Origin of the sequence: Methylocystis sp. L43, assembly GCF_015709525.1 — a bacterium.
Taxonomy (GTDB): Bacteria; Pseudomonadota; Alphaproteobacteria; order Rhizobiales; family Beijerinckiaceae; genus Methylocystis.
In genome coordinates, this window is record NZ_JADNRA010000033.1 from 170,528 (window position 1) to 226,708 (window position 56,181).

Annotated in this window: 51 protein-coding genes and 3 tRNA genes (2 of these 54 only partly in view); 27 read left to right on the forward strand and 27 right to left on the reverse strand. The window is 61.0% G+C overall.

What is annotated here, in order from left to right:
• A protein-coding gene (locus IYX23_RS14270) for a DUF3365 domain-containing protein (RefSeq protein WP_196393410.1) crosses the window boundary here: on the forward strand, nt 1–219 show its 3' end. The gene continues 318 nt to the left of window position 1, outside the view; 219 of the gene's 537 nt are visible here — the last part of the coding sequence; its start codon lies off the left edge, out of view; the stop codon is at nt 217–219.
• A 104-nt stretch (nt 220–323) separates the two neighbouring features.
• Here IYX23_RS14270 and IYX23_RS14275 read toward each other — a convergent pair whose 3' ends face one another.
• Complete coding sequence (locus IYX23_RS14275; RefSeq protein ID WP_196393478.1) at nt 324–635, reverse strand: GNAT family N-acetyltransferase; 312 nt, start codon at nt 633–635, stop codon at nt 324–326.
• A 198-nt stretch (nt 636–833) separates the two neighbouring features.
• Here IYX23_RS14275 and proS point away from each other — a divergent pair, with 198 nt between their 5' ends.
• The 3 genes from proS to IYX23_RS14290 are packed head-to-tail and all read left to right on the forward strand — an operon-like array spanning nt 834 to nt 4,167.
• Nucleotides 834–2,174: a proline--tRNA ligase gene (proS, locus tag IYX23_RS14280; protein WP_196393411.1), complete on the forward strand. Its 1,341-nt coding sequence runs from the start codon at nt 834–836 to the stop codon at nt 2,172–2,174.
• A complete protein-coding gene (locus IYX23_RS14285) occupies nt 2,171–3,478 on the forward strand; it encodes a lipoprotein-releasing ABC transporter permease subunit (RefSeq protein WP_196393412.1) in 1,308 nt (435 codons plus the stop codon). Before proS ends, IYX23_RS14285 begins: the two co-directional genes overlap by 4 nt.
• A gap of 5 nt (nt 3,479–3,483) precedes the next feature.
• A complete protein-coding gene (locus IYX23_RS14290; RefSeq protein ID WP_196393413.1) occupies nt 3,484–4,167 on the forward strand; it encodes an ABC transporter ATP-binding protein in 684 nt (227 codons plus the stop codon).
• A gap of 7 nt (nt 4,168–4,174) precedes the next feature.
• Here the strand turns inward: IYX23_RS14290 and IYX23_RS14295 are convergent, their stop codons facing one another.
• A complete protein-coding gene (locus IYX23_RS14295) occupies nt 4,175–4,750 on the reverse strand; it encodes a hypothetical protein (RefSeq protein WP_196393479.1) in 576 nt (191 codons plus the stop codon).
• Nucleotides 4,751–5,160: 410 nt separating this feature from the next.
• Here IYX23_RS14295 and IYX23_RS14300 point away from each other — a divergent pair, with 410 nt between their 5' ends.
• Nucleotides 5,161–5,853, forward strand: coding sequence for an enoyl-CoA hydratase-related protein (locus IYX23_RS14300; RefSeq protein WP_246716814.1), 693 nt, complete (start codon nt 5,161–5,163; stop codon nt 5,851–5,853).
• Between the two features lie 20 nt (nt 5,854–5,873).
• Here the strand turns inward: IYX23_RS14300 and IYX23_RS14305 are convergent, their stop codons facing one another.
• From IYX23_RS14305 to IYX23_RS14315, 3 genes are all read right to left on the reverse strand, one after another.
• The gene (locus IYX23_RS14305; protein ID WP_196393415.1) at nt 5,874–8,168 is read right to left on the reverse strand and encodes an EAL domain-containing protein; all 2,295 of its coding nucleotides are present in this window, start codon (nt 8,166–8,168) and stop codon (nt 5,874–5,876) included.
• Nucleotides 8,169–8,171: 3 nt separating this feature from the next.
• Complete coding sequence (locus tag IYX23_RS14310) at nt 8,172–9,104, reverse strand: crotonase/enoyl-CoA hydratase family protein (RefSeq protein WP_196393416.1); 933 nt, start codon at nt 9,102–9,104, stop codon at nt 8,172–8,174.
• 248 nt (nt 9,105–9,352) lie between these two features.
• Nucleotides 9,353–10,711: a multicopper oxidase domain-containing protein gene (locus tag IYX23_RS14315; RefSeq protein WP_196393417.1), complete on the reverse strand. Its 1,359-nt coding sequence runs from the start codon at nt 10,709–10,711 to the stop codon at nt 9,353–9,355.
• A gap of 104 nt (nt 10,712–10,815) precedes the next feature.
• Between IYX23_RS14315 and IYX23_RS14320 the strand changes: the two genes are divergently transcribed.
• From IYX23_RS14320 to IYX23_RS14340, 5 genes are all read left to right on the forward strand, one after another.
• Nucleotides 10,816–11,133: a hypothetical protein gene (locus IYX23_RS14320; protein ID WP_196393418.1), complete on the forward strand. Its 318-nt coding sequence runs from the start codon at nt 10,816–10,818 to the stop codon at nt 11,131–11,133.
• A 214-nt stretch (nt 11,134–11,347) separates the two neighbouring features.
• Nucleotides 11,348–11,432: transfer RNA gene (locus IYX23_RS14325), tRNA-Leu, on the forward strand.
• A 74-nt stretch (nt 11,433–11,506) separates the two neighbouring features.
• Nucleotides 11,507–12,853 carry a trigger factor gene (gene tig / locus IYX23_RS14330; protein WP_196393419.1) on the forward strand — a complete coding sequence of 449 codons (1,347 nt, stop codon included), beginning with the start codon at nt 11,507–11,509 and terminating at the stop codon, nt 12,851–12,853.
• A gap of 207 nt (nt 12,854–13,060) precedes the next feature.
• Nucleotides 13,061–13,696, forward strand: coding sequence for an ATP-dependent Clp protease proteolytic subunit (locus IYX23_RS14335; RefSeq protein WP_123175430.1), 636 nt, complete (start codon nt 13,061–13,063; stop codon nt 13,694–13,696).
• Between the two features lie 74 nt (nt 13,697–13,770).
• Nucleotides 13,771–15,780: an acetyl/propionyl/methylcrotonyl-CoA carboxylase subunit alpha gene (locus tag IYX23_RS14340; RefSeq protein WP_196393420.1), complete on the forward strand. Its 2,010-nt coding sequence runs from the start codon at nt 13,771–13,773 to the stop codon at nt 15,778–15,780.
• Between the two features lie 22 nt (nt 15,781–15,802).
• Here the strand turns inward: IYX23_RS14340 and IYX23_RS14345 are convergent, their stop codons facing one another.
• From IYX23_RS14345 to IYX23_RS14360, 4 genes are all read right to left on the reverse strand, one after another.
• A complete protein-coding gene (locus IYX23_RS14345; protein WP_348643667.1) occupies nt 15,803–16,546 on the reverse strand; it encodes a DUF2490 domain-containing protein in 744 nt (247 codons plus the stop codon).
• 78 nt (nt 16,547–16,624) lie between these two features.
• Nucleotides 16,625–18,190, reverse strand: a complete 1,566-nt coding sequence (locus IYX23_RS14350) for a SulP family inorganic anion transporter (protein WP_196393421.1) — start codon at nt 18,188–18,190, stop codon at nt 16,625–16,627.
• Nucleotides 18,191–18,234: 44 nt separating this feature from the next.
• Entirely contained in the window at nt 18,235–18,903 is a 669-nt protein-coding gene (locus tag IYX23_RS14355) for a carbonic anhydrase (protein ID WP_196393422.1), read from the reverse strand.
• Between the two features lie 92 nt (nt 18,904–18,995).
• Complete coding sequence (locus IYX23_RS14360) at nt 18,996–19,223, reverse strand: hypothetical protein (protein WP_196393423.1); 228 nt, start codon at nt 19,221–19,223, stop codon at nt 18,996–18,998.
• 120 nt (nt 19,224–19,343) lie between these two features.
• Here IYX23_RS14360 and nhaR point away from each other — a divergent pair, with 120 nt between their 5' ends.
• The gene (nhaR, locus tag IYX23_RS14365; RefSeq protein ID WP_196393424.1) at nt 19,344–20,240 is read left to right on the forward strand and encodes a transcriptional activator NhaR; all 897 of its coding nucleotides are present in this window, start codon (nt 19,344–19,346) and stop codon (nt 20,238–20,240) included.
• Here the strand turns inward: nhaR and IYX23_RS14370 are convergent.
• Together IYX23_RS14370 and purE are read right to left on the reverse strand one after the other, a co-directional pair.
• The gene (locus IYX23_RS14370; protein WP_196393425.1) at nt 20,237–21,313 is read right to left on the reverse strand and encodes a 5-(carboxyamino)imidazole ribonucleotide synthase; all 1,077 of its coding nucleotides are present in this window, start codon (nt 21,311–21,313) and stop codon (nt 20,237–20,239) included. The genes nhaR and IYX23_RS14370 overlap by 4 nt on opposite strands.
• On the reverse strand, nt 21,313–21,777 hold the full coding sequence (gene purE, locus IYX23_RS14375; protein WP_196393481.1) for a 5-(carboxyamino)imidazole ribonucleotide mutase: 465 nt from the start codon (nt 21,775–21,777) through the stop codon (nt 21,313–21,315). The genes IYX23_RS14370 and purE overlap by 1 nt, the downstream gene beginning before the upstream one ends.
• 193 nt (nt 21,778–21,970) lie before the next feature.
• Here purE and IYX23_RS14380 point away from each other — a divergent pair, with 193 nt between their 5' ends.
• On the forward strand, nt 21,971–23,179 hold the full coding sequence (locus tag IYX23_RS14380) for a sodium:proton antiporter (protein ID WP_196393426.1): 1,209 nt from the start codon (nt 21,971–21,973) through the stop codon (nt 23,177–23,179).
• A 41-nt stretch (nt 23,180–23,220) separates the two neighbouring features.
• Here the strand turns inward: IYX23_RS14380 and IYX23_RS14385 are convergent, their stop codons facing one another.
• The 3 genes from IYX23_RS14385 to IYX23_RS14395 form a co-directional block, all read right to left on the reverse strand.
• Complete coding sequence (locus tag IYX23_RS14385) at nt 23,221–23,436, reverse strand: DUF465 domain-containing protein (protein WP_029651219.1); 216 nt, start codon at nt 23,434–23,436, stop codon at nt 23,221–23,223.
• A 102-nt stretch (nt 23,437–23,538) separates the two neighbouring features.
• Entirely contained in the window at nt 23,539–24,954 is a 1,416-nt protein-coding gene (locus IYX23_RS14390) for a protein adenylyltransferase SelO (protein WP_196393427.1), read from the reverse strand.
• Between the two features lie 108 nt (nt 24,955–25,062).
• Nucleotides 25,063–25,242, reverse strand: coding sequence for a DUF465 domain-containing protein (locus IYX23_RS14395; RefSeq protein WP_124737781.1), 180 nt, complete (start codon nt 25,240–25,242; stop codon nt 25,063–25,065).
• Between the two features lie 251 nt (nt 25,243–25,493).
• Here IYX23_RS14395 and IYX23_RS14400 point away from each other — a divergent pair.
• Nucleotides 25,494–25,568: transfer RNA gene (locus tag IYX23_RS14400), tRNA-Val, on the forward strand.
• Nucleotides 25,569–25,670: 102 nt separating this feature from the next.
• Nucleotides 25,671–26,702, forward strand: a complete 1,032-nt coding sequence (locus tag IYX23_RS14405; RefSeq protein ID WP_196393428.1) for a site-specific integrase — start codon at nt 25,671–25,673, stop codon at nt 26,700–26,702.
• A 142-nt stretch (nt 26,703–26,844) separates the two neighbouring features.
• On the opposite strand, the gene IYX23_RS14410 is transcribed toward IYX23_RS14405, so the two are convergent.
• The 4 genes from IYX23_RS14410 to IYX23_RS14425 all read right to left on the reverse strand — a co-directional run bounded on the left by IYX23_RS14410 (nt 26,845) and on the right by IYX23_RS14425 (nt 35,651).
• A complete protein-coding gene (locus tag IYX23_RS14410; protein WP_196393429.1) occupies nt 26,845–28,146 on the reverse strand; it encodes a DEAD/DEAH box helicase family protein in 1,302 nt (433 codons plus the stop codon).
• Nucleotides 28,147–29,326: 1,180 nt separating this feature from the next.
• A complete protein-coding gene (locus IYX23_RS14415; RefSeq protein ID WP_196393430.1) occupies nt 29,327–32,452 on the reverse strand; it encodes a type I restriction endonuclease in 3,126 nt (1,041 codons plus the stop codon).
• Nucleotides 32,449–33,819: a restriction endonuclease subunit S gene (locus IYX23_RS14420; protein WP_196393431.1), complete on the reverse strand. Its 1,371-nt coding sequence runs from the start codon at nt 33,817–33,819 to the stop codon at nt 32,449–32,451. Before IYX23_RS14420 ends, IYX23_RS14415 begins: the two co-directional genes overlap by 4 nt.
• Nucleotides 33,816–35,651, reverse strand: coding sequence for a class I SAM-dependent DNA methyltransferase (locus IYX23_RS14425; RefSeq protein ID WP_196393432.1), 1,836 nt, complete (start codon nt 35,649–35,651; stop codon nt 33,816–33,818). Before IYX23_RS14425 ends, IYX23_RS14420 begins: the two co-directional genes overlap by 4 nt.
• Before the next feature lie 287 nt (nt 35,652–35,938).
• Here IYX23_RS14425 and IYX23_RS14430 point away from each other — a divergent pair, with 287 nt between their 5' ends.
• Nucleotides 35,939–36,493 carry a recombinase family protein gene (locus IYX23_RS14430; protein ID WP_196393433.1) on the forward strand — a complete coding sequence of 185 codons (555 nt, stop codon included), beginning with the start codon at nt 35,939–35,941 and terminating at the stop codon, nt 36,491–36,493.
• A 3-nt stretch (nt 36,494–36,496) separates the two neighbouring features.
• Here the strand turns inward: IYX23_RS14430 and IYX23_RS14435 are convergent, their stop codons facing one another.
• Nucleotides 36,497–36,919: a hypothetical protein gene (locus IYX23_RS14435; protein ID WP_196393434.1), complete on the reverse strand. Its 423-nt coding sequence runs from the start codon at nt 36,917–36,919 to the stop codon at nt 36,497–36,499.
• Between the two features lie 530 nt (nt 36,920–37,449).
• Between IYX23_RS14435 and IYX23_RS14440 the strand changes: the two genes are divergently transcribed.
• A tRNA-Val gene (locus IYX23_RS14440) sits at nt 37,450–37,524 on the forward strand.
• A gap of 547 nt (nt 37,525–38,071) precedes the next feature.
• The gene (locus IYX23_RS14445) at nt 38,072–38,350 is read left to right on the forward strand and encodes a hypothetical protein (RefSeq protein WP_018407682.1); all 279 of its coding nucleotides are present in this window, start codon (nt 38,072–38,074) and stop codon (nt 38,348–38,350) included.
• A gap of 60 nt (nt 38,351–38,410) precedes the next feature.
• Here the strand turns inward: IYX23_RS14445 and IYX23_RS14450 are convergent, their stop codons facing one another.
• Entirely contained in the window at nt 38,411–38,608 is a 198-nt protein-coding gene (locus IYX23_RS14450; RefSeq protein WP_196393435.1) for a hypothetical protein, read from the reverse strand.
• 242 nt (nt 38,609–38,850) lie between these two features.
• On the opposite strand from IYX23_RS14450, the gene IYX23_RS14455 reads away from it, so the two are divergent.
• The 9 genes from IYX23_RS14455 to IYX23_RS14495 all read left to right on the forward strand — a co-directional run bounded on the left by IYX23_RS14455 (nt 38,851) and on the right by IYX23_RS14495 (nt 47,915).
• Nucleotides 38,851–40,374 carry a PLP-dependent aminotransferase family protein gene (locus IYX23_RS14455; protein ID WP_196393436.1) on the forward strand — a complete coding sequence of 508 codons (1,524 nt, stop codon included), beginning with the start codon at nt 38,851–38,853 and terminating at the stop codon, nt 40,372–40,374.
• A gap of 164 nt (nt 40,375–40,538) precedes the next feature.
• Complete coding sequence (locus tag IYX23_RS14460; protein ID WP_196393437.1) at nt 40,539–41,753, forward strand: MFS transporter; 1,215 nt, start codon at nt 40,539–40,541, stop codon at nt 41,751–41,753.
• 172 nt (nt 41,754–41,925) lie between these two features.
• Nucleotides 41,926–42,651: an outer membrane beta-barrel protein gene (locus IYX23_RS14465; protein ID WP_196393438.1), complete on the forward strand. Its 726-nt coding sequence runs from the start codon at nt 41,926–41,928 to the stop codon at nt 42,649–42,651.
• Between the two features lie 164 nt (nt 42,652–42,815).
• On the forward strand, nt 42,816–43,223 hold the full coding sequence (gene sdhC, locus IYX23_RS14470) for a succinate dehydrogenase, cytochrome b556 subunit (protein WP_124737787.1): 408 nt from the start codon (nt 42,816–42,818) through the stop codon (nt 43,221–43,223).
• Between the two features lie 13 nt (nt 43,224–43,236).
• Nucleotides 43,237–43,632, forward strand: coding sequence for a succinate dehydrogenase, hydrophobic membrane anchor protein (gene sdhD, locus IYX23_RS14475; protein WP_196393439.1), 396 nt, complete (start codon nt 43,237–43,239; stop codon nt 43,630–43,632).
• Between the two features lie 145 nt (nt 43,633–43,777).
• Nucleotides 43,778–45,610 carry a succinate dehydrogenase flavoprotein subunit gene (gene sdhA, locus IYX23_RS14480; protein ID WP_196393440.1) on the forward strand — a complete coding sequence of 611 codons (1,833 nt, stop codon included), beginning with the start codon at nt 43,778–43,780 and terminating at the stop codon, nt 45,608–45,610.
• Nucleotide 45,611: 1 nt separating this feature from the next.
• Nucleotides 45,612–46,400 (forward strand): succinate dehydrogenase iron-sulfur subunit, encoded by a 789-nt coding sequence (locus IYX23_RS14485; RefSeq protein ID WP_281431792.1) that lies wholly within the window; start codon nt 45,612–45,614, stop codon nt 46,398–46,400.
• 70 nt (nt 46,401–46,470) lie between these two features.
• The gene (locus IYX23_RS14490) at nt 46,471–46,845 is read left to right on the forward strand and encodes a hypothetical protein (RefSeq protein WP_196393441.1); all 375 of its coding nucleotides are present in this window, start codon (nt 46,471–46,473) and stop codon (nt 46,843–46,845) included.
• A gap of 35 nt (nt 46,846–46,880) precedes the next feature.
• Nucleotides 46,881–47,915 carry an aspartate-semialdehyde dehydrogenase gene (locus IYX23_RS14495; protein ID WP_196393442.1) on the forward strand — a complete coding sequence of 345 codons (1,035 nt, stop codon included), beginning with the start codon at nt 46,881–46,883 and terminating at the stop codon, nt 47,913–47,915.
• Here IYX23_RS14495 and IYX23_RS14500 read toward each other — a convergent pair.
• The 4 genes from IYX23_RS14500 to IYX23_RS14515 all read right to left on the reverse strand — a co-directional run bounded on the left by IYX23_RS14500 (nt 47,912) and on the right by IYX23_RS14515 (nt 53,244).
• Nucleotides 47,912–48,868, reverse strand: coding sequence for a sodium:calcium antiporter (locus IYX23_RS14500; RefSeq protein WP_210330640.1), 957 nt, complete (start codon nt 48,866–48,868; stop codon nt 47,912–47,914). The two genes, IYX23_RS14495 and IYX23_RS14500, sit on opposite strands and share 4 nt — an antisense overlap.
• 4 nt (nt 48,869–48,872) lie before the next feature.
• Entirely contained in the window at nt 48,873–49,766 is an 894-nt protein-coding gene (locus tag IYX23_RS14505; protein ID WP_196393443.1) for an outer-membrane lipoprotein carrier protein LolA, read from the reverse strand.
• A gap of 69 nt (nt 49,767–49,835) precedes the next feature.
• Nucleotides 49,836–52,316, reverse strand: coding sequence for a DNA translocase FtsK (locus IYX23_RS14510; protein WP_196393444.1), 2,481 nt, complete (start codon nt 52,314–52,316; stop codon nt 49,836–49,838).
• A gap of 82 nt (nt 52,317–52,398) precedes the next feature.
• Nucleotides 52,399–53,244: a YihY/virulence factor BrkB family protein gene (locus IYX23_RS14515; protein WP_196393445.1), complete on the reverse strand. Its 846-nt coding sequence runs from the start codon at nt 53,242–53,244 to the stop codon at nt 52,399–52,401.
• A 29-nt stretch (nt 53,245–53,273) separates the two neighbouring features.
• Here IYX23_RS14515 and IYX23_RS14520 point away from each other — a divergent pair, with 29 nt between their 5' ends.
• Nucleotides 53,274–53,717, forward strand: a complete 444-nt coding sequence (locus IYX23_RS14520; RefSeq protein WP_246716816.1) for a lysozyme inhibitor LprI family protein — start codon at nt 53,274–53,276, stop codon at nt 53,715–53,717.
• 19 nt (nt 53,718–53,736) lie between these two features.
• On the opposite strand, the gene IYX23_RS14525 is transcribed toward IYX23_RS14520, so the two are convergent.
• The 3 genes from IYX23_RS14525 to IYX23_RS14535 form a co-directional block, all read right to left on the reverse strand.
• Nucleotides 53,737–54,624, reverse strand: coding sequence for an alpha/beta hydrolase (locus IYX23_RS14525; RefSeq protein ID WP_196393446.1), 888 nt, complete (start codon nt 54,622–54,624; stop codon nt 53,737–53,739).
• A 176-nt stretch (nt 54,625–54,800) separates the two neighbouring features.
• Nucleotides 54,801–55,736 (reverse strand): alpha/beta hydrolase, encoded by a 936-nt coding sequence (locus IYX23_RS14530; RefSeq protein WP_196393447.1) that lies wholly within the window; start codon nt 55,734–55,736, stop codon nt 54,801–54,803.
• Nucleotides 55,733–56,181, reverse strand: the 3' end of a protein-coding gene (locus tag IYX23_RS14535) for a GSCFA domain-containing protein (protein ID WP_196393448.1). It continues 652 nt past the right edge of the window; only the last 449 of its 1,101 coding nucleotides appear in the window; the start codon falls outside the window, past its right edge; its stop codon occupies nt 55,733–55,735. Before IYX23_RS14535 ends, IYX23_RS14530 begins: the two co-directional genes overlap by 4 nt.

A 56,181-nucleotide genomic window follows, 5' to 3' on the forward strand; every position in this document is an offset into this window, starting at 1 on the left:
GAGCCTAAAGACGCCTTTGAAAAGACGGCGGCGAAAAGGCTGCGCGGCGGCGGCGAGCAGGCCTATGAAGAGATCATGGAAAAGGACGGCAAGCGCTATCTGCGCATGGCGACGGGGATACCCGTCGTGTCCGAAAACTGCGTGATGTGCCATGCGCATTTCAAAGGCGACAAGGGCAATATCGGCGCTTTGTCCTACACCATGCCGGTGGTGAAATAAGCCAGCGCCATCAAGCTAGGCAACAAAATGAAGAGGCCTCGACGCATGTGTCGAGGCCTTTTTTTTAAAACCGGCGCACAGAAGGCCGCCGGCGAGTCAATCGCTTAAGGCAGCAGATCCTGGAACTCGGGATGTTTTTCCACATAGTCCGCGACGAAGGCGCAATCGCCCTGAACCTTCAGGCCGCGCGCCCGCGCAAATTCCAGCGCGTTGCGGATGAGTTCTGAGGCGACGCCCTGACCGCGCAGGCTTGGCGGCGTCTGCGTTGAGGTGAAGACCATCACGTCATTGTCGATGCGGTAATAGGCGAGCGCCGTCTCGCCATCGATGTCGAGTTCGAAGCGACTGAACTCGGGATTGTCGCGGACGCTTCCCCAGGGATGTCTGGCTGCAGCCTTACCCATACCCTCGCCCATAGCCTTGCCCATAGCCTCGCCCATGCCGGCCTCCTTAAGAGTTCATGCTCCGAAATGGGCGCGCGCGGCCAAAAAGGAAGAGCGCCTGCCGCTTGCGTTTTCGACCGCGCCGGGGTTCAACAGCCTCGCCCGCGCCGTTTGCTCGGGCGGCGGACAGGCTATGCTCGCCGCTCCCCGATTCGCCCAACCGGATTCGACATGCGCCTTTCCCGCTATTTCCTGCCCATTTTGCGCGAGACCCCGAAAGAGGCCGAGATCGTCTCGCACCGGCTGATGCTGCGGGCGGGCATGATCCGACAGGAGTCGGCCGGCATCTACGCTTGGCTGCCGCTCGGGTTGCGGGTCTTGAACAAGATCAACGCCATCATCCGCGAGGAGCAGACCCGCGCCGGCGCCATCGAATGTCTGATGCCGACCATTCAGTCCGCCGATCTGTGGCGCGAGTCGGGGCGCTATGACGCCTATGGCAAGGAAATGCTGCGCATCGCCGACCGCCATGACCGCGAGATGCTCTACGGCCCCACCAACGAAGAGATGATCACCGAGATCTTTCGAGCCTTTGTGCGCTCATACAAGGATCTGCCGCTCAATCTCTTTCACATCCAGTGGAAATTCCGCGACGAGGTGCGGCCGCGTTTCGGCGTGATGCGCTCGCGCGAATTCTTGATGAAGGACGCCTATTCCTTCGATCTCACGGCGGAAGCCGGCCGCCATTCGTACAACAAGATGTTCGTCGCCTATCTGCGCACCTTCGCGCGCCTGGGCCTGACCGCCATTCCGATGGCGGCCGAATCCGGCCCGATCGGCGGCAACAGCCATGAGTTCATCATCCTCGCGTCGACCGGCGAGAGCGAAGTCTTTTGCCACAAAGATTTTCTGTCCTTCGCGCCGCCGCCCGCTTCGATCGACTTCGACGATGCGGCGGCGTTGCAGGCGGTCGTCGACAAATGGACCAGCCGCTATGCGGCGACGAGCGAGATGCATGACGCCGCCGCCTTCGCCGCGGTTCCCGAGGACGCGCGGGTCGCGGCGCGCGGCATCGAGGTCGGCCATATTTTCTACTTCGGAACCAAATATTCCGAACCGATGAGGGCCGTCGTCAACGGACCGGACGGCAAGGAGGTCGTCGTGCAAATGGGTTCCTACGGCATCGGACCGTCGCGCCTCGCCGCCGCCATTATTGAGGCGGGCCATGACGACAATGGCGTCATATGGCCGGAATCCGTCGCGCCCTTCCATGTCGGGGTCGCCGATCTGAAAGTCGGAGACCCGGCGACCGGCAAGGTCTGCGCCGATCTCGTGGAGCAGCTCGAGAACGAGGGACTGGACGTGCTGCATGACGACCGCGACGAACGTCCCGGCGCGAAATTCGCGACGCTCGATCTCATCGGTCTGCCCTGGCAGGTCCTGGTCGGGCCCAAGGGCCTCGCTGAGGGCAGGGTGGAGGTGAAGCAGCGCCGCACCGGAGAGCGGGAGCTTCTCACGCCTCAGGACGCCGTCACCCGCATCGTCGCCGCAATGAGACAGGCTCAGGCATGACCGAAGCGGCGCAACCGGCAAGAGGCGCCGGAGCGGCGCAACCGGCAAGAGGCGCCGGCGCCTTTTCGACCTTCGAGCGGATGGTGGCGCTGCGTTATCTTCGCGCCCGCCGCGCCGACGGCTTCGTCTCGGTCATCGCCGGCTTTTCGTTCCTCGGCATCATGCTGGGCGTCGCGACCCTCATCGTCGTCACTTCGGTGATGAACGGATTCCATCGCGAGTTGATGGACAAGATCATCGGCATCAACGGCCACGCCTTTTTGCAGGCGGTGGAGACTCCGTTCACGGACTGGGACCGGGTCTCGGCGAAGACCGCCAAGCTGCCCGGCGTCCAGCTTGCAATTCCCATGGTCGAGGGCGCAGCCGGCATATCGACTCAGTTCGGGCAATCGGGCGTGCTCGTGCGCGGCGTGCGCGAGAAAGATCTTACGCGGCTCCCCGGCGTAGCGGGCAACGTCAAGAGCGGCGCGCTCGCGGGATTCGATAAGGCCGGCGGCGTCGCCATCGGTCAGCGGTTGGCGGAGACGCTCGGCGTCGGCGTCGGCGACTCGGTCAGCCTGCTCATCGCCAAGGGAGCGCAGACGCCTTTCGGGGTCGCCCCACGCATCAAAGCCTACAAAGTCGTCGCGATCTTCTCTATCGGCATGTCCGAATTCGATAGCGTCTTCGTCTATATGCCGCTCACCGAGGCGCAGCTCTTCTTCAACAGGGAGAATGAGGCGACGGTCGTCGAAGCTTTCGTCGCCGATCCCGAGAAGATGGACGATTTTCGCATCAACGTCGAAAAGGCGATCGACCGGCCGCTGATCATCACCGATTGGCGCCAGCGCAACAAGACGTTCTTCGACACGCTGCAGGTAGAGAAAAACATCCTCTTCATCATTCTCGCTTTGATCGTCGTGGTCGCGGCCTTCAACATCATCTCCGGATTGACGATGCTCGTGAAGGACAAGACTCAGGACATCGCCATACTGCGCACGATGGGCGCGACGCGAGGCGCGATCCTGCGCGTGTTCCTGATCATCGGCGCTTCGATCGGCGTCGTCGGCACGCTGGCCGGCTTTGCGCTCGGTCTGGCGCTGGCGAAAAATCTCGACACCATCCGCCTCGGCGTTAATAAGCTTTTCGACGCCAATCTCTTTCCCGCGGAGTTTTATTTTCTCTCGCGGTTGCCGGCGATCGTCGACCCGCGCGAGGTGACTGCCATTGTGGCCATGACGCTCACGCTCGCCGTTCTCGCCTCGATTTATCCAGCCTGGAAAGCCGCTTCGCTCGATCCGATCGAAGCGCTGCGGCACGAGTAGTCGCGATGAGCGAGGCCGTTCTCGAACTCCGCAGCATCGCGCGCCACTATCGTGAGGGCGAGGCGCGGCTCGACATTCTGATGGACATCAATCTGTCCATCTACCCGGGCGAGACGGTCGCGCTGCTGGCGCCCTCTGGGGCCGGCAAGTCGACGCTCCTCCATATCGCCGGACTCTTGGAGCGCCAGGACGGCGGCGAAGTGCTGATCAAGAATGCGCCGACGTCGCGCATGTCCGACGCCGAGCGTACGCGGCTGCGGCGCGCCACCGTCGGCTTCATCTATCAATTCCATCATTTATTGCCGGAGTTCTCGGCGCTTGAGAATGTGGCGCTGCCGCAGATGATCAATGGGCTGAGCGGGAACGAAGCGCGCCTGCGGGCGCAACAGCTGCTCGACTATTTGCGGCTGGGGCCGCGCGCGTCGCACCGGCCTTCCGAGCTATCTGGCGGCGAACAGCAGCGCGTCGCCATCGCCCGCGCCGTCGCGAACGCACCGCATCTTCTGCTTGCCGACGAACCGACGGGCAATCTCGATCCGCGCACGGCGGAGCACGTTTTCGGGACTTTGTTGGCGCTCGCCCGCAGCACCGGACTGGCGGCGCTCATCGCGACTCACAATCTGGAGCTCGCCAAACAAATGGACCGCCGCGTAACCTTACGCGACGGTCGAGTTGAACTGCTAAGCTGAAGCCGCCTTAAGTCTTCGTCGTGGGCTTCTTGCCCATGAACTGGTGCTTGTACCAGAGGCCGAAGCCGACCAGCGCCAGGGCTCCGAAGAACACGGCGATGGTGATTTCCCTGGATTGGGTCAAGCCGACGGAGAAGGGAAAGCGCGCGACATATTCTTTCGCGCCGTCATCGCTTTTCGCCTTCACCAGTCCAATGAACTTGCCTTCCTGCGGAAAGACGTGTTCGAAGGTGAGCGTGCCGGACTTATACTTCTTAGGCGGAGAGTAATACTCAGTATTCGCCTCGAGATTTTCGGTGTCGTCCTTCTGGCCGACGTCGCGGACGACGCGCATTTCGAGGTTCATGTCGCGCAATTCGTCCTGCTGCGCATCCAGTGTGATGATGGTGGGCCCCGCATCTGGAATGTCGTCGCAGAACTGTTCACGCGACTTTTGCGGCTGATATCCTGTGAACGTCATTGTATCGGGGCCGAGCTTCATCAGGCATTGGCCCTGATTGATGCCGACGTCGCCATGCGCGTGCGCTTGCGTGACCCAGCCGGCCGCCGCGAACAGCACAACGGCGAAAAATCGCATGATCATCTGGTTTTCTCCCTTCTGAACCGGCCGCTCTGCGATGAGCGTCTCTTTCTTGGCGCGCAGTCCGGTTCCGACGCGCCATTTTTCGCACACCCTTTGAGCGAATGCGAGCTGCGACGGCCGAGATTCCGGAGCCTCCAGCAGCGCTTTAGTTAATATAAATCAACTGCGCCGACTTGTCCCGCGACCAAGGGCCACACGCGCGCCAAAAAAAGTATGCGTCGCCCGTTTATTGTACAATCCCGTCGCCTGACGATGATTTTTCCCGAGGGCTCCGGCGGTAGAGAAGTTGCTTAAACGTCATGCACTTGGCGCAACTTCGGCGCAATTTCGAGCCAATCATCGGCCCCAGGGTTGGCGGAGTTAAATTTTCATTTAACTTAAACCAGCCTTCACAAACTATGGCGGGAAACATGTTGAACTTTCCTAATCTGCGCGACCAAGCTGAACTTTCTGTCACCGGCGGCTGCCTGTCGACCATCTGGTTGAAAGACCACCAGGCTCTAGTATTGCGCAAGACTCGGCCGGGTTTTGACGCACAGACGATCAAGACGATTACTGAGATTTTGTCGGCGATCGACCGAGGCGAGCTGAACGACCTCCGCTACATCGTCTATGATTTCGCGCATGGCGTGCGAGAGGCGCCGAGGCCGGCGGAGGGTTTCGGAGAGATGGCTGCCGAAAATTCCGAGCTGATCGTCGATACGCCGGTGATCACGCTCGCCTGGGCGCGCGGCCTGATGGGCGGCTCCGATTTTGACTTCGCCATGCACTGCTCCGCCATCGTCGCCGAAAGGGACGCGCAATTCTCCTTCTCGGGAGATCCCTCCGATCTCATGGGACTTTACGCGGCGGTTGGCCGGACGCTGGGCTTCGTCAAGGCTGAACGTCTCATGGAGAGCAATACGGCGCTTGCCGCCGAAGACGCCCACGAACTGCTGATTGTCAGAGACGTCGTCGAACCGCAGAATGGCGCCGCTGCGATAGAGCGCTACCTGGCCCAATTTGGCCGACGGTATAACGCCTCGCACGCGATTTTTCGCGCGCAACGTATGGTGCAACCTTGGGTTGATCGCCGCAGTCTGGTGGCCCTTGAACGCAACTGAAGCCTGTCGCCGAAACCTTCTCACGCCGCGCTGACGAGGCGCGGCGCGTCACGCCAATACTCGAGGAGCGGTTTCAGCTCCTCGATTGGCCGCGGCCTCGTGTAGAGATATCCCTGAATGAGAAAAATATTCTTGCTCGCCATGAAGGCGAGCTGAGCGTCAGTTTCGACGCCTTCGGCGACGAGATCGATGGACAGATCCCGTGCGAGCGCAGAGATCGCTGAGACGATCGCCTGCGTCTTCGGCGACTCGATCGCCTGCCGCGCGAAGGAGCGATCGATCTTGACCTTCTTGACCGGGAAACGATTGAGATAACCGAGGCTGCTGTAGCCGGTTCCGAAATCGTCGAGTGAGAGACGGACGCCGAGCGCTTCGATCTCGCGTAATTTACTGTCGACGTCATCTGACAACATGAGCGTCGTTTCGGTGATTTCGAGCTCCAAACGATCAGGCTCCAACCCAGATTCGCGGAGCGTCGCCGCGACCATCTCGGCAAGATCCTTCTGTTGGAATTGTCTTGGCGCGATATTGACGGCGACACGGACGTTCGCGGGCCACGATTTCGCGTCATGGCACGCCTGCCGCAGCGCCCAGGCGCCGAGCTCGATGATCATGCCGGTTTCTTCGGCGACAGGAATGAATTCGCCTGGCGAGATCATTCCTCGGGTCGGGTGGCGCCATCGCAGCAGCGCCTCAAAGGAAACGATGGTCGCGGTGCGGGAATCGACGACCGGTTGATAGTAGACGATCAATTCGTTCGCCAGGAACGCGTGACGCAGTTCAGTGTCGATTGCGCGCTTTCGGGTCAGCGCATCCTGCATCTCCTGGGAATACCAGATCGCCTTGCCGCGCCCTTGGGCTTTCGACTGGTAAAGCGCGAGATCGCTGCATTTGAGCAGGCCGCCGGAGGTCTCCGAGTCCTTGGGCGCCGCGGCCATGCCGATGCTCGCGCCGATGTTGATGACGTGGTTTTCGACGATGAAGGTGCGATGCATCTCGGCGAGGATATTGGCGGCGAGTTCATCAACCTCAGGCAGGTGTTCGCCGGCGCGCAGCAGCACGCAGAACTCGTCGCCGCCGAGCCTCGCCACCACATGCGGATGCGGCACGCAGGCGGCGAGACGCGCTCCGACCGCGGACAGCAGCTCATCGCCGATGGAGTGGCCCAGCGTGTCATTGACGTCTTTGAACCGATCGAGATCAATGTTGAGCAGCGCGGCGTGGAGCCCGCGCTGCCTCAGCTGAACCATTTCCTCTTCAAGCGTCTCCTGAAATTGATAGCGGTTCGGGAGATTGGTCAGATCGTCGAAATGCGCGATGCGCTCAATCTCACGGAGCGCGCGCTTTTGAATCGTCACGTCCTCGATGACGGTAATGAAGGATCCCGCTTCGGCGCGTTCGCAATGAAACTCAAAAAACCGTTCGCCGAGCTTGTGCGTGAAGATGTTGGCGCGCGGCATTGTGACGTGCCGCTTCCATCGCTCAAAAAATATTTTGCCTTCCTGCGGCGACATGCCGACGCTCTTGCCGATCGCACGCGCCAGCGCTTCGAGCCGGATCGGCGTCGTCGCGGCCACGATGCCGAAGAAATCTATCACGCGCCGATTGACGACCGTGACGGAGAGGTCGGAGTCGCCCATGCACAGGCCGTGCGTCATCGAGTTCAGCGCAAGGCTGAATTTTTGCCGCTGGCGGGTGGCGTCCAAGCCGTTGCGCAGCGCCGACTCCAAATTGCCGTGCAGGAATTTCGTCGTTGAATGAATGGAGACGATCAGCAGCACGACGATCAGCGCGAGGCCGAGGTAGCGCCGTTCTTCATGCATCATCGCGGCGATCGCAAGGGGAAGCGCGAGGCCGAGCGATTGCGCAAGAACGATCCAGGGACGGCCGGCGTTGCGACCCGCAAGTCCGCTCAGGCCGCTCATCATAATCACGATGCTGTAAATGCCGAGAACGTCGTTGTAATGATTGTAGAACAAGATGGCGACGGAAGCGCCGACCGCCGTCATGAAGCCGACCGCGCCGATCGCGTAGAGCCTCTCCCACTCCCGTGAATCGCGTCGACGAAGCGAGACGGGCGTGCTCGCATGCGCCAAGAAAACATAAAGACGAAAGGCGCCGAGAACGGCGATCAGCGCCACGAAGTAGAGATAGACTCGCTCGCCGAGAAGAAACCAGGCGAGCGCAGGCGCGATGAGGCCGCCGAGAAGGCCCGCAAAAAACGAACCGGCGGTGCCGAACAGGGTTTCAACGAGGTCGCTATGGATCTGAACGTCGGAGCTTTCGCTGACGGCTGGTTTCCTGCGGACGAGCATGAGCTAATCCTCGTTGGGAGACGGCGGCTTTTTTGAAGCCTCGCCCTTGCCGCCGGGAAGCTCGTCGCCAGAAAGACGCAACTGCGCCGAAACAAGCCGTTCCATATAACGCAGGTCATGCCGTGAAATGGCCATGGAGCAATCCGTCCAAAGCTCGACCACCCGAAGCAATTCCTCCTTACGTACGGGGAAACATTGCCTTCGAAACTTGACGAGGGCCTGACGGCGCCGCCAGTTTGCGCCGTCGGAGTCGAGCATCCAATCATGGGCGGTTTCGAGCGCCCGGCCTTCCGGCGCGACGACGTCGATGATGTCGAGATCGAACAGTTCGCGAGCGGAATAAACGCGACCGGCGGAGAGAATTTGCTGCGTGCGCGCGGGCCCGACGCGCCGCGTCAGAAAGGTCACAGCGCCCATCCCGGGAAAAGTGTTGAAGGCGATCTCGGGCACTCCAAGACGCGCGCTCTCCTCGGCGATGACAAAATCGGTGGCCAGCGCCCCTTCGAATCCGCCGCCCATGCACTGTCCCCTAACGACGGACAGCGTCAAGACAGGAAGATCGAAAGCCGACGCCAGCGTGTACATCACCTCGATACAAGCATAGGCGTAGGTTAGCAGCGAATCTCGATCATTGTTCCTGATGCAGGAAACGAACGTCGCAAGATCGCCGCCCAAGCTGAACACATTCGACTTCTTGGAGGCCATCACGATGTAGCGGATCGGCCACTTCGCGCCCTCCGTCTGCGCCAGACGTTTGATCGCGTCACGAAAGTCGATTGCGTCTTGCAACATCCGCAAAGTGTAGCAATGAGGCGAGTCTGCTCGATAATTCATCCAAACCGATTGCGTCGGTGGGTCATATTCAATGTCTAAATGTTCGAAGCGCCAGTGAGGAAAATCTTGGGGAGGGTGCCGTAGGTGCGCGGCGCTACTCATATCCAGTATTTTGGGGCCAAGGCCTCCCCCCTCAATCACGCGAGAAAACGAACCGCCCGGGTCCCACCGCAGGCGCGGCGGCGCGGGCGGGCTAAGCCGCCAAGCTTTAAGTGAGTTCGATTCAGCATTTGGCAATGCCTTCAACTCGCGGTCGCGGCTCCTTCCGTCACAGAAGTTCAGTCAAAGATCTCAACAGACGGAAACAACGGGGTCTATTTTGGTCTTCTATTAACCTTGTAACGCTCGCTCTAGGCGACTTCGAACCACGTCGCCAGTCCGCCCGCTTCGTGCTCCAGAATATCATCATGGATGGCCCACTTTCCAGGCGATTCGGCGAGGAAGGCGGCGTGCTTGGTTTTCCCGGGGGGAACAATGACGCCGTTGCGCCAATAGGGCTCCCATCCGTCATCGAGGTCATGCAGAAGACGCATGCACTGCCCGTGAACATGCATCGCGAGCGCCGCTCCAGACTTGTTGACAAAGCCCAGCGTCACCGGGGTTCCTCGGGCCACTTTGAAAAGGGGCGGCCCTTCGTAGCCTCTCGTCAACGCGCCATTGATCGTCCAGGCGGCGCCCGCCGCATTCCTGCGCGGTTCGATCACCAGATCGACCTTCTTGGCGCTCGCAAGCTTGATCTCGGCAGGGAGCGCCGCATTCTGCGGGAGCGACGCTATCGGCGGACGCTTCGACGCCTTTGCGCCCTTGGCTTGCGCGACGAAAAGATCGCGATCCTCGCCATTCGGTCCGCGCAAGATCAAATTGGCCTTGGCGCCCTCGGTCTCCGGCATGTCGAACATCAGCTCGAAGCGCGCCCCCGGCGCGACGGGAATGCTCCGCTTGATGGGTTCGAAGGCGTCGCACGGCTGGCCGTCGATGGCGATCACGAAAGGCTGCGCGCCCGCGAGCGACAGCACCATGATGCGCGCATTGCTGAGATTGGCCAGGCGCAGCCGCACCCTGGCGCCGGGCGCGAGGCTCTGCAGGGCCGGCGCAGCCTTGCCGTTGACGCAGAGCAGCGGGCCAATCCGGCCGACCCCGCTTGCCGCCGCGGGATCGTTGAAGTCGCCGACGACCTGGCCGGCGTCATCAAGCCGCCAGTCGTCGAGCACCAGAAGCAGGTCGGCGTCTGCGGGCGGCGGCGCCGGCTCGTCGACGACAAGCAGTCCCTTGAGGCCGCGCCCCATGAGTTCCGGCGTCGCGCCATAGACGCTCGGCCGGTAGCAGAACAGGCCGGGATCGGCGAGCCGGCGGCGGTAATCGAAGGACCCGCCGGGCGCGACCGGCGCCTGCGTCAGCGGGGCGACGCCCTCCATCGCATTGTCGCCGCGCAAGCCATGCCAGTGAATGGTTGCGGGTTGGTCAAGCTTGTTCAGGAATCGGACGGCGAGTTCGTCGCCCTGCTGGTAGCGCAGGAGAGGCCCCGGCGTGCTTCCGTCGAAACCGAGAATGCTGGTTTCGCCGCCGCCGGACAGGCGCGCCTTGCCGGGCCGCGCCTCGATCTGCCGCAGGGAGCGCGGCGGCGACTGCGCCACCGCCGGAAGCGCCGCCAGGCTGGCGGCGACGCCGGAAAGCACGACGCGGCGGGAGAGAGGTTGTGACATCGCCATCTAGCTATGGCGCAGCCCGGCCCATTGGGCAATGATTGAGAGCTTCAACGTCACGCGCCGTGAGGGGAGCGCGAGAACGGCCAAAACACGAGGAGGCTTGAGACATGAGCGCGCCGCGCATGAACAAGACTGCCGCAATTTTAGGCTTCTGCAGCGCGTGCGGGTTTTTGCCGCTCGCCGCGTGGGCGCAGGCTTCGCAAGGCTATTCCGATTATCGCCAGTCCCTGATCGCCGGCGGTTGGAAGCCCAACGTCGGCTACGGGCTGAAAACCGCCCGCGGCAAGCCCCTATATAAATTTCCGGAAGTCGTCTGCGGTCCGACGCTCTGCAACGCCAAATGGCGCGATCCCCAGGGGCGCGAAAAGGTCATTACGCTGATCCGCGGCCTCGAGGGGGCGGATCACCGCGTGGCGCCACAATAGCCGGCGGCGGCTGGCATCCCGCCGCGTCCATGCTATAGAGCGACGCCCGACGAATCGAGTTCGCGCTTGGGAGCGCCTTGGCGCGCCCTCAAAACGCGCAAGGGACTGCGCCTTTTCGGGGAACAGGATCGTTTGAGAGGAAGTCGAACGGTTCGATTTCATCTCAAGCGATCCCGGTTCACGGGCAGGGGATGAGGCGGCCCTTCCGCCGATCGCGGGCGTGGCGGAACTGGTAGACGCGCCGGATTTAGGTTCCGGTGACGAAAGTCGTGGGGGTTCGACTCCCTCCGCCCGCACCAGAGCCGCCTACCGTGGCAGTCGAATAATCGTCGTCGCGCGCCGGCGACGCGCAGTCATTAAGAAGGCTATTGAGATGCAAGTAACGCAGACCTCCTCGCAGGGTTTGAAGCAGGAATACAAGGTGGTTCTGCCGGCCGGCGAACTCGCCGCCAAGCTCGCCGCCCAGCTCACCGAGATCCAGGCCAAGAGCCAGATCAAGGGATTCCGCCCCGGCAAGGCGCCGATCGGCCATCTCAAGAAGCTCTACGGAAAGAGCATCATGAGCGACGTCTTGCAGGAGGCGGTGAACGACGCCAACCGCAAGATCGTCGAGGAAAACGAGCTGCGCATCGCGCTCGAGCCGAAGATCGATTTCCCTGGCGGGCAGGAGGAAGTCGAGCGCGCGCTGACGGCAGAGGGCGATTTCTCCTATGTCGTCACCTTCGAAACGCTGCCCAAGTTCGACATCGGCGGGTTTGACGACATCTCCCTGGAGCGTCCCGTCGCCGAGGTCGCCGAGGATGATGTCGAGAAGGCGCTGCAGTCTCTCGCCGATCGTGCTCAGGAATTCGAGGCCAGGCCAGAAGGGGCCAAGGCGGAGAAGGGCGACAGACTGACGATCGATTTCACCGGCAAGCTCGACGGCGAGCCCTTTGAGGGCGGCGCGGGCGGGGACGTCGATCTGGTGCTGGGCGCGGGAACCTTCATCCCCGGTTTCGAGGAGCAGCTCGAGGGGGCCGCCGCCGGCGAGCAGCCGGTCGTCAAGGTCCGGTTCCCCGACGACTATGCGGCCAAGCAGCTCGCGGGCAAGGACGCCGAGTTCGACGTGACGGTCAAGGCCGTTGCGGCGCCAAAGACGCTCGGACTCGACGAGGAGCTCGCCAAGAAATACGGCTTCGAGTCGCTCGAGGCGATGAAGACCGCCGTTCGCGGCAATCTTGAAGCCGATTTCGACAAGGCGTCGCGCGAGAAGATGAAGCGCGCGCTCCTCGACGCGCTCGACAGACGCTATTCCTTTGAGCTGCCGGAGAGCCTTGTAGAGCAGGAATTCGCCAATATCTGGGGCCAGCACGCGCAGGAAAGCCAGCGGGCAGGCCAACCCGTCGCCGAAGACGGCAAGACGGAGGAAGAGACCAAGGCCGAGTTCCGCAAGATCGCCGAACGACGCGTGCGGTTGGGGCTGGTTCTGGCGGAGATCGGCAAAAGCGCCGACGTGAAGGTCGACGAAAAGGATCTGACCGACGCTTTGGTCGAGCGAGCGCGCATGTTCCCAGGCCAGGAGAAGGCCGTTTGGGACTATTACCGCAACAATGAGCAGGCCCTTGCCCAGCTCCGCGCCCCGATCTACGAGGAGCGCGTCGTCGACCACCTCTCCAAGCTGATCAAGATCGCCGACAAGACCGTCTCCCGCGAAGAGCTGTTCAAGGAAGACGAGGAATAGTCGGTCGTCCGGCTGTCTTCCCCGCAGGCGACGGCGCATCGCGGGGGAATCCGGCATGGCGGGCTCATGCGCACGGCGCGCCGCGGAGATCGTGGCGTGACGGCCGCAATCGAGTCTTTGCGTCCGGCGCGGGCGCAGATATATGACGGGTCAAGAGTTCCCGGCGCAGGCGCATCAGCCTTCGCCGGACCACAGAGGCGATACGCGATGCGCGACCCAATCGAAAACTACAGCCAATATCTCATCCCACAGGTGATCGAGAACACTTCCCGCGGCGAGCGCGGCTTCGACATCTATTCCCGCCTGCTGCGCGAGCGCATCATCTTCATCACCGGGCCGATCGAAGATCACATGGCGTCGGTCATCATCGCGCAGCTGCTGTTTCTGGAGTCCGAGAACCCGAAAAAGGAAATCTCGCTCTACATCAATTCGCCGGGCGGCGTGGTGACGTCCGGCCTCGCCATCTACGACACGATTCAGTTCATCAAGCCGAAGGTCTCGACGCTTTGCGTTGGGCAGGCGGCGTCGATGGGCTCGCTTCTGCTGGCCGCGGGCGCCGATGGCCTGCGTTATGCGCTCCCGAACGCGCGCGTCATGCTGCATCAGCCGTCCGGCGGCTTTCAGGGTCAGGCGTCGGACATCCAGCGCCACGCGGAAGACATTCTGAAAGTCAAAAAGCGCCTCAACGACATCTATGTCCGTCACACGGGCAAGGATTATGAGACGATCGAGCGCACGCTTGACCGCGATCATTTCATGTCGGCGGAAGAGGCGCGGCATTTTGGAATCGTCGACGCCGTTCAGGAGCGGCGGCCTGACGACGAGAGCGAGGCCAAGCGCTAAACGCTGAAGGCGCCGGCCGCGTTTTCTGAGCGCCCGGCGCCAATTGCTTGAGGGATTGGGGCATCGGGGCGCGCATGTTTCGTAAAATTCTAATCGCCAATCGCGGCGAGATCGCTTGTCGCATCATTAAGTCGGCGAAGCGTATGGGGCTGTCTACCGTCGCCGTCTATTCCGACGCCGACGCCGACGCGCTGCATGTCGAAATGGCGGACGAAGCCGTCCGTCTCGGGCCGCCCCCCGCCGCCCAGTCTTATCTGCTGATTGATAAGATCGTCGCCGCCTGTAAGGAAACCGGCGCCGAGGCGGTGCATCCCGGCTATGGCTTTCTGTCCGAGCGCGCCGCCTTCGCCAATGCGCTCGCCGAGGCGAACATCGTTTTCATCGGCCCCAATATTCGCGCCATCGAGGCGATGGGCGACAAGATCGAGTCGAAGAAATTCGCCTCCGCCGCCAATGTCAGCGTCGTGCCTGGCTACCTTGGCGTCATCGAGAACGCCGAAGAGGCCATCACGATCGCCAGGGACATCGGCTATCCGGTGATGCTGAAAGCGTCGGCTGGCGGCGGCGGCAAGGGTATGCGCGTCGCTTTCACCGACGCCGAAGTGATCGAAGGCTTCACGCGCGCGCGTTCGGAGGCGGCGTCGTCCTTCGGCGACGACCGCGTCTTCGTCGAGAAATTCATCGTCAATCCGCGCCACATCGAAATTCAGGTGCTCGGCGACAAGCATGGCAATGTCATCCACCTGAACGAGCGCGAATGTTCCATTCAGCGCCGCAATCAAAAAGTGATCGAAGAAGCGCCGTCGCCGCTGCTGGACGAGAAGACTCGTCGCGAAATGGGCGCGCAGGCCATCGCGCTCGCCAAGGCCGTGAACTATGATTCGGCGGGCACGGTCGAATTCGTCGCCGGTCAGGACAAGAGCTTCTACTTCCTTGAAATGAACACGCGCCTGCAGGTCGAGCATCCTGTGACGGAGCTCATCACCGGCATCGATCTTGTCGAGCAGATGATCCGCGTCGCGGCGGGCGAGCCGCTGCAACTCAAGCAGGAAAACGTCAAGATCAACGGCTGGGCGGTCGAGAGCCGCATTTATGCCGAGGACCCCACGCGCAACTTCCTGCCTTCGGTGGGACGACTGGTCAAATACCGGCCGCCGGAAGAGAAGCGCGAAGGCGGCGTTACGGTGCGCAATGACACCGGCGTCACCGAAGGCCGCGAAATCTCGATCCACTATGATCCGATGATCGCCAAGCTGGTGACGCATGCGCCGGACCGCCTTCGCGCGATCGTGGCGCAGGCCGACGCGCTCGACCGCTTCGTGATCGACGGAATCCGCCACAACATTCCGTTTCTGTCGTCGCTCATGCAGAGCCCGCGCTGGCGTTCGGGCAATCTCTCGACGGGCTTTATCAGTGAAGAATATCCGGAAGGATTTTCGTCGCCCGAGCCTCGCGGAGATCTGGCGCACACGCTTGCCGCGATCGCGACGCTCATGGACCACATCGGCAATGAGCGCAAACGCAAGATCTCCGGGCAGCTGCGCGGCGGACGGCCGGTGGAATTCGAGCGCGAACGCGTGTGCATGCTCGGCGAGCAGAGATTCGACGTCTGCGTCGAGGCGCAGGGCGAAGCGCTGATCGTGCGTTTCGCCGAGGGCGATCAGCGCGCCCATCGCGTTTCGACCCAGTGGCGTCCGGGCGAACTCGTGCTCGAAGGCGATGTCGACGGCCGCACGGTCTATGTGCAGGCGCGGCCCGTCCTCAACGGCTATGGGCTGTCGCATCAGGGTGTCGACGTCACGGCGCGCGTCTACACCAAGCGCGAGGCGGAACTTGTCGCCTTCATGCCGAAGAAAAAGGACGCCGGCGCCTCCAAGCATCTGTTGTGTCCGATGCCCGGTCTGGTGAAGACCGTCGACGTGACCGAAGGTCAGGAGGTCAAGGCCGGGGAAGCCTTGTGCATGGTCGAAGCCATGAAGATGGAGAACGTGCTGCGCGCCGAGCGCGACGTGACTGTCAAGAAGATCCTGGCGAAGGCCGGCGACAGTCTTGCTGTCGACGCCGTGATCATGGAGTTCGCCTAAGGCGTCGCGCGCTGACGGCGCGCTATAGGTTGAGGAACATGCTCACCGAGAGAATGTGGTTGATCCGGTGATCGAACTTCTGCTCGCGCCGCGAGACGACGCGCGATTGGATGAGCTGGTTCATGTAGCCGACCTCCACGCGCGCCTTCTCGCTGAAACTGTAGCCGAGGCCGGCGAAGCCGCGATTTTGATCGAAGCCGAACCGCGTTGATGGCGTCGTTGAATTCAGCCGCACAAACACCTCATCCCAAAGCACGAGACTCAAGGGGGCATTTTCCCAGAGCGGATGCGAAAAGCGCACGAATTGGCGGAGGCGCCATTCGACGGGGTTCACGTTCTGAATGAAGCGCTGCTCAAGGCGCGTGCGGCTCGTCATGTCGCCGAACGTCGCTTTATCGGTCAGCAGGACCTGTTGCCAGATCCGATTTTCATGTTGCGTTTTGGCGTCTTGCGGAAAGGTCGCGATATGCGCGTAGCCGAGCCACAGGCTGACCTTGTCGGATAGCGCATAGCCGACGCCGGCGCGGCCGAGCGCCTGATCGGCGGTGGCGCCATCGTTCCGAAAGCGCCCCTGGCTTTCCAACCACAGCCGCCATTTTTCCAGACTCGGATCAATCGAGCCGAGCTTGGCGATGGTCGTGACGTTTTCCCAGATCCTGAAATCTTCGTCGACGGCCGCCGCTGGGCCGGCCGTCGCGAAAATTCCGAGCAACGACCCGCCGCAAGCGGCGAGCCGCCTCGTTCTGTGAATTGTCGCCGCTGACACTGCCGTCTCCGTGGAAATCGAGCACCCAGCGCATTGGAGCGACTCCTCTCACGCCAGTCAAACCACAGAGATGGTAGATCAGGCCGCGACCGATGTTGGCGCGGGACGCGCCCGCTCCCGGAAAAGGCCGTGCAGCGCATCCCAATCGAGCACCAGTTCGCCGCCGTCGCTGCGGAGTTGCTCGTCCCAGCTCGCGAGCAGATCGAGACAGGCATGATCGATATACGTCAGCTCGTTGAGATGCACATGGAGACGCGCGCCCCGCGGCAGGGCTTCGAAAGCGGCGGCGAGTTGCGGCAGCCGTATGAAAGTCGCGGCGCCCTCCAGGTGGATCACGGTCATGCCGTTGATCTGCTCCCTGCGGATGTTGAGATGCGAGAACCTGTAGAGCAAGCGCGCGACCGCCAGACCGACGCCAACCGCAATGCCGGTCAATACGTCGGTCGCGACCACCGTCGCGAACGTCGCCGCGTAGATGCCGGTCTCGATACGGTCCTGACCCCAGAGAAATCGCGCGAATCCGAGATTGATCAGATTGATCCCCGCGTAGACCAGCACTGCCGCGAGGCTCGCCACGGGGATGATGCGGAGCACGTCGGGCGCGAGGGTGATGAATAGCAGAATCCACAGGCCGTGCAGCACGGTCGAGAGTCTCGTGCGTCCCCCCGCCGTGACATTGGCCGAACTGCGCACGATGACGCCCGATATGGGCAGCACGCCAAGAACGCCGCAAAGGAAATTGCCAACGCCCTGCGCCACCAGTTCCCTGTTGTAGCGGGTTCGCGGCGTCCGTCGCTGCATCGCGTCGACGGCGGTCGCCGTCAAAAGCGATTCCGCGCTCGAAACGAACGCGAGCGACAACGCCGCCGCCCACAGCGCGCCCTCGCCGATCCTGCCAAGGGTGTGAGTTGTCGGCAAATTCACCGCAGCCAAAAGATCGTCCGGCGCCGGGACATATTTAATGTCCAGGGCGAAGAACGCCGCGGCCGCCGTCGCCAGGCCTACGCCGACGAGCGGGGCGGGGAGAAAGGACAGCCATCTCGGCGCAAAGCGGCGCCACAAAAGAATAGAGGTGACCGTGAGCAGTCCGATCACGGCGGCGGATTGGTGCGCCTCCATCGTCACGCCCTTCCAAACGGCAAGCGGCAACGACCAGAGATTGATGACGCCGCCAAACTCCTGTCCCGTCCCGGGCGGCGTATCGTCGACCATCACGTGAAATTGCGACGCGAAAATCAGCAAGCCGATTCCGGCGAGCATGCCCTGAATCAGCGCGGGCGCGACCGCCCGGAACACCGGTCCGAAGCGCAGGGCGCCGGCCGCAATCTGAATCAGGCCCGACATTATCACGATGAGCCCGAAGACTTCGAAGCCGAGATCCTTAATGAACACGGCGGCCATCACGGCCGCGCCATTCGCCGCGCCGCTCACTTGCAGGGGACAGCCCGAAAGCATGCCGACAACGATGCCGCCAATGACGCCGCTGATGAGGCCGACGGCGGCGGCGTTTTCGAAGGGAAAGCCTGCGACGAGCGCGAGACCCATCGACAAGGGAAGGGCGACGAGCAGCACGACGATGGAAGCGAAGACGTCGTCTTTGATCACCGAAAGGCGAGAAGGCGCGACATCAACTTCTAAAGACATTTTCGCATCCTTTAATGGTTCAGGTTCGCGGAAGCGGCGCGAGGTCAAACCTCGACGCTGACGCGTTCTCTCTCTTCACGCGCAGGCATTTCCGACGGCGTCGGCGCGAGCGCGAATTGGCGCGTCGCGGGGTCATAAACAAAGACTTCGCCGGTCTCGATCTTGTAGACCCAGCCATGCAGCCTGAGTTTGTCTTGAGCGAGGGCGGAGGCGACGACAGGATGCGTGCGCAGGTTTTCGAGTTGCGCGAGCACATTCTCCTGGATGGCGACATTGAGCTGTTCTGCCCCGGTTCTGTCCGCGTATTTTTCGTGCATGATGCGCCGTGTCGCTTCGGCGTGCGACAGCCAGTCGCTCAGTGCGGGAAAGGCTGTGGCCGGCGGCGGATCGAGCAGGCCTTTCATCGCCCCGCAATGCGAGTGGCCGCAGACGATGATGTCCTTGACGCCAAGGCCAGCGATCGCGAATTCGATGGTCGCCGCTTCGCCGCCCCGCACGGCGCCGTAGGGCGGCACGAGATTGCCGGCGTTGCGCAGGATAAAAAGGTCTCCAGGCGCCGACTGGGTGAGCAGGCACGGGTCGATACGCGAATCGGCGCAGGTGATGAACAGCGTTTCCGGCGCCTGGCCTTGGGCCAGGCGTTCGAACAATTCGCGCTGGCTACCGAACACCTGCGACTGGAAGTGGTGTAGGCCTTCGATTAACCGCTGCACCTTGAACTCCTATTGTTTATGGGTGAGACCGCGCCGGTGAAGTCGCGCTCCAAACGCAAGAAAACAGCTTGAGCGTCTCTTTGGCGGTCGCGTCATTTCAGGTCGCCGATTCTTTCATCCGCCTGCTCCGATGCGCCCACGTCGTTGGCCGCCGGCGATCGGCAATCCGCATCTGCGTTGCGCTTGCGCAATTGGCTAAAAAGGTCGCAGAGCAGGCAGTGTCCAGGAGCGCCGTCGATGAATTCGCGCCCAGTGGCGAATCCGGGCGACGCCAGCGCACCGGCCAAGGCCAGCGCGATGAGTGCGGAGCGATGCGCCATTGCCTGTCCTCCTTTTTGTCGAGCGCCGCCGCGACGCTAACGTCATCCAAAATGGCGCAGGGGCTTGAGATTGAAAATAAGGATATATAAATTAGTTACATCGATAAAAGCTATGGAACCATGGAACGTCTCAATTATCAGCATCTGTTCTACTTCTGGAACGTCGCCCGGGAGGGCGGCGTCACCCGCGCGAGCGAAAAGCTCGGATTGGCGCAGCCGACGATCAGCGGCCAGATCGCGGTTCTGGAGGAGTCGATCGGCGCGCAGCTCTTCCGCAAGGAAGGCCGCAATCTCGTGATGACCGAAACCGGACGCACCGTGTTCAACTACGCCGACGAGATATTCTCGATCGGTCGCGAACTCGGCAGCGCCTTAAAGAACCGCGCCGGGGCGGTCAGCGTCAGGCTGAGCGTCGGCGTCTCCAACGCCCTGCCGAAACTCGTCGTCTATCGTCTGCTCGAACCTGCTCTTTCCGCGAGTAATCCGTTTCAAGTCATCTGTCATGAGGATAAGACGGAGCGACTTCTTGCCGAATTGCCGGTGCATGGAGTCGATCTTGTGTTTTCAGACTGGCCGGCGACAGGCGCCGCGGATGCGCGCATCTACAATCATCCGATCGGCGAATGCGGCGTGGCGGCCTTCGCAGTCCCGCAATTGCAGGAGCGCTATCGGAAGAATTTCCCGCGTTGCCTCGACGACGCGCCGCTTCTGCTGCCGACGACCAATACCGCGTTGCGCCGTTCGCTCGATCAATGGCTGGACGCCAACAGGCTCTTTCCAAAAGTGGTTGCGGAAGTCGAAGACAGCGCCTTGCTCAAAACTTTCGGCGCCGCTGGCGCCGGCGTCTTCATGGCGCCGACGGCGGTCCGCCCCCAGGTCGAGGAACAATATGGCGTCAAATATATCGCCACGCTCGACGGCGTCAGCGAACGATTCTATGCGATCACCGCGCAAAGAAAAATCAAGCATGCGGGCGTCGCAGCCATTCTCGAGAGCGCGCGGGGCTGGCTTATCTAATCGTTGAACACGCGCGTCACGTGCCCCATTTTGCGGCCCGCGCGCGTCTCTTTTTTTCCGTAAAGATGCAGACATGCGCCGTCTTCGCGCGCCAGCTCCGGCCATGCGTCGACGTCCTCGCCAATCAGATTGCGCATCTCGACGCGACGACCGTGCCGGCGCGTGGCGCCGAGCGGCCAGCCGGCGACCGCGCGCATATGCTGCTCGAATTGCGAAGTCAGCGCGCCGTCGAGCGTCCAATGTCCGGAGTTGTGCACGCGCGGCGCAATTTCATTCACGATCAAGGTTTCGCGGCCGCCATCGTCGACGACGAACAGCTCGACCGCGATCACGCCGACGTAATCGGCGGCCTCGGCGAGGCGCCGGGCGATGTCGATCGCCTGTGTCGCCGTTTCGTCGGCGATCTCGGCGGGCGCCAGGGTCCTCGCCAGAATGTGATGCTCGTGCAGGTTTTCGGAAACGTCATAGGCGCGAAATTCGCCGTGCAGTCCACGCGCGGCGACAACCGACACTTCTTTCTCGAAAGGCACGACGCTTTCCAGAATGCATGCCGCGCCGCCAAGCGTGCGGAAGGCGACTGCGAGGTCGCCGCCATCACGCAACTGAGTCTGACCTTTGCCGTCGTAGCCAAGGCGCCGCGTCTTCAGGATCGAGTTGCGGCCGAGCTGCGCGACGGCGCGCGCAAGCGCGCCCGCGTTGTCGACTGCGACGAAATCGGCCGTGGCGATCCCGAGACTTTGCACGAACTGCTTCTCGATGAGCCTGTCCTGGGTCAGGGCCAGCGCCCTGGGATTAGGGCGCACCGGCCGATGCGCCTCGAGCACTTGCGCCGTGCGGGCGGGCACGTTCTCGAATTCGTACGTCACGACGTCGACAGATTCGGCGAAGGCGGCGAGAGCGGCTTCGTCGTTAAAGCCGGCTTGCGTGCGGGCGGCGCACACCTCGAAGGCCGGGTCGTCGGACACGGGGGAGAAGACATGCGTCCTCAGGCCGAGCCGCGCGCCCGCCAGCGCCAGCATGCGTGCGAGCTGGCCGCCGCCAAGAACGCCTATCGTCGCGCCCGGCGCGAGCATCAAGCGCCGTCGCGCGGCGTCGCCGCTACATTGTCGGTCTGACGCGCGCGATAGTCGGCGAGTCGCGCGGCGAGCGCCTTGTCGGCGAGGGCAAGAATTGCGGCGGCGAGCAGCGCGGCGTTGATCGCCCCGGCCTTGCCGATGGCGAGCGTTCCCACGGGCACGCCGCCCGGCATCTGAACGATCGAGAGCAGCGAATCGAGGCCCTTCAGGGCTTCCGATTCGACGGGGACGCCGAGAACCGGCAGCCGCGTCATCGCGGCTGTCATGCCCGGCAGATGCGCGGCCCCGCCAGCCCCCGCGATGATGACCTGGAAGCCTTCCGATTCGGCGCCCTTCGCGAACGCCGCCAGTCGATCGGGCGTGCGATGGGCTGAAACGATGCGCGAGTCGTAGCCGATCTCGAGCGCCGCGAGAGTTTCGACCGCGTGGCGCATCGTCGCCCAGTCGGATTGCGACCCCATGATGACGGCGACAGGCGGTTTCGACTTCCCCACTCTGCATTCCTTTACAAAGGGAAGCCATGCGGCATAGACGATGGCTTCTCGATAGGCAAGCGCGCGATAGGCGTCGATCGCGGACCGATTTCGCTTCGCGAGAGGGCGGCGCGCGCGCTATGAACTCCTCAAGATTTTTCTCGATCGGCGTGGTTGAATTATGGATGAAGGCCTGAGGCAAGCGGTCGCCGTGCTGGCGGTGGCGATGATCGTCGCAATCGCCGCCCGTCAAATCAGACTGCCCTATACCGTTGGGCTGGTCATCGTTGGCGCCGCCGTCGCGTTGTCGGGCGCTGACTTCGCGCCGCATCTGACTCATGATCTGATTTTCGACCTCGTCTTGCCGCCGCTCCTGTTCGAGGCGGCGCTGACCCTGTCCTGGCGCGAATTGGTGCGCGATTCGCTGCCTTTGCTCGCGCTCGCGGGAATCGGAACGGTCGTTTCCGCAGCCGTTGTCACGGCGTCGATGACGACGTTGCTCGGCTGGCCTCTCTTCTCGGCGATGCTGTTTGGCGCGCTGATCGCGGCGACGGATCCGGTCGCGATCATTGCGATGTTCAAGGACAACCGGATCAAAGGCCGCATGCGGCTGCTGGTCGAAAGCGAAAGCCTGCTCAACGACGGCGCTGCGGCGGTGCTCTTCGTCATGGCGCTCGCCTTCGTGCAAAGCGGCGGCGCGGACCAGAGCGCCGCGGCGACCGCCCTCACTCTTGTGAAAGTCGTGTTCGGCGGCGTCGTTGTCGGGGCCTTGTTCGGCGGAGCCGCCATCCTCGCCTCGCTGCGCACCTCGGAACATCTCATCGAAGCGGCGCTGACGACCATCGCCGCGTTCGGCTCGTTTCTGGTCGCCGAATATTTCCATGTCTCCGGCGTGCTGGCGACGGTGACGGCCGGTCTCGTCATGGGCAATCTGGGCCTGCTGAGCGAGCAGGAAGGCGGCTACATCACCCTCAAGGGGCGCGAATTCGTTCTGTCCTTTTGGGATTTCGCGGCTTTCCTAGCCAATTCCATGGTGTTTCTTATGATTGGCGCGGATGTGGCGTCGACCCCGTTCGGCGCCGTCGGGGCGATGGCGCTGGCCGTGGGAATCGTTACGGTGCTTTGCGCGCGCGCCATCGTCGTCTATCCGTTGAGTTCGTTGTTTTTCGTTTCGCGATGGAAGATCTCGTTTCGCGAGCAGCATGTTCTCTGGTGGGGCGGGTTGCGCGGCGCGCTTGCGCTCGCCCTGGCGCTGTCGCTTCCGGGCGATCTGCCGCAACGCGACGAGATACTCGCCATCACTTTCGCCGTGGTCGGCTTCTCGATTGTGGTTCAGGGCCTCACCATGCCGCTGCTGCTCCGCGCCCTCGGCTTCGTGGCGGGACGGTAAGCGGCTATCCGGCGCTCCGAGCGGCGGAAGAGGAAACCAGCTTAAGCGATGATATCGGGCGTGAGCTGGTCTTCGAGATAGGCGATGCGGTCGCGCAGCAGCAGCTTGCGTTTTTTCAGCCGCTGAATCTGCAGCTGATCGGCGACGCCGACCGCTAGCAACGCGTCAATCGCGGTCTCCAGATCGTGATGTTCCAGCCGAAGCCGTGCAACTTCAGCGCGGGTCGCGCTCATGTCGATCTCGCTCGTGTCGTTCATTGACAGCCGCCGTTGAGCGCCATTGAACGCCGGGGAATCGATGGTTCTAGAACGCAATTATCGCGCCGCAGCCATGGCGCGTTCAAGCGAATTGCTCTGTCGTCATTCATAGGCGCTCCGCATCTCCTCAATTGCAGCGATCTTGGCGTAGAGCGGCGCCCAGTCGTCGCGCTCGGCGATCGCCGCCCAAAGCGCCTCGACCTCGTCGATGAGCATCGTACAGGGCGCCGCGCCCCTGAAATAGGGGTGATCCAGGCGCGCGGAAGACGCCGGCTCGTGTGCGGCCAAAGCGGCGCGCAGCGGCGCGAAGGCTTCCGCTTCGTAATGCGCCGCGGACGGACTGTGTTTGGCGCGCGCGACGGACGCCATGCCGCCGCGCCAGTCGAAGAAGGTCCGTTCGAAGGGCGCCTGCGTCATTGTCAGAAAATCGACGAAGGCCTTCGCCAGCGCAGCGTCGGCTTCCTCGCCGGCCGAGGCGAGCCCGAGCCGATTGAGCAGCGCCGCGCGAAACTCCTGCTGGATACGCGTGGGAAAGGTCGCCAGAACCTTTTCGGCGGTCTTTAGCCCGATAAGGGGGATCAGACATTCGGCCAGACGGGACAGATTCCAGCCCAGCGCGCCGGGCTGACGCCCGAAGGCGTAAAGCCCGCTTTCGTCGAAATAGGCGGCGGTGAAGGTCGGGTCATAGACCGGCGCAAAGCGCCACGGCCCATAGTCGAAGCTCTCGCCGGTGACGTTGATATTGTCGGAATTCAGCACGCCATGAACGAAGCCTGACGCCATGTAGCCGGCGCCGAGCCGGGCGACCCGCGCCACGACCTCTTCGAGAAAGGCGAGGGCCCTCTCCGGCGCCGGCAAATCGGCGATGGCGGGAAAATAGTAGCGGCAGACGTGATCGAGCAGCCTCTCGATCGCCGCGGCGTCTTCATGGAAGGCGAGGCGCTGAAACGTTCCGATGCGAATATGCGAATGCGACAGGCGCACCAGCACGCTGGAGCGCGTCGGCGAGGGTTCGTCGCCGCGCATCAGCGCCTCGCCCGTTTCGATCAGGCTGAAGGTCTTGGAGGTGTCGACCCCGAGCGCCTCCAGCATCTCCGTCGCCAGAATCTCGCGCACGCCGCCCTTGAGCGTCAGCCGCCCGTCGCCGCGCCGCGACCAGGGAGTCTGGCCGCTGCCCTTGGTGCCGAGATCGAGCAGGCGGCCGTCCTTGGCGTCGCGCAGCTGCGCGAAGAGGAAGCCGCGACCGTCGCCGAGATCCGAATTGTACACGCGGAATTGGTGGCCGTGATAGCGCAGCGCCAATGGATGCGCCAACCCGCCCGGGAGCGGCGAAAAACGCCCCAAATGCTCGAGCCACTCCGCATCGCTCAGCCCGTCGAGGCCGACCCGCGCCGCCCAGCGCTGATTACGGTAGCGGAGTCGATGCTCGGGGAACGTGGCGGGTTCGACGCGGTCGAAGAAGGGCTCGCCCAGACCTTCGTGTAACGTCTCGGGGCGATAAAGCTCGGTAACGGGCATAAGGACGAGGTCTCGCAAATCGCGCGCCGCGGCGCGAACGCCCAAAAAAATAAGGCGGAGATCTCTCTCCGCCCATGGCGTGAAGCAGAAAGTGAGCGAAGGGAAACGCTAATGTCGCGTTTCGCTAATCGACAATTTGACGAGTTCGTCCTTGATCTGCAGCTTCTTGCGCTTGAGTTCCAGGATCTTCAATTCGTCCGCTTGGGGATGCAGCTGTTCCTGCTCGATCTCCTTTTTGAGCGCGTCATGGCGGCGCTGGAGTTCGACGATATGGCCCTGCAAGGACATGCGAAACCTCCTTAACTTCTCTCCGCTCGACAAGCGGGAGCGGCGTTAAGTCTGCCACAAAGCAGGCGCGCCGCAAGACTCGAAATCGCCCCACGTCACAAAACTTTTGCACGCGAAGCCCACGGTCTTTACGGAACGTCAATTCTTTCCGTGACTTGCGGTCGAGACTGATTCCCAACGTCGCAGGCAAAGCCCGCTTGCGCCTCGCCGCGTACGTCAGTATAGACGGGCGCTCCGGCCCACGGGCCTGGGGGCGCGTAGCTCAGCGGGAGAGCACTACGTTGACATCGTAGGGGTCACAGGTTCAATCCCTGTCGCGCCCACCATCCAAACCATTGATCTGGAAGTGTTTTCGTAGTCCAGGCAGAGGCTAAGCATCCTTCACCTTTGCAGTCTGTCACGCTCGTGTCACAGCGACGGAGCGACAGATGGCTACATTAAGGAAGCGTGGGACCAAGTGGCAGGTCCAAGTCAGGCGGAATGGCTTCCCCGCCGCATCCAAGACGTTCCACCTCAAGGACGACGCCATAAGATGGGGCAGGGAGCAGGAACGCCTGATTGACACAGGTGCGCCAGTAACGCTTACGCTCGGCCCTGCTAAGGTAGAGCTAAAGCTTGCTGATCTGTTGGAACGCTACCGGGCTGAAGTCCTCCCACGGAAGCGAGCTGCCGGGCCGATCGAGGCTTTTCATCTGCGGGCGCTCCAACGGCACTCAATGGCGCAGCTTGCGCTCTCGGAGCTTACGTCTCCCGGCATAGCCGCCTACCGTGACCACCGCACAGAGAAAGTCTCCTCCTCGACAGTCTTGAGGGAGCTGGGATTGCTTTTCCACGCCCTTAGGGTAGCTCGCCGTGAGTGGGGGCTTCCCGTTCCAGAAATCGAGAAGATCGCCAAGCCCACTCCCAACAAGGCGAGGGAGCGGAGGCTGTCCAATGATGAGCTTGCAGCCTTGAACGCTGCCCTAGCGGGCTGCCGTAACAAGCTGGTAAAGCCCGTATTCCTGTTTGCGATTGCTACAGGCATGAGGCGCAGCGAGATTTTGTCCCTCAGATGGGCCGACGTAGACCTCAAGAAGCGAACCGCTTTTCTGCCCATCACGAAGAACGGTCACAGCAGGACTGTGCCATTGTCCGCCAGCGCAGCGGCGATCCTCGAACGACAAACATCAGCGACCCCAAGATCAGGCGAGTGCTTTCCCATTTCGTCAAACGCCTTCCGGCTTGCTTGGGATCGGGTCAAAGCAAGGGCTGGAATAGAGAACCTCCGCTTTCATGACCTTCGACACGAAGCCATTAGTCGCTTCTTTGAAATGGGATTGTCAGTCCCTGAGGTTAGCCTGATCAGCGGGCATAAGGATGCGAGGATGCTTTTTCGATACACGCACCTGAAAGCTGAGCGCGTTGCTCAGAAACTGCAATCGCTTGACGGCGGTTTAGACGCTCATCTGCCGACCGACTAAAAAAATACCTGCAACGACACAGAGACGAGAAAAGGGGAGAGGCAGCGGACAAGCCGCCCCTCCCGTTCACACTTATCAAATCACATAGACCGATGATGACCCCTGTTCGCCTACGGCAAGGCCGAATAGACCTTCTACACGATCAAGCGGCCATCCTCGTTTCCTGCCCCTGAGGAGAGTGTGAGATGCTACCGCTCGTGTTTAGCCAATCACGCAGAAGTTTCCTCATGCGCTCCGATGGAATGAACAGGTGAATGGGATCACCGCGCCGTATCTGACTCCGCCATATCCATTGGATCATAGCCGACAGCGCATACATGTCCTCATCGACCTTAATCCCTCGCTCATGGAAGTAGCCTTTGATGACAGGGTGATAGAAGCAGTTATACAGATAGGCCATAGCCTGCTTATCGACATACTCATTCGTTCCCTTAGCGTTGTTAGCAATCCAACCCTTGGTGTAGCCTCTACCCTTGAGCCTCGGTTTCACCTTCGAGAACGCAGTCCAAGCATTGAACTTAGCAGGCGACTTAGCGACACGAGAGAAGAAGGTCTCAGTCGATGACTTTAGTCGCCTCAACTCCTTATCCGACGCCTTATCATACCAAGTCGATGACAGAGGGTTCCTTAGGCCGTTAGCATCCCCCATCTTGTTCATAGGTCCCTCATAGACACGGATAAGGGACTTGATGCGCTCCTTAGCCTCTCTGTCACCACGACTTGCGTCCCATTCACAGAGCGATCCATCTCGAATCGTTTTCATGCGAATGGTGAAGCCCTCAGCTTGCAAGTAGGCGTAAAAGGGAGACCCCTTGAACAGATAGGTGCAGACGATCACCTCCTTGAAGCAAGTCAGAAACTCAGAGGGAAACTCCCAAAGGAGCATGGTGTCCTTGACACTGACCAAGCTTCCAGTGTGGCAGAGCTTCTTGATGTCGGAGAACCTACCTTCACAGTCTGGGTAAGCCTCATCGTTCCAGCACAGGCGTCTTGTGGTCTTATCGATGTAGACCATGTTGTTATCGAAGAGGAGCTTACGGTCCTTGGCAGTGAGCTTATCAAACATGCCGACACATTCGAGAACCTCATCGATAATTAGCTGATAGCCTTGCTCCTTGAGCTTCTCGTATATCGACCTATCGAGGAGACGAAAGAGAGCATGAGTGGTGACGATGTTCTCACCTTCGTCAACGAGCTTATCGAGGTGATAGAGCTTCTTGCCGTGAACAGGCTGAGGGTCCTTAAACCTCAGGTCGGAGCATGAGTGAACAAACCTATCAACCTCACTCAGGAGAGGAACTACCACAAGGAACTTAGTTGGCTCATGGTCAGGGCTAGCGAATGAATCAGCGACGTCCTTATCATGCTGAGCATTGATCATATCGATGACATAGGTGGTCTTACCCGACCCCATGATGGAGTCGAGGACGGTGATGGTAGTCATGTAGTGGAGTAGTCCTTTACAGGGTTGGGGGAGTAGCTGTTTTGACTCTTTTATAACTCCTTCTCCTTTAAGGGGAGGGAGCTAAACATCTAGAGAAAACAGGTGGTTGAGAAGGTAGCGCCGAGTTTTGAGAGGGTGTTTTTTCGGCGTTCCCCGATTGGCGAGTGTTCACGATTAAAACCGTGAGGATCGGTCTCTCGCCGTAGACCATTCAGACGCCTTGCGAAGACAAGGCGAGAGAATGGGAGGGTGAGCCTCTAGTAGGGAAAAAGCTCGTGTGAGCGAGTTGCTAAGTCTGTTGCATAAGCGACTAAGCATGTAACTGAGCAACTGCCGACCGAACAATGGCTCCTGCGTTAACTTCCGAGACTGAGGATCGCTATTGGTGTTTGGTCTTTGAGCAAGGAGAGATCGGTCAACAATTGCGAGAGTGGCCGTGGAGCGGTATCGCTAGGGGGGAGTGTGCAACCAAATCGATAGGCTCAGCCGCTCATAGTTGGATGCCGAGTTACTCAGTTACTGAGTTACTGCCTTAGGTCCGGTAGTGGTCACTGAGCGACAGATCGGTGTGGGGGCTTATCGACTCAACTCTTGCTCAGTGGCTTAGCTGAGACCCTTCCAGCTATTTCGTTCCGGGGTGTGTGCAACCAAATTGGTGGCGGGAAGTGCTTATGGTCGTGGAGTTGCCGGCTGCTGAGTCACTGACTTGTACAACGACTCATAGGCTCTGACTTAGTGGCGACTGTATACAAGCCATGCTGAACTGCTTCACGCTCTGCGCGTCGCTATGTGACATAGGACCAAAGGACGGGTCCTCTTCCATGTTCGCTCTGGTGTCCGTGCATATCGACATGCTGAGCAACAAGCTGAGCGACAGGGCAGTGATTGCTGAGCGTGTGCATCTGCAATCCCGGCATTGAACTCTGTGTCATCCGTGCGCTCTCAAACGGCCAGAGAGAGTCGCTGGATGCTTCAAACGGTCTTCTGGCAGGTATGGTGCTGCCCGTCTCGAAAACGACCCCAGCGAGTCCCGTAGACGCTCTGCCGTGTTTGCCGGGAGAGGGCGCGAAGGGGCCGGCCTTCATCCGATTAGGGGAGTGTGCGCCTATATCAACAAGCATGGAAGTTTATAGTCGGAACTAATGGTCTCTGACCCCTATGTCGTAGCTCAGGCGACAGGCTATGTCTTTGACTCAGGTCCGCTGCGTGCACGCTCTCGCAGTGACTCATACAGCCGCATAGGACCTAGTAGCACTTCCTTCAGTCCCTTCCTCACTTTCTCCGAGTTGAGAGCTTGTTTGCTCATAGTCGAATGAGCTTCATACGCTTCAATGATTGCGTTATCGTATTCCGTATTGAGGTCAGGCGAGGCGGCAAGCTGGTCCTTTGTGTTGTTCGATGCCTGTTGCTGCAACGTCTCAGAGGCCAAGAGCTTCTCTTTGAGCCGATTGATGTAGTCCAACTGGTCATCGTCGCTCAGGTCGCCTTCAAACAGGTCGTTCAGCTTGGCGATGATTTCGGCGAGACGCGCCTTCTCCTTCTCCTGCACAGCGCCAGCGCCGAGTTCTGTCAAAGGCTGTAGCTTTGGCTTGTCGTCATCGCCAAGGGGCAGCGTCCGCTTGCCGAGACCTTTCAGGCTATGGTGAGTCAGCACAACCTTGGAAAGATCAACGCCGTCCCGCTCCCGTCCAAACTCAAGGAGGGGCGATAGACGGCGGAAGAACAGGAACCGCTTTTCAAGGGCGGTGTTGCCATAGTCGAATATTTGGGACAGGAAGGCATACATCCGCTGGAAAGCGCCGATGTCGCTCTTGAACAGGACCAGCGTGTTTATTTCGTCCTGCGCTTCGCCTGCCGCTTTTGCGTCGTTGAGCGCCGTCGCAGTCCTGAGCTTCTGTTGAGCGTCCATGTATCGCCTGAGTATCCTGTCAGCCACCGGCTCCAAGGCTCCCCGAAGCTCGGCTTGCGTAGCGTTCGGCCTGAATTCGACTGCGACCACCCGCTCGACCTCGAAGTCGTCATAGAAGCCAGCGCCGTCCAGCTTAGCCCTGAGGTCGAACACAAGGTTGGGGTCAGTGACATCCTCAAGCTCAGCGGTCGAGTAGTAGGTCTTGAAGGCCGTGAGAATTTCGTCGGCGCTGTTTACGAAGTCGAGGATGTAGGTCGTGTCTTTACCGGGATAAGCACGGTTGAGGCGTGATAGCGTTTGCACAGCCTGTATGCCTGCGAGCCTTCGGTCGATATACATTCCGCACAACAGGGGCTGGTCGAAGCCGGTCTGAAATTTATTGGCGACAAGGAGGATGTGATATTCATCCGTATTGAATGCGTCACGGATGTCCCGACCACGCAAGCCGGGGTTCATCGTCGCGCTCGTTTCCTTGAAAGGCTCAGGGCCGGACTCGCTGTCGTTGACTTCGCCAGAAAATGCAACCAGAGCGCCGATCTGATATTTCTGCTGCTTGATGTATCTCTCGATAGCGAGCCGCCAGCGCACGGCTTCCACTCGGCTGCCTAATACGACCATCGCCTTGGCCTTGCCGATTAGCAAGGGCGCAACATTCTCTCGGAAATGTTCAACGACGATCTGAACCTTCTGACTAATGTTATAAGGATGCAGGCGCACCCAACGCATCAAGCCCTTTAATGCAGCGCCCCGCTCAACTTCCTTATCATCCCATTCCTTGCCTTCGTTAGCCAACTTGAACGCCAGCCTGAACGGCGTGTAGTTCTTCAACACGTCGAGAATGAAACCTTCTTCGATAGCTTGACGCATCGAATAGACGTGAAAAGGGACAGGTAGGTTGTCAGACCCCTCTGGTTCGGTCGGGTTGGGCCTTCGTCCGAATAGTTCCAGCGTCTTGGTCTTCGGGGTGGCGGTGAAGGCGACATAGGTGACGCCCTGAACATTCGCTCTGGCCGACATCTGCGCCGCCAGTATGTCTTCGGCGCTAATCTCGCCGCCGTCTTCGACCTCTTTCAATTCCTGAGCCGACAAGACCTCTTTCAGTTTGCTGGCTGAGGTTCCAGTCTGAGAGCTATGGGCTTCGTCTGCGATGACGGCAAATCGTTTGCCCTCAGTCGCCGCTAGCTGTTGAACAATTGGAAGGGCGAAAGGGAATGTTTGGATCGTGCAAACGACGATCTTCTTTCCCCCTGACAGCGCGTTCGCAAGCTCCTTGCTCTTGCTTTCGGCATCTCCCTTGATGGTCGCAACAACGCCGCTCGTGCGCTCAAAGTCGAAGATGGCGTCTTGAAGCTGGCGGTCGATGACATTTCGGTCTGAGACAACCAACACGCTATCAAAGAGCTTCTCTTGCCCGGCTTTGTGAAGGTCGGCTAGGAAATGCGCTGACCATGCAATCGAGTTGGTCTTTCCTGAACCCGCCGAATGTTGGATCAAATATTTTCCACCGACGCCTTCGGCGAGGATCGCCGCTTGTAGCTTCCTTGTGGCGTCAAGCTGGTGATAGCGAGGGAAGATGATCTTTTCGATCCGCTTCTTTTGGTCACGGCGAGCAACCAGATAGCGACCTAGAAGCTCTAACCAGCTTTCCCTAGCCCATATCTGTTCCCATAAATATGCCGTGCGATGGCCTTTTGGGTTGGGAGGGTTGCCTTTGCCGCCATCGTCCCCTTGATTGAAAGGAAGGAAGCGAGTGTCTGACCCTTCCAACTTGGTCGTCATATGGACTTCGCTATTGCTAACGGCGAAGTGAACAAGCGCCCCGCTGGGGAAGGTGAGAAGGGGTTCTGCGCTCTTACCTTTCGGCTTAGGGTTGCGATCAAAGCGATATTGATCAATTGCGTCGTCAATGCTCTGCGTGAAGTCTGTTTTTAGTTCCGCAGTGGCGACCGGCAAGCCGTTTAGAAACAGGACTAGATCAACACAGTTTTCGTTATGCAACGAGTATCGAACCTGCCTAACCACACGTAGGCGGTTGGCTGCGTATCTGGCAACAATGTCAGGGTTCATTGCCAGGGAAGGTTTGAACTGTGCAAGCGAGATAGGTTGACGAAGGCCGAGCATCTCGACGCCGTGTCGCAGCACATTTAGCGTTCCTCGCCCGTCCAACTGGTTACGGATGCGGTCCAGTAGGATGGCTTCTGCGGATGCGCCGTGGTTCTTGGTCAGTGCATCCCATGCCTTGGGCTGCGTCTCCTGTATCCAGTAAATCAAGTCAGGGGGAAAGATCGCACGAGGGCGGTCGTATCGAGCTGCGTCGCCTTCCTCGCAAAGCCAATCATGCGCAGCTAGGTAGGCGCATATCTCAGTCTCGAAGCTGATTTCCTTGTGGACGCTCATGCAGCCTCCGCTTCGAGCGATGCGAGGCCACGCACGTCAATCTTGCCGGTAACGGCAGCGGAGATAAGGGCGCTACGGCGTTCTTGGAGGAGCGCTATGGTTGCTTCGGCTTCAGCAATCAATGCATCATTCGCTACGAGTGTTCGATTGAGGTAGGACACAATTTCTTGCTGCTCACCAACAGACGGCACCAGTATCGGCAAATTGTTCATTTCGCCTAGTGAGAGCGCCGGTTGAGCTGTAGCGTTCACTATTTCGTCAATCGCGCCGATTTGTTTGAGTTTAACGAGTTGCCAGCAAACGAACCTGTTGTCGCAAATCGTATCATTCACAGTCAGTTTGAGGCTATTTCCAGAGACGACTGCTTTACGATCAATCTCCGGCAGGATCGCTGACTTTCCGAATTGCGCTCCAATCTTTGCAATAATGATGTCGTTAGGCTTTGCTTCGCTACGTTCGATCGTGGCAAAGTGATCCATCGAAATGGTCTTCAGGCCTTCCGTATCGAGTGTGCCCTGCGTAGCGAAGCTGCTCTCGATCACATACACGTCGCCGCCTTCAATATAGTGCTCAGATTTGAGATTGCTGCCAAACGGGCCGTCAACGAAAGCGTTAGGTTTGGCTGCTTTTATAAATTTGACTCTGCTAATCTGCCAATGCTTAGGCACCTCGCCCAGCCATTCGACACCACTGTCCTTCATAGGCGCATGAGGGTTAAGCCCCTTGGTGACTGCGTGAGAGATGACCGCTTGACGCTTCTCCTTGAGCAACTCGATTAGCCGCTGCTGCTCTTGGACAAGGGTGTCGATCTTGGTGGTTTCACGGTCGAGGAAGGCGGCGATGGCGGATCGTTCAGCATGGGGCGGGATTGGAACACGGAAGCTCGCCAACTCATCCGCAGAAAGCTCAAGAAAGGTTGTCCCTTTTCCTCTCACATTTAGTTCTCTTACGGCTGAGGTGAGGACAAAAAAGTAGAAGATGCTTGAACCATGAGACATCGGGACAAGCGCTCGACATCCTTGGTTTGTGCATAGACTCATGGCGGCGATTGCGATGGACCCGATAGGGGCACGAGTCGAAAGAATAATAGAGCCGGACGGAACTAGAGAGGTCCCGCATGAAGCCAGGCCTGCTTCACTGATCGTCCTACCAGTCTCATCAACGTAGATGCTTTTTAGTTGGCTCAGGTCAGCAGGCGTTACCCAAGGGATGCCCCCGTCCCATAAGTTTTCGCTGTCTGACTTGGGCGTTGAGCCACCGATGACGGAGAACATCCTTTTTATGGGTGCAAGGCTCCAATGTCGTGGCAACTCACCCAGCCATTCGACACCGCTGTCTTTATAGGCCTCATATCGTGGGAAGCTCATGCCGCAAGCCCCTCGATCATATGCTTGATACGGTCGGTGACCTGTTTCAGGTCAGCATCAATCTCAGCAAGCGAGCGAGGCGGCTCAAACACATAGAAGTGACGGTTGAACGGTATCTCATACCCAACCTTCGTCTTCTCATGGTCGATCCATGCATCAGGCGCATGAGGCAGAACCTCACGCTTGAAGTAGGCTTCGACATCTTCGGAGAGAGGGACGTTCTCCGTGTCCCTTAGCGAGGACTCAGCCTGAGGCTTACCCTTCTGCTTACCCTTCGAGCTGAGGACAACCTTGCCAGCATCGTCACGCAGGGGGCGCTCGGCAGTGATTGTGCGATAGCCAAAGGACTCGTTAGCGAAGATACGAGACAGAGGTGCGAGCTTTATCTTGCCGCCCTCCGGCGCTTCGGGAGGCCGCCAACCTTCCTTGACGACCTGACGACCAACCTCTTTCCCCTCGGCGTCGATAAGCCTGGCGATTTTGGCTTCAACGAAGGAGCCGAACAGATTGGTTACGGTAGCGATATGCTCGTCGCTCATCTCCTTGCGCTTGGAGCCTAGACTCTTGCGCATCTTGCGCCAGAAGGACGAAGCGTCGATAAGTTGGACTTTGCCCTTGCGATGTTTGGGCTTTCGGTTGGAGATGATCCAGACATAGGTAGAAATGCCGGTGTTATAAAACATGTCAGGCGGCAGGCCGATGATGGCCTCGACAAGATCATTCTCCAGCAGGTAACGACGTATCTCGCTTTCGCCGCTCCCCGCCCCGCCAGTGAACAAGGGCGAGCCATTCAACACAATGCCAAAGCGACTGCCACCATCCTTCGCAGGCCGCATCTTGGAAAGCAGATGCAGCATGAACAGTAAGGAGCCGTCGGAGACTCGTGGAAGTCCCGGCCCAAAGCGGCCATTGAAGCCCTGAGTCTCATGCTCATGGCGGACCTCTTTTTCGACCTTCTTCCACTCGACGCCGAAGGGCGGGTTGGAAAGCATGTAGTCGAATTTTTCGTGAGGGTGGCCATCATCCGACAACGTGTTGCCGAAAGTGATGTTGGCGACATCTTGCCCTTTTATGAGCATGTCCGCCTTGCAGATGGCGTATGACTCCGGGTTCAACTCTTGGCCGAACATGGTCAGGCGCGCCTGCGGGTTCATTTCCGCCAGATGCTCGCCCGCAACAGACAACATGCCGCCCGTCCCTGCGGTAGGGTCATAGATCGTGCGGACGATGTTAGGCTTGGAGAGGGCGTTGTCGTCTTCGATGAACAGCAAATTCACCATGAGCCGGATAACTTCACGAGGCGTAAAATGCTCGCCAGCGGTCTCATTGGAAATTTCAGCGAACTTGCGGATGAGTTCCTCGAAGACCAACCCCATTTGGCTGTTGCTGATCTTGTCGGGATGTAGGTCAATCTGAGCGAACTTCTCAGTGACCTGATACAGCAACCGACTCTTGGAGAGCCGTTCAAGCTGAGCGTGGAACTCGAAACGCTCGAAGATGTCCCGCACGGCGGGCGAGAAGCCTTGGATGTAGACGAAGAGGTTCTCCCTGATGTGATCCTGATCGCCCATGAGGCGACGCATATCGAGGGGCGAGGCGTTGTAGAAAGTCTGCCCTGACCTGCGGAGCAGGAACGGCTCAGGGTTTAGCCCCGCCTTTTGCTTGTCCTTTAATTCCGCCAGCACAACCTCTTTAGTGCCTTCAAGAACGCAGTCGAGACGGCGCAGCACCGTAAAGGGCAGGATGACCTTGCCATATTCTGACTGCTTGTAATCGCCTCGCAGCAGATCGGCGACGGACCAAATGAAGGATGAAAGGGCTTGCTGGTTCAACTTATGCGTTCCTCAAACAGATGAGCTGTTAGCGCCCTCGAAAGGCTCCCCTCAGAAGGCGGTTGCATCGTGAGTGGCAGGACCAGGGCGAGCTTAGCAGATCGAGTTGGCGTTCAAACCAGAGGCGAAGGCAGAGAGCTACTTTCCCTAAAGGCGCAGCGTCTCAGAGAGCAGGGTCGTGTGACTCAAGGCGAACCCCTCCATTTATGTCTCACATACATACTGCTTGACTTGAGACTCCTTGTTTCTCACAATGTGGTGGTTTTTAGTGAGACGGGGAGAATACGATGTTAGTCGGCTATGCGAGAACCAGCACGACCGAACAGGCGGCGGGCTTGGACGCCCAGCGGCGGGATTTGAAGGCGGCGGGCTGCGAAGAACTGTTCGAGGAACAGGTTTCCTCAGTTCAGCGCCGGGACGAGTTGGAGAAGGCGCTAAAGTTCGTTCGCAAGGGCGATACCCTTGTCGTGACCAAACTCGACCGCTTGGCCCGCTCAGTGCCTGACCTCGTCAAGCTCATGGAGCGGCTGGAGGACAAGGGAGCGTCACTGCGTATCCTCGCCATGAACCTCGACACCAACACGCCAACCGGGCGCTTGCTGCTCAACCTTGTTGGCAGCGTCGCTCAGTTCGAGCGTGAGGTCATGTTGGAGCGGCAGCGGGAGGGCATAGCGAAGGCTAAGCAGGAGGGGAAATACAAAGGACGGGTGAAGACGGCGAGGGCGAAGTCAGAGGACGTGTTGGCTCTCTACAAGGCTGGGAAAGGCGCTTCGGAGATAGCGGAGCAGGTTGGGATCGGGAGGGCGAGCGTTTACCGCATCCTCAATGATAGGGCGGGGTAAGGCTTACTCAGCAGCCATGAGTCGCATCAATCCTGACCCATTAAGCCATTCTACCCATGAGTGCAGGAAGTGTTTGAAGTCCTCTTCGCTAATGCGCAGGCAATGAGTGCTAGGTAGCTCGCCTCTGGTGCGCTTTTCACTGAGAAAGCAGAGCATTGACGCTTGCTCACCCATCGTATCAAAGCCGCTCTCATTCAGATAGGCGATACAGCCGTGAGCAAGTGCGTTGCGCAGGGCGTCCGACCACGTCACGGACGGCAGTGACGCTGCGCTCTCGTATGCGTCGTCCGATGAGAGCTGAGCGCAAAGGTCAGGCGGTAACCGCTGTCCAATGTTCAGGTATCCTGGCCAGTTCACGTATGACCAGGTGTTGCTGGCGAAGAATGGCGTTCGACGCAGCTCAAGATCGCTGATCACGTAGGCCATTGCCGCCGCTAGATCGGGGTTCAGGTGTCTGTCGTCAGCGATGCGGGGTCTTCCAGTCTGAGGTTTGTGCAGACGCTCAACGGGTAGGATGACGATCGGCATCGCCATCGCAACTAAGAACGTGGTTGTCAGTGGCCCTGCGTCAGGGCGTCCAGGCTCGTAAAGCTGTTGCACTGTGGGCCAAAGCCCATTGATCAGTTGTAGGCAGCGGTCTGGAAGTTCGAGGCTGTAGTGGTTCGGGTTGCCCACGGCAATGCTCCGCTTACGAATAAGACCTTTGTGGTTCTCCTTGGCTTTAAGAGACCCCCGGCGTCTACCGGGGGAAAGCCCGATCAGCGATAACGGAAGTGGGGTTCAAGCATTTTTGCAGCGAACTTGAAGACGCCTCCTGTCACACTGGCGTCACAGCAAGCCCGCCAACGGAGATTGAAAACGCAGTTTAGCCCTTGTGTGAGCCTTCGCCTTATCTTATGGCTGAGGAGCGTAATGGACTGTAAGTGAATGATTTAGCCTTGATGGGACATCTCCAGGGGCGCGTAGCTCAGCGGGAGAGCACTACGTTGACATCGTAGGGGTCACAGGTTCAATCCCTGTCGCGCCCACCATTCAAGCGGCCCATTTCGGTTCGCCCGTCGCCACAAAGCCTGGAAACCTTGGCCCAAGCGTGCGTCACCCTGACGTGGCGCGCAAAACTGTAGCTGGTCGCTTGCCCAAGCAGATTCACACGCCATCTGGCGTCTTGCTTCGGTGAAGATCAGGGCCGGCGTATGTGGAAATGTCTACTCCTCACCTTGCTTGGCCTCACCCTTGCCGCCGACGAGGCTCAGTCGAAAGATCAAGCAAAGGCGCCCAAAAAGTGCTTGCCGATCCTTCGCACGCCAGGGGGCGCCCCGACGCGCCCTTACGGTCAGGTCCCTTACTCGGTCTGGTACTACGTCCTTTATCAGCCGTTCTGCGATGGCAAATCCGCGAAGAAGTGCATTTGGGCGTGTGGAAAGCCGCCCTCCAAGGACGGCGACGATAACTGAATGCCAGCGAGATGAGGCGACGCAGCGGCTCGCCTGCTGGGTCGGCGATCTCGATTGCCTCGCGCCATTGCGGCGTCCATAGCTGCTCCCGCCCGCCCTGACCGGGCGTAAAGCGGAGGAGACCATGGACCTGCCTGCGATTGACCCGCTGATCGGGATTGGCGTCGCGGTCTCGACCGCCATCACCGACGCGGTCTATGTGTTTTTCAACGCCGCCGTGTCGGAGCGGCGGCGCGTCGCCGCCGCGAGCTGGAGCAGCATCTGGTATCTGCTCTCGGCCTTCGCGGTGATCAGCTATACGTCGAACTGGGCCTATGTGGCGTTCGCGGCGGTGGGCGCCTGGGTTGGGGGCTTCTTGTCCATCACTGTGCTGAACCGCCTCGTGCCCCTGCGCAAACCCTAAGAATTCCGCGCAAAAAAAACGCCGCTTGCGCGGCGCCGAGGAGCAAATCTGTCCGCGCGCTTAGTCGCGAACGATCTGATTGCGATCCTGGATCAGCAACGGCAGGCGCTTGGCCGAGGCGCTGGCGACGCTCATCTCCTGCTTGTCGCGCGCGAAACCGACCGACTTTTTTTCATGATTGACGTTGGTGGCGAGGCCCAGGGCGAGAAAACCGACCCAAAACGCGAGGGGCACGAACCGCGAGTTCGAAAACGACATTTTGGTCTCCCTCGATGCTCTTGGCGCCTCTGATTGGACAATTGCAGCTTTCCCCAATGTGCATCCAAGTAAAAGCGCCAGGAGCGAGCAACCTGATGGCGCCAGGGCAGTCTTTTCCATCTCTCTGGCTGGCGTGCTAACCGGCAAAGGGCGCGAAATTTGGCGCCAATGCTTACGTTCCCTGTGGACCTATGCGCGCGGGTTAGAAGCGCATTAGCTTCCGCCCAGGGGAGATTGCAGCGATGACCTTTACGACCACGGATCGTCCAGCGCCCATCGTCAAGAGCGGGCATGTGCAACTGTCGATCATTCTGGCTGAGTCAGACAAGAACACTCTGCAGAACCAGATCTTCGACCAGATCCGCTCGATGATTCTCAACGGTCAGCTCAAATGCGACGATCCGATGCCGACGACCCGTGAGCTGAGCAGCCAACTTGGCGTCTCACGCAACACGGCCGTGCTGGCCTATGAGCGGCTGATCGCAGAAGGCTATATCCGCACGAAGCCCTATGTGGGCACCTTCGTTTCGCCGGATCTGCCGGACACGGCGTTTCTGTCGGCCGATCACCGCACGCCGCAGAAGGAAGAGCAGGGCGCCCCGGAAGATGTTCCGCCGGCCTGTGGAACGTTGCGCACCCATCGCCTCGCCGACCCCGAGCGCCGTCGCCTCGCCGCCGATTTCTGGGTTGGGCGGCCCGATGCGCGTTCGTTCCCGCTCAAGGCCTGGTCGCATCACATCAAGAATCGGTTGAAGGCGGTCGGCTCCAATCTCACGAGCTACAATGACGCCGCAGGACTGATGGAGCTGCGGCGCGCCGTCGCAAAACATCTTGCGCCGGCGCGCGGCGTCGTCGCCGATCCGGAGCAGATCGTCATTGTCGGCGGCTGCCAGGACGGCTTCAATCTGGTCGGCCGGCTGCTCGTGACGCCGGGCTCCACCGCCGTCGTCGAGTCGCCCTGCTATCAGGGCGCCGCGTTCGTGCTCGAAAGCCTTGGGGCCACGCTTTATCCCGTGCCCGTGGACCAGGACGGGCTCGACGTGTCGCGATTGCCGAAAACCAGGGGCGCCGTCGCCTATGTGACGCCGTCGCATCAATATCCGATTGGCGTGACCATGAGCCTGCAGCGGCGGCTCGAGCTTCTCGCCTGGGCGACGCAATACGACGCCTACATTATGGAAGACGACTATGACAGCGACTTCCGTTTTGTCGGTTCGCCGCTGACGGCGCTGAAGGGCCTCGATCGCAACGAGCGCGTCATCTATCTCGGCACTTTTTCCAAGTGCATGGGGCCCGGCCTGCGGCTCGGCTACGTCGTGCTGCCCCGCCGTCTCGCCGAAGCCGGGCGGCGCATGAAAATGCTGATGAACAACGGCCAGAGCTGGCTGGAACAGGCGGCGATGGCGGATTTCATGTCGAGCGGCGAATTCGGGCGCCATTTGCGGCGTATCCGCCAGCTTTATCGCGACCGGCGCGACGCGCTGCTGGGCGCGTTGCGGAATCATTTCGGCGCCTGCGAGATCTATGGCGACCAGGCCGGCATGCATCTCGTCTGGAAGCTGCCGGACGGTTTTCCGGACGCCGCCGAGGTGGAGAAGAAGGGCCTTGCCGTCGGCGTTGGCGTCTGTTCGCTGTCGACGGGCTCGGCGCTGCGCTTCGACGACGTCAACGGCGGCGATCGGCTGCTGATGCTGGGCTTCGTCGCGCTCACCGAAAAAGAGATCGAGACCGGGATCGCGCGGCTGGCGCAGGCGCTGAAAGCGTAGCGCTTAGCGCGCGCTGCGCGCGCCAACCCTCTCCCCTCGGGAGAGTGTGGTTGCGAAGCAACCGGGTGAGGGGTTTCCGCTTCGCGCGAGTTTGCGTATTGCCAAGTGGCCATAACCCTCATCCCGGTCCTTTGGACCGATAGCGCGCGCGAGCCTGTACGTTGATGAACGACTTCAGCGGCGTCTCGCGTCTGCGCGCCATACCGTCCGGCGTCTGGGCGCTCGGACTCGTGTCGCTGCTCATGGATTTCTCTTCCGAGATGATCCATGCGCTGCTGCCGATCTATCTCGTCGGCGCGATGGGCGCCTCGATGGCGGAAGTCGGAATCATCGAAGGCGTCGCCGAAGCGACCGCCTCGATCGTGAAAATATTCTCGGGCGCGCTGTCGGACTGGTTCGGACGCCGCAAGCAGCTGGCGATCATCGGCTATGGGCTGGCGGCGCTCACCAAGCCGATGTTCCCGCTGGCGCCGAATGTGGCCTGGGTCATGGCCGCCCGCTTCATCGATCGCGTCGGCAAGGGCATACGCGGCGCCCCGCGCGACGCGCTTGTCGCCGATATCGCGCCGGCCTCTATTCGCGGCGCGGCCTTCGGACTTCGCCAGTCGCTCGACACGATCGGCGCCTTTCTCGGGCCGGCGGTCGCTGTGGCCGCGATGTGGATCTCGGCCAACAGCATCCCTTTCGTGTTCTGGATCGCGACGATTCCGGCGGCTCTCGCCGTTGTGGTCCTGGCGCTCGGCGTGCGCGAGCCGGAAGCCTCCCGTCCGCCGCGGCCGGCGCGTTTTCCGCTGCATATCGAGGAAGTCCGCCGGCTCGGCGGCCCCTTCTGGATCGTTGTGGCGATCGGCGTCGTCTTCAGTCTGGCGCGCTTTTCCGAGGCTTTCCTGATTCTGAAGGCGCGCGACGTCGGACTGCCGGTGGCGCTCGCGCCGCTGGTGCTCGTCGCGATGAATGTGGTCTACGCCGGCGCCTCCTATCCGGTTGGCGCCTTCTCGGATCGCGGCGACAGAAAAACGCCGCTGATGGCGGGCCTTGCCGCGCTGATCGCCGCCGACGCCGCCTTGGCGGTCGCCGATCACATGCCGCTCGTGTGGCTCGGCGTGGCGCTTTGGGGCCTGCATATGGGCCTCACCCAGGGTCTCCTCTCTACGCTCGTCGCCGACGTCGCGCCAGCGGCGTTACGCGGTTCGGCCTTCGGGGTTTTTAACCTTGCAAGCGGGGTCGCGCTGCTCGCCGCCAGCGCCGGCGCCGGTGCGCTCTGGGACGCCTTTGGGTCCGCGGCGGCCTTCTGGGCGGGCGCGCTTTTGGCGTCGCTGGCGCTCGTCGGGCTCGCGGCGGGCGGCGGTCGGATCGGCCGGTCCCGTCGGCCAGATTGAGTCGGCGCGTTAACGACTTTGGGCCCAAAATCCGGCGCGTTAACCGCTGGCTAAGCATGTCAATTAAACATTGAAAATGAACGATAAATTATCGCAATTGCGCCATTGTTGATCATTCATTTCAGAACTGGCGGGGGCGCTGGCGTTTCAAAAACGCACCATCGAGGTTCTAATGAAAAAACCAGCTTTCGGCCTCGCCGTCGCGACATCCCTGGCCGCCCTGTCGGCCTCGGCCGCAGACCTGCCTTCGCGCAAGGAGCCGCCGCCGGTCTATCTTCCGCCGCCGCCAATTTTCACCTGGACCGGGGTCTACGCCGGTCTCAATCTTGGCGGCGGGTGGCTTGATCGATACGACTATGGACATTGGCTGGCGCCCTCGAGCGCGTCGAACACCGGCGGCGTCGTCGGCGGCGCCCAGATCGGCTATAATTATCAGCTCAGCCCGCTCTTCGTCGTCGGTCTCGAAACCGATTTTCAAGGATCGAGCGTCGGCGGCGGCGGCAATCAGGGGTGGGGCGCGACGCGCAGCGTCGACTGGTTCGGCACCGTGCGAGGGCGCGCGGGCGTGTCGATGCTGAACGCGCAGCTGCTCCTTTACGGCACGGGCGGCTTCGCCTATGGCGACCTGCGTCTCAACTACGGATGGCTTGGCTCTCAGGCCCGCGTGGGAACGGGGTGGACGGCTGGCGGCGGGCTCGAATACGCCTTCCTGCCGAACTGGTCCGCCAAGGTCGAATATCTCTACACAAATATCGGCGCGAATTACGATTCGATCTACGTTGCGCCTTTCATCGTCGAATCCCAGCAGCGCGCGCATCTCAATACCGTGCGCGCCGGCGTCAATTATCGCTTCAACTGGCTGCTTGCGCCTCCCGGCCCTCCAATGGCCGCCTACTGAACGCGAATGCGACAAGGATGAGCGGCAAAAGCCCCGGCGACGGGGCTTTTGCATATGTGGCCGTCGAAGGCGGGAGGCCCGCATAGTTGCGGCGCCGCAACAATTGAACTATCTGCTTTGGAAGCGTTCCGAGAAGAATTCGGCCGCACGCGAGAGGGCTCTACATGGCAGACGCCGACACTGACGGGCTCGCCGCGCGGCGGCCGCTGTCGCCGCATCTGACGGTCTTCAAGCCCATCCTGACGATGATGATGTCGATCGCGCATCGAATCACCGGCGCGGGGCTTTACGTCGGCATGGCGCTTCTGGCGCTGTTCCTGCTCGGCGCCGCGGTCGGCGGCGGCGCCTTCTCCGCCGTGTCCTGGATCGGGTCGGGCTTCATCGGCAATCTGCTGGTGCTGATGATCGTTTGGGCCATTTTCCACCATCTGCTCGGCGGCGTGCGTCACGCGCTCTGGGATCGCGGCCTTTACATGGACGCGAAGGGGCGGGAACTGCTGGCGCAGGGGACGCTCGTCGGCGGCATCCTGTTGACGCTGCTCGTCTTCATCTTCAAGACGCTGGCGAGCTGAGCGGAGCGAACTCATGACGGTTGCGACAAGGTTCAAGAGCGGTCGAACCGGACCCGGCGACGCCTATGTCTCCGACCATAGCGGTTCGACTCATGCACGCTTCATGCGGCTGACGTCTTATGCGTTGGTCCCGCTTGGCGTGCTAAGCGCTTGGTGGATTCTTGGACTTGCCGGCAAGTCGCTTGAAGGCGTGCGGGCCGAAATCGGCAGGCCAATTCCCGCACTCGTGCTCCTCGCGTTCGGCGTGGTCGGCATGATCCATGCACGACAAGGCATGGACGACATCATCGAAGATTATGTGCATGACAAAGCGTTGAAGGCGCAGGCGATCGTCGCCAACACATGGGCGTCCCGCGCCATCGCAGCGATCTGGGTCCTCGCGATCCTCCTCATCGCTGCGCCGAAGTAGTCGGACGATGCAATCCACGGACGTCGACGTGACAGGCGAGAGCAGGAAGCAGCGCGACGTCGCTGCTTTGATCGCAGTGATCCCGTCTTGTAACGACGCGGCGACGCTGCGCGCGGCGCGAATGAGATTCGAGAAGGCTTGATCAATGGTTGCAAAGGGTCCTGCATCAAATGTGTCGGTGGGCGGTCGCGCCTATGCGATCGTCGACCACACCTTTGACGTCGTCGTCGTCGGCGCAGGCGGATCGGGCCTTCGCGCCGTCGTCGGCTGCGCCGAGGCGGGACTGAACGTCGCCTGCGTCACCAAGGTCTTTCCAACGCGCTCGCATACCGTGGCGGCGCAGGGCGGCATCGCCGCCGCGCTCGGCAACATGGGGCCGGACAATTGGAAATGGCACATGTACGACACCGTCAAAGGCTCCGACTGGCTCGGCGACCAGGACGCCATCGAATATATGTGCCGCAACGCCCCGCCCGCCGTTTATGAGCTGGAGCATTGGGGCGTCCCCTTCTCGCGCACGATCGAAGGGACGATCTACCAGCGTCCGTTCGGCGGGATGACGACGGACTTCGGCAACGGCCCGCCGGCGCAGCGCACATGCGCGGCCGCCGATCGCACCGGCCACGCGATGCTGCATACGATGTATGGCCAGGCGCTGAAGCTCGACACGAAGTTCTTCGTCGAATTTTTTGCGCTCGATCTCATCATGGATCAGGACGGCGCCTGTCGGGGCGTCGTGTGCCTGAAGATCGATGACGGAACGATCCATCGTTTTCGCGCCGCGCTCACCGTGCTCGCGACCGGCGGCTATGGCCGCGCCTACCTTTCCGCGACGTCGGCGCACACCTGCACCGGCGACGGCAACGCCATGGTGCTGCGCGCGGGGCTGCCGCTGCAGGACATGGAGTTCGTGCAGTTCCATCCGACCGGCATCTATGGCGCGGGCTGCCTGATCACCGAAGGGGCGCGCGGCGAGGGCGGTTATCTGACGAACAGCGAAGGCGAGCGCTTCATGGAGCGCTATGCGCCCTCGGTGAAGGATCTCGCGCCCCGCGACATGGTTTCGCGCGCCATCACCGTCGAGGTTCGCGAAGGCCGCGGCGTCGGCAAGAATCAGGATCACGCCTATCTGCATCTCGAGCATCTCGATCCGCAGATTTTGCACGAGCGGCTGCCGGGGATATCGGAGAGCGCCAAAATCTTCGCCGGCGTCGACGTCACGCGCCAGCCGATCCCGATCATTCCGACCGTGCATTACAACATGGGCGGCATACCGACGAACTATCACGGCGAGGCGTTGCGCAAGCGCGACGGCAATCCCGACGAGGTGGTGCCGGGCCTGATGGCGCTTGGCGAAGGGGCCTGCGTCTCGGTCCATGGCGCCAATCGACTGGGCTCCAACTCGCTTATTGATCTCGTCGTCTTCGGACGCGCCGCGGCGCTGCGCGCGGCCGAACTCATCAAGCCGAACGATGCGCAGCCGGAACTCCCCGCGAATTCGGCCGATCTCGCGCTGTCGCGCCTCGATTTTTTCCGCAACGCCAATGGCTCGGCCCCCACCGCGGTTTTGCGCGACAGGATGCAGCGCACGATGCAGTCGCATTGCGCCGTCTATCGCACCGGCGAGGTCCTCGCCGAAGGCGTCGAACAGATCAACGCCGTCTGGCGCGACAGCGCCGACGTCAAGATTGCCGATCGCTCGCTGATCTGGAACTCCGATCTCGTCGAGACGCTGGAATACGACAACCTCATCGTGCAGGCCGTCACGACGATGGAAAGCGCCGCCAACCGCACCGAATCGCGCGGCGCGCACGCGCGCGAGGATTTTCCTAATCGCGATGACAAAAACTGGATGAAACATACGCTGGCGACGATTGATCGCGAGAGGAAGACCACCTCCATCGATTATCGCCCGGTGCACAGCTACACGATGACCAATGAGGTCGCTTACGTCGAGCCGAAGGCGCGGGTGTATTAAGATGGTCGAATTCACCCTCCCCAAGAACTCCGTCGTCGCCGAAGGAAAGACCTGGCCGAGGCCCGAAGGCGCCGAGCGCCTGCGCGAATTGCGCATCTATCGATGGGACCCCGACGACGGCGCCAATCCGCGCATCGACACCTATTTCATCGACGCCGACGACTGCGGGCCGATGGTTCTCGACGCGCTGATCTGGATCAAGAACAGAATCGATCCGACGCTGGCCTTCCGTCGGTCCTGCCGCGAGGGCATTTGCGGCTCGTGCTCGATGAATATCGGCGGCCTGAACACGCTCGCCTGCACCAAGGGCATGGATGAGATCGACGGCGCGATCAAAATCTATCCGCTGCCGCATATGGCGGTGGTGAAGGACTTGGTGCCCGATCTGACGATCTTCTATGAGCAATACGCGGCGATCCAGCCCTGGCTGCGCGGCGGACCGGCCCCCGAGAAAGAGCGGCTGCAGTCGCCGGAGCAGCGCGCCAAGCTCGACGGTCTCTACGAATGCATCCTGTGCGCCTGCTGCTCGACCGCCTGTCCGAGCTATTGGTGGAACGCCGATCGCTTCCTCGGTCCCGCGGCGCTGCTGCAGGCGTTTCGTTGGGTGCAGGATTCGCGCGATGAAGCGACGAATGACCGCGTCTCCTATGTCGACGACGTCTTCCGCCTCTATCGCTGCCACACGATCATGAATTGCACCCAGGTCTGCCCTAAGGGCCTGTCGCCGGCCAAGGCCATCGCGGAACTCAAAAACATGGCGATCGCCCAGGACGAAGCGGAGTCGCGCTGAGCGCGGGGCCGCCTTGATCCCGCCGCGCCGCCGGTTTAGGACGGAACAAACGTCTTCGGAGATCTGCGCCATGTCGACCAGCGCTCGTCGCAATTGCGCTTCGCTTCTCATCGCCGCCTGTCTGATCGCCGGCGGCCCCATGGCCGCCTCGGCGCAGCAGCTTCAGGTCGATCCCGGAGCGCTGGACGCTTCGGGTTCTGTCACGACGCAGCCGAAAGCCAAGAGAGCGAAGGCGCAGCAAGCTCCGCGCGCCGGCGCTGGCCAGCAGCAGCAGGGCGGCGGCGGCAACCGCCAGTTTGGCGAGCTTGAGGGTTGGTCCACCGGCAAGGCGCCGCCCGGAGGAAAGCAGAAGGAGAAGGAAGACGAGACGCCGAGCTCGCCGAACGGGAAAATGCCTATTGGCGTTTCGCCGTCGGGGAATATGTCGGTCGGCCTTCCCTTCTGAAATCTCAGCGCCGGAATTGCCGGCTGGAGTTGATCATGGCGTATAAGGTTGCGGTCGTCGGCGCTACGGGCAACGTAGGCCGCGAGATGCTCGATATTCTCGCCGAGCGCCGCTTCCCGGTTTCGGAGGTCGTTGCGCTGGCGTCGGCGCGCTCGATCGGCACGGAAGTCTCCTTCGGCGACAGGACGCTGAAGTGCAAGGCGCTCGACTCTTACGATTTCTCCGACGTCGACATTTGTCTCATGTCGGCGGGCGGCTCGGTCGCGAAGGAATGGGCGCCCAAAATCGGCGCGCAGGGCTGCGTCGTCATCGACAATTCTTCGGCCTGGCGCATGGACCCTGACGTGCCGTTGGTCGTGCCGGAGGTCAACGCCGCCGCCGCGGCGGGTTTTTCCAAAAAGAACATCATCGCCAATCCGAACTGCTCGACGGCGCAGCTCGTCGTCGCGCTGAAGCCCTTGCACGACGCGGCGACGATCAAGCGCGTCGTCGTCTCGACCTATCAGTCGGTCTCTGGCGCGGGCAAGGAGGGCATGGACGAACTCTTCGCGCAGACCCGCTCGGTGTTCGTCGCCAACCCCGTCGAAGCCAAGAAATTTCCCAAGCGCATCGCCTTCAACCTGATTCCGCAGATCGACGTCTTCATGGAGGACGGCTTCACCAAGGAAGAGTGGAAGATGGTCGCGGAGACGAAAAAAATTCTCGATCCCAAGATCAAGCTTGTCGCCACCTGCGTGCGCGTGCCGGTGTTCATCGGCCATTCGGAAGCGGTGAACATCGAATTCGAAAAGCCGATCTCCGCGGACGAGGCGCGTGATATTTTGCGCGCGGCGCCCGGCGTGCTGGTGATCGACAAGCCCGAAGCCGGCGGCTACATCACGCCGCATGAAGCGGCGGGCGAAGACGCCACCTATGTCTCGCGCATCCGTACCGACCCGACCGTCGATAATGGGCTGGTTCTGTGGTGTGTCAGCGACAATCTGCGCAAGGGCGCGGCGCTCAACGCCATTCAAATCGCCGAAGTCCTGATGAACCGCAAACTGCTCGCGCCGAAGAAAAAAGCGGCCTAACGCCCGAAGGCGATCACCGCCGCCAAATAGCCTGCGTAGACGGCGAGCAGCGCAACGCCGCGCCACGGACGGTAGACGCCGCTGCGCGGCGGATAAACCAGCGCAAGCGCGATTAAGCCGGCCACAAGGGCCGGCGCGGCATCTCGTTCGGGTGTACGAATCGGCGTAATGGCGCCGGCCACGCCGATGATGAACAGTCCGTTGAAGACATTGCTGCCGAGCAGGGCGCCGAAGCCGACGTCATCCTGTCGGCGGATGCGCGCCATCAGCGCGGTGGCGAGTTCGGGCGTCGAGGTGCCCACCGCGATCAGCGTTGCGCCGATGACGAAATCGCTCAAGCCAAATCGTTGAGCGATCTTGCTGGCGCCAAATACAATGAGACTTCCGGCGGCGACGAGCAGCGCGAGCCCGATCGAGGTTTCGAACAGAGCGCGCAAGAATCCGGAAGACGTCTCCTGCAGCGCTGGGGCTAAGCGCCGTTCCTCGAGCGCCTCCAGCGTGACCCTCGCGAACCATAGCGCGAAGCCGCCCAAGAGGATCGCGGCTTCCTGACGAGACAGTAATCCATCGATCAGCATGACGCTGAGCGCCACAGGCGCCGCGACAGCGACGGCAAAATTCCGCGTCACCTCGGCGCGGATGATGGCGAGCGGCCCAAAGAGCAGAGCGACGCCGAAGATCAGCGCAAAATTGGCGACATTGCTGCCGAGCGCGTCGCCCAACGAGATTTCCGGCTCGCCCGCCAGCGCCGATTGGACGGCGACGGTCAGTTCCGGGCTTGATGTGGCGAAAGCGGCGATGGTCGCCGCAATGATGCTGGGCGCGACGCGGGCGGCGCGGGCGATCCCGACTGTGCCGCGCACGAACAGCTCGCCGCCGCCAGTGGCGCAGAGCAGGCCGAGCGCCAGCGCGAGATAGGGGATCGCCGTCGAAATCGAATCCGTCGACGGCAATGGCTTATTTGTTGATCTTGAACAGCGTCGGATCCGGCACTTTCGCCTGGTCGATGTTGAAGACCGAGATCAAGGTCTCATAGCCTTGCGGGTCCGTCACCTGCCACTGCTTCAATTTAAAGGTCTTGGGGTCGAAGATCAGACGCACGTGCGACGTGCCGCCGAAGGTCGCCTTGTCCTCGATGAAGATGGTGACGCCGGAATCATCGATCTTCACATCCTCGACGACGACATCCTTTTCGAGATCGATCTTATCCTTCATCAGGAATTTGAGCGGCGTCTGGGTGATGAAGTAGAGATCCTGCGTATTGAGCTTGCGGTCGCGCACCGCGACCTGCGCGCCGTCAGCGACGACTTCCATCGTCGCCGGCTGGGCATATTCGAAGCGAACGCGGCCGGCGCGCTGCACGTGAAGCCTGCCTTCCGAACGTTTGCCGTCGCCGCCGATCTGCACAAAATCGGCCGTCATCACCGGCGATGCGTTGAAAAAGGCGTTGGCGCGCTTTACCGCCTCAGCGCGGGTGAGCGGCTTCTCCGGCTCCGGCGCGGGCGGGGGCGCGATCGTCGCGGCGGCAGCGGCGGGCCCCTGTGCGGACGGCTTGGCGCCTTTCTTCCCGATCGGGTCTGCAGGCTTCGCCTCGCCGGGCTTGGCCGTCACGGGCTTGACCGTCACGGACTTGGGGTCGACGTTCTTCTCGTCCTCAGGCTTGACCTCAGCCGATTTGCCCCTTGCTTCCGCGGGACGGGCTTCGGCTGGCTTCGCCTCCGCTGCCTTATTCTCGGCGACCGCCGGAACGCTTCCCTGCGACGGCGGCGCAGGGCGCGCGATCGTCGCAGCGGCGGCCGGGACGGCGAGTGAAAGCGCGGCGAGCAGGGCGGCAAAGTGAACGTATGTCACGGCGGGTTCCGATTCTGGGAAGCTGTCGCCGTCTTCCTAGCATAAGTTGGCGGAATTGGGGGCGAAGCCTTACTCCGCCGCCTCGATGTCGAAGGCGCCGCGATCGATGCCGCCGCCGACCAGAATTTCGCGCTTTCCGGCGTGATTAGGCGCGGAGACGACGCCTTCCTGCTCCATGCGCTCGACGAGCGAAGCGGCCTTGTTGTAGCCGACGGAGAGACGGCGCTGGATATAGCTCGTCGAGCACTTCTTATCGCGCAGCACGATGTTGACGGCGCGGTCGTAAAGGTCGCCGCCTTCCTCCGCGTCCATCGAGCCGGGCAGGGGCGCTTCGCCATCTTCGCCAACATCGTCCTCGGCGGTGATGGCGTCGAGATATTGCGGCGCGCCTTGCGTCTTCACATGGGCGACGATGTCCTCGACTTCGTGGTCGGACACGAAAGGCCCATGCACGCGCGAAATGCGGCCGCCGCCCGCCATGTAGAGCATGTCGCCCTGGCCGAGCAGCTGCTCGGCGCCCTGTTCGCCCAGAATCGTGCGGCTGTCGATCTTCGAGGTCACCTGGAAGGAGATGCGCGTCGGGAAATTCGCTTTGATCGTGCCAGTGATGACGTCGACGGAGGGGCGCTGCGTCGCCATGATCAGATGGATGCCGGCGGCGCGCGCCATCTGCGCCAGTCTCTGGATCGCGCCCTCGATGTCCTTGCCGGCGACGAGCATGAGATCCGCCATCTCGTCGACGATCACGACGATATAAGGCAGCGTGGAGAGCGTCATCTCCTCATGCTCGAAGACCGCCTCGCCGGTCTCGCGATCGAAGCCCGTCTGCACCGTGCGGGTGATCGTCTCGCCCTTAGCCTGCGCGTCGGCGACGCGGGCGTTGTAGCCATCGATGTTGCGCACGCCGAGCTTCGACATTTTCTTGTAGCGATCCTCCATCTCGCGCACCGCCCATTTGAGCGCCACGACCGCCTTTTTCGGGTCGGTGACGACGGGCGTCAGCAGATGCGGGATGTTGTCGTAGACGGAGAGCTCCAGCATCTTCGGATCGACCATGATGAGCCGGCATTCTTCGGGCTTCAGCCGATAAAGCAGCGACAGGATCATGGTGTTGATCGCGACCGACTTGCCGGAGCCGGTGGTGCCGGCGACCAAGAGATGCGGCATGCGGGCCAGGTCGACGATCACCGGCTCGCCGCCGATCGTCTTGCCAAGCGCGATGGCGAGCTTGTGGTTGGAGCGGACGAAATCCTCGCAGGCGATGAGTTCGCGCAAATAGACCATCTCGCGACGCTGATTCGGCAGTTCGATGCCGATGGCGTTGCGCCCTGACACGACGGCGACGCGGGCGGAGATGGCGGACATCGAGCGGGCGATGTCGTCGGCGAGGCCGATGACCCGCGAACTCTTGATGCCGGGGGCCGGCTCCAGCTCATAGAGCGTGACCACTGGCCCAGGGCGGACGTTGATGATGTCGCCCTTGACGGAAAAATCCTCGAGCACGCCCTCAAGCAGACGCGCGTTGTGCTCGAGCGCCTCCTGCGGGAGCTTGACGCCGCTCGCCTGCTTCTTCGGTTCGGCGAGGAGGGTCAGGGGCGGCGTCTCATAGCGCGTATTGAAGCGGGGCTGCGCGGCGCGGGCAGGCGCACGCGTCCTGCGGGGCGCAGGCGGGGCGACTGCGGGTTCATAGGGCTCGTCGGGCTCGTCGAGATCGCGGGGCTGCGGCGACGCAAAGGCGGGAAAAACGTCCAGATCCTCGAAGGTCGGCTCGACGCGCGGATAGCGCGGCGGCGGCGGCCGGTCCGTCGTCGCGGCGCGACGTCTGAGTCTCGCGGCGGCGCGCAGCATCCAGGATTTTAGCGCCAGTCCAAGATGGATCAGCGCGCCGAGCGAGATCAACGCGACGCCAGGCTCGCCGCCGGCGTCGTCGTCATCCTCGGCGCCCGGACGAATCTGCGCGTCATCTTCAGAGGAGCGGCTGCGCATATCCGCTTCGGATTCGAAGCCCAGCCCCGCTGCGCCGGTCACGGCGAGGATCGCGACCAGAGCGGCGCCGGCGCCAAAGAGCGCGGTCATTACGCCGGAGCCGGCAAAGATCAGCCGTGGAACGGTCAGGATGGCGTCGCCGGCGACGCCGCCGAGGCCGGTGGGCAGCGGCCAGCGGTTGGTCGCGGGCAGCAGCGACGCGGTCGCGGCGGTTGCGAAAACGCCGAGGACACAGAGGCCGACGCGCAGCATCACGCGGCCGATCCGGCGCCGTCGCATGAGACGCAATCCCTGGGTCGCGATCGGCACGATGGCGGCGATGGCGCCGAAGCCGACGAGTTGCATCAGCAGATCGGAGACGATCGCGCCCGGTCCGCCGAGCAGGTTGCGGACGTGGCCTGAGGTCGCGTGGTTGAGCGACGGATCGCGGGCGGACCAGCTGACGAGCGCCAGCGTCAGCGCGCCGGCGCTCACGAGCAAGGCGGCGCCCAGGATTTCCGCCAGCCTCCGCGCCGCGAAGTCGCGAAGCTGCTCGGTAAAATGGCCCCTTGCATGGCTGCGCATATGAGGAGAAGCCTCGCTTGATCGCGGCGCCGCCAATGGCGCGCGGATGCGGGCAGCGTAAAAAATCTCGGTTAAGGTGCGCTTAAGCCTGGTTGTGCGGTTTCTTGCCGCCCGCCGCGACGATCTGATTGAGCTCGGCGCCATAGATGAAGATCGCCGCCAGCATCTGAAGAAAAACGATGGCGATCACGATGGAGGCGAGGCCGGCGTACATCGATATATAACTGCTGGCGAATCTCGCGAGATAGGCGCCGAAGCCGACGCCGAGCGCGAGCGACGCGACGAGCGTCAGCGCGATGCCCGGGGCGATGAGTTTGAAGCTGCGCCGTTCCGCAGGCAAGAACTTATGAGCCGCGAAAAGCGAAATGGCCAATAGGCCGGTGGTGACGCCATAGCGCACAGGTTGGAAGAGCGGCTCAAGATCTTGGGCGATGAGCGGCGCATATCGTGCCGCGATCGTCCACGCGAGCGGCCCCAGCACGAGCAGAATGGCGACGGCGAGAAGCGCCGCTGCGCCGAGGAAGACGTAAAGAATTGATTCCAGGCGTGAGAGCCACCAGGAGCGCGTTTCCTGAAGGTCATAGGCGCGGTTCAGGGCGACGCGAAGCGCCTCGACTCCGCTCGAGGCGAAATAGATGGCGAAGACCGCGCCCAAGGTCAGCAGTCCGCCGCGCGGCTGCGTCAGCACATTGCTGATCTGGTCCGAAATCGGCCCCGCCACGCTCGCCGGCCAGGTTTCGAAGAGGAGTTTTCTTGCGGCTTCCGCTTCGCTCCGCAGGCCGAAAAAGCCCGCGAGCGCCGTCAGAAAGATGAGGAACGGAAAGAGCGAGGTCAGGATGGATAGCGCAATATAGCTCGCGATCGCCCAACCGTCGTCGCGGTTGAACTTGAGATAGGAGTCATAAAGGAGCTGAAAAATTTTTTGCATGCCGACCCATGATAGCGTGCCGACCGGGAATGGCGATGGCGCAAAGCAGGGAATCCGTCGATGAGAAGCTTTCCTTTACGAGTTTCTGCGCCATGAGCGCGGCGTTTATGATTCTGTCATATGGATCGAACTCGGCGCTCGCGAAGGACTGCAGCCGCCTCGATACCCAGACCGCGCTGAACATTTGCGCGGGCGAAAATTTCAAACAGGCCGACGCCGAACTCAACGCGGCTTACGCGATATTGTTGGGCAGGATAAGCCCGAAGGGCCGTGAACAACTGCAGGAAGCGCAGAGATCCTGGATCAAATACAAGGATGCGCAGTGCGCGTTTGACACTATGGGAACGATCGGCGGCAGCATCCACAGTATGATCGCGGCGCAATGTCTGACGGATTTGACCGAGCAGCAGACGAAAAGATTGCAGCGTCAACTGACCTGCCAGGAGGGAGACGTTTCCTGCGGCGGCCAGTAATCTGGCGCCGGTCGTCGCTCTATTTTAGCGCAGCTTCCAAATAGCTGATCATTTGGCGAAAAATGTCGTTCCTCTGTTCGGGTTTCAGTCCCTCGCCGAGATGACCGCCATCGTGCGTAATGACGCGAACGTCAACGTCGGCGCCCCTCAGTCGTTTTTGTAGATTGGCGCATTGAGAAGGCGGCGTGATCTGATCTTTTCGGCCGCAGATCAAAAGCATGGGCGATGCGTTCCGATTCACTTCGTAAAGGGGAGACGCATCGCGCAACAGCCTGCGGCGGTCGCCGCGATCGGCGCCTTTGAACAGATTTTTCCAGAGCGTATCGCGCACGCTCGCATTGAGCGCGGCTATGTCGGTGATTCCGGAGTCGGAGACGACGCATTGTACGTCCGGCGTTTCGCTGGGAGGTGAGGTCTCATCGGCTAAGGGACGGTTCACATGCGCGGCCCCGAGAAAGATCGCCAGAGCGCCGCCTGCGGAAAAGCCGACGGCGCACATGCGATGCGGATCGAGACCGATCGCCTTTGCATTATGTTTGAGCCATTCGACGGCAAGCTGCGCGTCCGCCAATTGCGCAGGCCATGGGGCGTCTCGCGCCAGCCGATAGCCGAGCGTCGCAGCGACGAAGCCCTGCGACGCGAGTTTGCGGCAGAGATGATCGAGGCTGGATTTGTCCCCGCCCATAAAGCCGCCGCCGTGGATCAGCAGCACGCCCGGACGAGGTGCTGATAACGTCGCGGCCTCGCATAAGTTCAGCCGTTGCTCCGAGAGCGGGCCATAGGCCAGCTCTCGCACCGTCGCCGGCTGCGCGGGGGAGCAAAGGCCGGCGACAGCCAGAGCCAGGAAGGCGATTCTGGCCTTGTGGGCTAAGTCGAAGCGTCGCTCCGATGCGCCGCGACATGGCATCTGGATAATCCAAAACGCTGCAGATTGAAGCTACGCGCAAGCGCCGAGGCTATATGCCGGGAATTAGAACAGAGTTCGGCATGGGCAATCTCGGCGGCGATCTGAGCGATGGCTTACTTCATCTCTGCCGCATGGCGCTCGAGCGCCGGACATACCGCCGGCATCTGCTGCCGGCGTCAGTGCACTTGCTGGGATTGCAACTTTGTCTTTAGATAATCCGTTATCTCTAAAAATATTCGCTTTTTTTGTTCATAGTCCAAGCCTGAGTTCAAATGGCCGCCCTCGTGTTTGATAATGTTAAAGTCCACTCCTGCGCTTGCTAACTTCTCTTCTATCATGGCGCATTGGGATATCGGCGTCACTTCGTCATGTTCGCCGCATACCAAGAGCATGGGCGACGAGTGCTGGTCGACTTTGTAAAGTGGTGATGCTTCGCGAAACGCATCGTTCCGGTCGGCGCTGTCTCTTCCAATAAAAATGCTTTTCCAGAGCGCATTTTGCGTCTCTGGTCTAAGTGAACCAATATCCGTAATTCCCGAGTTGGACACGACACATTGCACATCTGGTTCCGCAGGGGGAACTGAAATTCGCCCGCTTGCGGGATCGTGCGCGTGCGCGACACCCAAAAACATCGCAAGACTTCCGCCTGCGGACAGCCCCACGGCACACAGGCGAAGCGGATCGAGACTTATTTCGTCCGAATGCCGCTTTAGCCAACGGACAGCAAGCTGAACGTCGATCAATTGAGCAGGCCATGCTGAAGAGCGGTCCTTTGCGAGTCTGTAACCGACAGTTGCCGCTACAAATCCCCTTGCGGAAAAGTGTCGGCACAGCAAATTCAGGTCGGACTTGTCTCCTCGGATAAAGCCTCCGCCGTGTAAAAGCACGACTCCCGGCCGAAGCCGCTTTGAATCTTCAGCGACGCAAAGATTCAAACGCTGTTCCGGAAGAGGTCCATAGGCGATCTCCCGGAGGTCGTCTTGCTGCGCGTAAGCGGGAAACCCGCAGAGCGAAAAAGTCAAAGCAACAATGATGTAAAGAACGTCTGAGCGGAGCTTCGCGGTCCTTGCCGCGGCTTTCTTGTCGTCGTGCTGGAAGCGACGGGCGATCACCGCGCGATGCTGTTGACTGAAGCCTCAATGATATTTTTGTCGCAGATGACGGAATTCTCGTCGTTCGACGGCGAGCTGAGCGCTTGAGCGAACCGCGACTCGGAAACCGAACTCACTGGGGTTGCGTGTAATGATTGCGGATCCGGTTCGACGAAATGCTTGTTGAACACACGCATCACGTGACGAACCCCTGACGACTTTACCTCTCGTAAGTCGTCAGCGTAGTAGGTCCCGGCCACGCCCGGGGCTGTGATGATCTCATATGACGGAAAATAGACTACGTTTTTGCGCTGGCGCGCAATCTCTTCCGCCGCGACGCGGAGCACGGATTTGCTGTATGTCGTGGCGGTTAGAACGTGCTGATGTTCGTATGTTGCAATCAAGGGAACCGGCGAAACCGTCAATATCAGACGACATGTCGGGTTTACGCTCCCGATCAAATCAA

What these genes read in the sequence shown, in the direction of transcription:
- IYX23_RS14335 (WP_123175430.1), top strand. Translation starts at nt 13,061, where the DNA reads ATGCGCGACCCAATCGAAAACTACAGCCAATATCTCATCCCACAGGTG.
- IYX23_RS14305 (WP_196393415.1), bottom strand. Translation starts at nt 8,168, where the DNA reads ATGCTCGTCCGCAGGAAACCAGCCGTCAGCGAAAGCTCCGACGTTCAG.
- sdhD (WP_196393439.1), top strand. Translation starts at nt 43,237, where the DNA reads ATGACGGTTGCGACAAGGTTCAAGAGCGGTCGAACCGGACCCGGCGAC.
- IYX23_RS14485 (WP_281431792.1), top strand. Translation starts at nt 45,612, where the DNA reads ATGGTCGAATTCACCCTCCCCAAGAACTCCGTCGTCGCCGAAGGAAAG.
- IYX23_RS14455 (WP_196393436.1), top strand. Translation starts at nt 38,851, where the DNA reads ATGACCTTTACGACCACGGATCGTCCAGCGCCCATCGTCAAGAGCGGG.
- IYX23_RS14295 (WP_196393479.1), bottom strand. Translation starts at nt 4,750, where the DNA reads ATGATCATGCGATTTTTCGCCGTTGTGCTGTTCGCGGCGGCCGGCTGG.
- IYX23_RS14450 (WP_196393435.1), bottom strand. Translation starts at nt 38,608, where the DNA reads ATGTCGTTTTCGAACTCGCGGTTCGTGCCCCTCGCGTTTTGGGTCGGT.
- IYX23_RS14515 (WP_196393445.1), bottom strand. Translation starts at nt 53,244, where the DNA reads ATGCAAAAAATTTTTCAGCTCCTTTATGACTCCTATCTCAAGTTCAAC.
- IYX23_RS14465 (WP_196393438.1), top strand. Translation starts at nt 41,926, where the DNA reads ATGAAAAAACCAGCTTTCGGCCTCGCCGTCGCGACATCCCTGGCCGCC.
- IYX23_RS14395 (WP_124737781.1), bottom strand. Translation starts at nt 25,242, where the DNA reads ATGTCCTTGCAGGGCCATATCGTCGAACTCCAGCGCCGCCATGACGCG.
- IYX23_RS14370 (WP_196393425.1), bottom strand. Translation starts at nt 21,313, where the DNA reads ATGCTCGCGCCGGGCGCGACGATAGGCGTTCTTGGCGGCGGCCAGCTC.
- IYX23_RS14385 (WP_029651219.1), bottom strand. Translation starts at nt 23,436, where the DNA reads ATGAACGACACGAGCGAGATCGACATGAGCGCGACCCGCGCTGAAGTT.
- sdhA (WP_196393440.1), top strand. Translation starts at nt 43,778, where the DNA reads ATGGTTGCAAAGGGTCCTGCATCAAATGTGTCGGTGGGCGGTCGCGCC.
- IYX23_RS14490 (WP_196393441.1), top strand. Translation starts at nt 46,471, where the DNA reads ATGTCGACCAGCGCTCGTCGCAATTGCGCTTCGCTTCTCATCGCCGCC.
- IYX23_RS14435 (WP_196393434.1), bottom strand. Translation starts at nt 36,919, where the DNA reads ATGGCCTACGTGATCAGCGATCTTGAGCTGCGTCGAACGCCATTCTTC.
- IYX23_RS14300 (WP_246716814.1), top strand. Translation starts at nt 5,161, where the DNA reads ATGTTGAACTTTCCTAATCTGCGCGACCAAGCTGAACTTTCTGTCACC.
- tig (WP_196393419.1), top strand. Translation starts at nt 11,507, where the DNA reads ATGCAAGTAACGCAGACCTCCTCGCAGGGTTTGAAGCAGGAATACAAG.
- IYX23_RS14420 (WP_196393431.1), bottom strand. Translation starts at nt 33,819, where the DNA reads ATGAGCTTCCCACGATATGAGGCCTATAAAGACAGCGGTGTCGAATGG.
- IYX23_RS14445 (WP_018407682.1), top strand. Translation starts at nt 38,072, where the DNA reads ATGGACCTGCCTGCGATTGACCCGCTGATCGGGATTGGCGTCGCGGTC.
- IYX23_RS14525 (WP_196393446.1), bottom strand. Translation starts at nt 54,624, where the DNA reads ATGCCATGTCGCGGCGCATCGGAGCGACGCTTCGACTTAGCCCACAAG.
- IYX23_RS14320 (WP_196393418.1), top strand. Translation starts at nt 10,816, where the DNA reads ATGAGCGCGCCGCGCATGAACAAGACTGCCGCAATTTTAGGCTTCTGC.
- IYX23_RS14390 (WP_196393427.1), bottom strand. Translation starts at nt 24,954, where the DNA reads ATGCCCGTTACCGAGCTTTATCGCCCCGAGACGTTACACGAAGGTCTG.
- IYX23_RS14520 (WP_246716816.1), top strand. Translation starts at nt 53,274, where the DNA reads ATGGCGATGGCGCAAAGCAGGGAATCCGTCGATGAGAAGCTTTCCTTT.
- IYX23_RS14460 (WP_196393437.1), top strand. Translation starts at nt 40,539, where the DNA reads ATGAACGACTTCAGCGGCGTCTCGCGTCTGCGCGCCATACCGTCCGGC.
- IYX23_RS14510 (WP_196393444.1), bottom strand. Translation starts at nt 52,316, where the DNA reads ATGCGCAGCCATGCAAGGGGCCATTTTACCGAGCAGCTTCGCGACTTC.
- IYX23_RS14405 (WP_196393428.1), top strand. Translation starts at nt 25,671, where the DNA reads ATGGCTACATTAAGGAAGCGTGGGACCAAGTGGCAGGTCCAAGTCAGG.
- IYX23_RS14310 (WP_196393416.1), bottom strand. Translation starts at nt 9,104, where the DNA reads ATGAGTAGCGCCGCGCACCTACGGCACCCTCCCCAAGATTTTCCTCAC.
- IYX23_RS14380 (WP_196393426.1), top strand. Translation starts at nt 21,971, where the DNA reads ATGGATGAAGGCCTGAGGCAAGCGGTCGCCGTGCTGGCGGTGGCGATG.
- IYX23_RS14275 (WP_196393478.1), bottom strand. Translation starts at nt 635, where the DNA reads ATGGGCGAGGGTATGGGTAAGGCTGCAGCCAGACATCCCTGGGGAAGC.
- purE (WP_196393481.1), bottom strand. Translation starts at nt 21,777, where the DNA reads ATGGGGTCGCAATCCGACTGGGCGACGATGCGCCACGCGGTCGAAACT.
- nhaR (WP_196393424.1), top strand. Translation starts at nt 19,344, where the DNA reads ATGGAACGTCTCAATTATCAGCATCTGTTCTACTTCTGGAACGTCGCC.
- sdhC (WP_124737787.1), top strand. Translation starts at nt 42,816, where the DNA reads ATGGCAGACGCCGACACTGACGGGCTCGCCGCGCGGCGGCCGCTGTCG.
- proS (WP_196393411.1), top strand. Translation starts at nt 834, where the DNA reads ATGCGCCTTTCCCGCTATTTCCTGCCCATTTTGCGCGAGACCCCGAAA.
- IYX23_RS14360 (WP_196393423.1), bottom strand. Translation starts at nt 19,223, where the DNA reads ATGGCGCATCGCTCCGCACTCATCGCGCTGGCCTTGGCCGGTGCGCTG.
- IYX23_RS14290 (WP_196393413.1), top strand. Translation starts at nt 3,484, where the DNA reads ATGAGCGAGGCCGTTCTCGAACTCCGCAGCATCGCGCGCCACTATCGT.
- IYX23_RS14410 (WP_196393429.1), bottom strand. Translation starts at nt 28,146, where the DNA reads ATGACTACCATCACCGTCCTCGACTCCATCATGGGGTCGGGTAAGACC.
- IYX23_RS14415 (WP_196393430.1), bottom strand. Translation starts at nt 32,452, where the DNA reads ATGAGCGTCCACAAGGAAATCAGCTTCGAGACTGAGATATGCGCCTAC.
- IYX23_RS14315 (WP_196393417.1), bottom strand. Translation starts at nt 10,711, where the DNA reads ATGGCGATGTCACAACCTCTCTCCCGCCGCGTCGTGCTTTCCGGCGTC.
- IYX23_RS14285 (WP_196393412.1), top strand. Translation starts at nt 2,171, where the DNA reads ATGACCGAAGCGGCGCAACCGGCAAGAGGCGCCGGAGCGGCGCAACCG.
- IYX23_RS14350 (WP_196393421.1), bottom strand. Translation starts at nt 18,190, where the DNA reads ATGTCTTTAGAAGTTGATGTCGCGCCTTCTCGCCTTTCGGTGATCAAA.
- IYX23_RS14340 (WP_196393420.1), top strand. Translation starts at nt 13,771, where the DNA reads ATGTTTCGTAAAATTCTAATCGCCAATCGCGGCGAGATCGCTTGTCGC.
- IYX23_RS14495 (WP_196393442.1), top strand. Translation starts at nt 46,881, where the DNA reads ATGGCGTATAAGGTTGCGGTCGTCGGCGCTACGGGCAACGTAGGCCGC.
- IYX23_RS14430 (WP_196393433.1), top strand. Translation starts at nt 35,939, where the DNA reads ATGTTAGTCGGCTATGCGAGAACCAGCACGACCGAACAGGCGGCGGGC.